The sequence below is a fragment of the Anabaena sp. CCY 9910 genome (genome assembly GCF_963920875.1).
GTDB lineage: Bacteria > Cyanobacteriota > Cyanobacteriia > Cyanobacteriales > Nostocaceae > Trichormus > Trichormus variabilis.
Genome location: NZ_CAWUDJ010000011.1, coordinates 115,344 through 159,027, shown reverse-complemented (window position 1 = coordinate 159,027; position 43,684 = coordinate 115,344). Strand labels below are relative to the sequence as shown.

At 40.8% G+C, this 43,684-nt stretch carries 42 protein-coding genes (1 of these 42 running past the window's edge); 23 read left to right on the top strand and 19 right to left on the bottom strand.

The genetic code is table 11. The features are described 5' to 3' along the window. Positions 1-3,202, top strand: a 3,202-nt coding sequence (locus ACM5QX_RS11480; protein ID WP_414753612.1) for a response regulator, incomplete at its 5' end; no start/stop codon positions are given. Between the two features lie 254 nt (positions 3,203-3,456). Here the strand turns inward: ACM5QX_RS11480 and ACM5QX_RS11475 are convergent. Beyond that, positions 3,457-3,660: a hypothetical protein gene (locus tag ACM5QX_RS11475; protein WP_010995097.1), complete on the bottom strand. Its 204-nt coding sequence runs from the start codon at positions 3,658-3,660 to the stop codon at positions 3,457-3,459. Between the two features lie 333 nt (positions 3,661-3,993). Here ACM5QX_RS11475 and ACM5QX_RS11470 point away from each other — a divergent pair, with 333 nt between their 5' ends. Together ACM5QX_RS11470 and ACM5QX_RS11465 are read left to right on the top strand one after the other, a co-directional pair. Beyond that, complete coding sequence (locus ACM5QX_RS11470; protein ID WP_414753610.1) at positions 3,994-4,830, top strand: class I SAM-dependent methyltransferase; 837 nt, start codon at positions 3,994-3,996, stop codon at positions 4,828-4,830. A 681-nt stretch (positions 4,831-5,511) separates the two neighbouring features. Continuing rightward, positions 5,512-6,081 carry a TIGR02281 family clan AA aspartic protease gene (locus tag ACM5QX_RS11465; RefSeq protein WP_011317380.1) on the top strand — a complete coding sequence of 190 codons (570 nt, stop codon included), beginning with the start codon at positions 5,512-5,514 and terminating at the stop codon, positions 6,079-6,081. A gap of 92 nt (positions 6,082-6,173) precedes the next feature. Here the strand turns inward: ACM5QX_RS11465 and ACM5QX_RS11460 are convergent, their stop codons facing one another. Beyond that, complete coding sequence (locus tag ACM5QX_RS11460) at positions 6,174-7,676, bottom strand: sensor histidine kinase (RefSeq protein ID WP_414753609.1); 1,503 nt, start codon at positions 7,674-7,676, stop codon at positions 6,174-6,176. Between the two features lie 924 nt (positions 7,677-8,600). Here ACM5QX_RS11460 and ACM5QX_RS11455 point away from each other — a divergent pair. Further along, a complete protein-coding gene (locus ACM5QX_RS11455; protein ID WP_011317378.1) occupies positions 8,601-9,050 on the top strand; it encodes a BON domain-containing protein in 450 nt (149 codons plus the stop codon). A gap of 350 nt (positions 9,051-9,400) precedes the next feature. Here ACM5QX_RS11455 and ACM5QX_RS11450 read toward each other — a convergent pair whose 3' ends face one another. Next, positions 9,401-10,246, bottom strand: a complete 846-nt coding sequence (locus tag ACM5QX_RS11450) for a M56 family metallopeptidase (protein ID WP_414753617.1) — start codon at positions 10,244-10,246, stop codon at positions 9,401-9,403. After that, positions 10,246-10,665, bottom strand: a complete 420-nt coding sequence (locus ACM5QX_RS11445; protein WP_414753608.1) for a BlaI/MecI/CopY family transcriptional regulator — start codon at positions 10,663-10,665, stop codon at positions 10,246-10,248. The genes ACM5QX_RS11450 and ACM5QX_RS11445 overlap by 1 nt, the downstream gene beginning before the upstream one ends. A gap of 275 nt (positions 10,666-10,940) precedes the next feature. On the opposite strand from ACM5QX_RS11445, the gene ACM5QX_RS11440 reads away from it, so the two are divergent. The 5 genes from ACM5QX_RS11440 to ACM5QX_RS11420 all read left to right on the top strand — a co-directional run bounded on the left by ACM5QX_RS11440 (position 10,941) and on the right by ACM5QX_RS11420 (position 18,742). Continuing rightward, a complete protein-coding gene (locus tag ACM5QX_RS11440; RefSeq protein ID WP_011317376.1) occupies positions 10,941-11,678 on the top strand; it encodes a 2-phosphosulfolactate phosphatase family protein in 738 nt (245 codons plus the stop codon). A gap of 576 nt (positions 11,679-12,254) precedes the next feature. Further along, positions 12,255-14,636, top strand: coding sequence for a phosphoketolase (locus ACM5QX_RS11435; protein ID WP_414753607.1), 2,382 nt, complete (start codon positions 12,255-12,257; stop codon positions 14,634-14,636). Between the two features lie 212 nt (positions 14,637-14,848). Continuing rightward, entirely contained in the window at positions 14,849-15,880 is a 1,032-nt protein-coding gene (gene gap, locus ACM5QX_RS11430; RefSeq protein ID WP_414753605.1) for a type I glyceraldehyde-3-phosphate dehydrogenase, read from the top strand. Between the two features lie 139 nt (positions 15,881-16,019). Then, the gene (pyk, locus tag ACM5QX_RS11425; RefSeq protein WP_414753604.1) at positions 16,020-17,450 is read left to right on the top strand and encodes a pyruvate kinase; all 1,431 of its coding nucleotides are present in this window, start codon (positions 16,020-16,022) and stop codon (positions 17,448-17,450) included. Positions 17,451-17,743: 293 nt separating this feature from the next. Further along, positions 17,744-18,742, top strand: a complete 999-nt coding sequence (locus ACM5QX_RS11420; RefSeq protein ID WP_011317372.1) for a transaldolase — start codon at positions 17,744-17,746, stop codon at positions 18,740-18,742. A gap of 456 nt (positions 18,743-19,198) precedes the next feature. Here the strand turns inward: ACM5QX_RS11420 and ACM5QX_RS11415 are convergent, their stop codons facing one another. Both ACM5QX_RS11415 and ACM5QX_RS11410 read right to left on the bottom strand, forming a co-directional pair. Next, on the bottom strand, positions 19,199-19,543 hold the full coding sequence (locus tag ACM5QX_RS11415; RefSeq protein WP_414753603.1) for a hypothetical protein: 345 nt from the start codon (positions 19,541-19,543) through the stop codon (positions 19,199-19,201). Between the two features lie 264 nt (positions 19,544-19,807). After that, entirely contained in the window at positions 19,808-20,203 is a 396-nt protein-coding gene (locus ACM5QX_RS11410) for a hypothetical protein (protein WP_414753602.1), read from the bottom strand. 100 nt (positions 20,204-20,303) lie between these two features. On the opposite strand from ACM5QX_RS11410, the gene ACM5QX_RS11405 reads away from it, so the two are divergent. Further along, entirely contained in the window at positions 20,304-21,521 is a 1,218-nt protein-coding gene (locus tag ACM5QX_RS11405) for an acetate kinase (RefSeq protein WP_414753601.1), read from the top strand. On the opposite strand, the gene ACM5QX_RS11400 is transcribed toward ACM5QX_RS11405, so the two are convergent. The 3 genes from ACM5QX_RS11400 to ACM5QX_RS11390 form a co-directional block, all read right to left on the bottom strand. Further along, positions 21,510-22,469, bottom strand: a complete 960-nt coding sequence (locus tag ACM5QX_RS11400) for a hypothetical protein (RefSeq protein WP_414753600.1) — start codon at positions 22,467-22,469, stop codon at positions 21,510-21,512. The two genes, ACM5QX_RS11405 and ACM5QX_RS11400, sit on opposite strands and share 12 nt — an antisense overlap. Continuing rightward, positions 22,456-23,370, bottom strand: coding sequence for a hypothetical protein (locus ACM5QX_RS11395; protein WP_414753599.1), 915 nt, complete (start codon positions 23,368-23,370; stop codon positions 22,456-22,458). The genes ACM5QX_RS11400 and ACM5QX_RS11395 overlap by 14 nt, the downstream gene beginning before the upstream one ends. A 97-nt stretch (positions 23,371-23,467) precedes the next feature. Further along, positions 23,468-23,929 carry a hypothetical protein gene (locus ACM5QX_RS11390; RefSeq protein WP_414753598.1) on the bottom strand — a complete coding sequence of 154 codons (462 nt, stop codon included), beginning with the start codon at positions 23,927-23,929 and terminating at the stop codon, positions 23,468-23,470. Between the two features lie 415 nt (positions 23,930-24,344). Between ACM5QX_RS11390 and sipA the strand changes: the two genes are divergently transcribed. Together sipA and ACM5QX_RS11380 are read left to right on the top strand one after the other, a co-directional pair. Continuing rightward, positions 24,345-24,587 (top strand): regulatory protein SipA, encoded by a 243-nt coding sequence (gene sipA / locus ACM5QX_RS11385; RefSeq protein WP_414753597.1) that lies wholly within the window; start codon positions 24,345-24,347, stop codon positions 24,585-24,587. Positions 24,588-24,674: 87 nt separating this feature from the next. Next, positions 24,675-25,232 carry a peroxiredoxin gene (locus ACM5QX_RS11380; protein WP_414753596.1) on the top strand — a complete coding sequence of 186 codons (558 nt, stop codon included), beginning with the start codon at positions 24,675-24,677 and terminating at the stop codon, positions 25,230-25,232. A gap of 278 nt (positions 25,233-25,510) precedes the next feature. Here ACM5QX_RS11380 and ACM5QX_RS11375 read toward each other — a convergent pair whose 3' ends face one another. Then, entirely contained in the window at positions 25,511-26,752 is a 1,242-nt protein-coding gene (locus ACM5QX_RS11375) for a hypothetical protein (RefSeq protein ID WP_414753595.1), read from the bottom strand. Between the two features lie 524 nt (positions 26,753-27,276). Here ACM5QX_RS11375 and ACM5QX_RS11370 point away from each other — a divergent pair. The 8 genes from ACM5QX_RS11370 (at position 27,277) to ACM5QX_RS11335 (ending at position 33,136) form a co-directional block, all read left to right on the top strand. Beyond that, positions 27,277-27,540 (top strand): helix-turn-helix domain-containing protein, encoded by a 264-nt coding sequence (locus ACM5QX_RS11370; protein WP_010996707.1) that lies wholly within the window; start codon positions 27,277-27,279, stop codon positions 27,538-27,540. 423 nt (positions 27,541-27,963) lie between these two features. Continuing rightward, positions 27,964-28,623 carry a DUF6391 domain-containing protein gene (locus tag ACM5QX_RS11365; RefSeq protein ID WP_414753594.1) on the top strand — a complete coding sequence of 220 codons (660 nt, stop codon included), beginning with the start codon at positions 27,964-27,966 and terminating at the stop codon, positions 28,621-28,623. A gap of 187 nt (positions 28,624-28,810) precedes the next feature. After that, positions 28,811-29,812 carry a glycosyltransferase gene (locus ACM5QX_RS11360; RefSeq protein WP_414753593.1) on the top strand — a complete coding sequence of 334 codons (1,002 nt, stop codon included), beginning with the start codon at positions 28,811-28,813 and terminating at the stop codon, positions 29,810-29,812. Positions 29,813-29,904: 92 nt separating this feature from the next. Next, positions 29,905-30,225, top strand: a complete 321-nt coding sequence (locus ACM5QX_RS11355) for a hypothetical protein (RefSeq protein WP_414753592.1) — start codon at positions 29,905-29,907, stop codon at positions 30,223-30,225. A gap of 140 nt (positions 30,226-30,365) precedes the next feature. Beyond that, on the top strand, positions 30,366-30,716 hold the full coding sequence (locus ACM5QX_RS11350; protein WP_011317359.1) for a YtxH domain-containing protein: 351 nt from the start codon (positions 30,366-30,368) through the stop codon (positions 30,714-30,716). A gap of 84 nt (positions 30,717-30,800) precedes the next feature. Beyond that, the gene (locus ACM5QX_RS11345; RefSeq protein ID WP_011317358.1) at positions 30,801-31,346 is read left to right on the top strand and encodes a hypothetical protein; all 546 of its coding nucleotides are present in this window, start codon (positions 30,801-30,803) and stop codon (positions 31,344-31,346) included. 248 nt (positions 31,347-31,594) lie between these two features. Beyond that, a complete protein-coding gene (locus ACM5QX_RS11340; RefSeq protein WP_011317357.1) occupies positions 31,595-32,404 on the top strand; it encodes a TPM domain-containing protein in 810 nt (269 codons plus the stop codon). A 111-nt stretch (positions 32,405-32,515) separates the two neighbouring features. Continuing rightward, positions 32,516-33,136, top strand: coding sequence for a precorrin-8X methylmutase (locus tag ACM5QX_RS11335; RefSeq protein ID WP_414753591.1), 621 nt, complete (start codon positions 32,516-32,518; stop codon positions 33,134-33,136). Between the two features lie 98 nt (positions 33,137-33,234). Here ACM5QX_RS11335 and ACM5QX_RS11330 read toward each other — a convergent pair whose 3' ends face one another. The 3 genes from ACM5QX_RS11330 to ACM5QX_RS11320 all read right to left on the bottom strand — a co-directional run bounded on the left by ACM5QX_RS11330 (position 33,235) and on the right by ACM5QX_RS11320 (position 35,605). After that, on the bottom strand, positions 33,235-33,918 hold the full coding sequence (locus tag ACM5QX_RS11330; protein WP_414753590.1) for a phosphate ABC transporter permease: 684 nt from the start codon (positions 33,916-33,918) through the stop codon (positions 33,235-33,237). A gap of 25 nt (positions 33,919-33,943) precedes the next feature. Then, entirely contained in the window at positions 33,944-34,780 is an 837-nt protein-coding gene (dapB, locus tag ACM5QX_RS11325) for a 4-hydroxy-tetrahydrodipicolinate reductase (RefSeq protein ID WP_414753589.1), read from the bottom strand. Positions 34,781-34,858: 78 nt separating this feature from the next. Further along, complete coding sequence (locus ACM5QX_RS11320; protein WP_414753616.1) at positions 34,859-35,605, bottom strand: ABC transporter ATP-binding protein; 747 nt, start codon at positions 35,603-35,605, stop codon at positions 34,859-34,861. A gap of 218 nt (positions 35,606-35,823) precedes the next feature. On the opposite strand from ACM5QX_RS11320, the gene ACM5QX_RS11315 reads away from it, so the two are divergent. Further along, the gene (locus ACM5QX_RS11315; protein ID WP_414753588.1) at positions 35,824-36,147 is read left to right on the top strand and encodes a DUF4351 domain-containing protein; all 324 of its coding nucleotides are present in this window, start codon (positions 35,824-35,826) and stop codon (positions 36,145-36,147) included. Here ACM5QX_RS11315 and ACM5QX_RS11310 read toward each other — a convergent pair. The 5 genes from ACM5QX_RS11310 to ACM5QX_RS11290 all read right to left on the bottom strand — a co-directional run bounded on the left by ACM5QX_RS11310 (position 36,129) and on the right by ACM5QX_RS11290 (position 40,741). Beyond that, complete coding sequence (locus ACM5QX_RS11310) at positions 36,129-36,908, bottom strand: ABC transporter ATP-binding protein (RefSeq protein WP_414753587.1); 780 nt, start codon at positions 36,906-36,908, stop codon at positions 36,129-36,131. The genes ACM5QX_RS11315 and ACM5QX_RS11310 overlap by 19 nt on opposite strands. Further along, the gene (locus ACM5QX_RS11305) at positions 36,905-37,831 is read right to left on the bottom strand and encodes a branched-chain amino acid ABC transporter permease (RefSeq protein ID WP_414753586.1); all 927 of its coding nucleotides are present in this window, start codon (positions 37,829-37,831) and stop codon (positions 36,905-36,907) included. Before ACM5QX_RS11305 ends, ACM5QX_RS11310 begins: the two co-directional genes overlap by 4 nt. A 22-nt stretch (positions 37,832-37,853) precedes the next feature. Then, the gene (locus tag ACM5QX_RS11300) at positions 37,854-38,456 is read right to left on the bottom strand and encodes a Uma2 family endonuclease (protein ID WP_414753585.1); all 603 of its coding nucleotides are present in this window, start codon (positions 38,454-38,456) and stop codon (positions 37,854-37,856) included. A gap of 11 nt (positions 38,457-38,467) precedes the next feature. Next, the gene (locus ACM5QX_RS11295; protein WP_414753584.1) at positions 38,468-39,418 is read right to left on the bottom strand and encodes a branched-chain amino acid ABC transporter permease; all 951 of its coding nucleotides are present in this window, start codon (positions 39,416-39,418) and stop codon (positions 38,468-38,470) included. Between the two features lie 72 nt (positions 39,419-39,490). Beyond that, positions 39,491-40,741 carry an ABC transporter substrate-binding protein gene (locus tag ACM5QX_RS11290; protein ID WP_414753583.1) on the bottom strand — a complete coding sequence of 417 codons (1,251 nt, stop codon included), beginning with the start codon at positions 40,739-40,741 and terminating at the stop codon, positions 39,491-39,493. A 475-nt stretch (positions 40,742-41,216) separates the two neighbouring features. Here ACM5QX_RS11290 and ACM5QX_RS11285 point away from each other — a divergent pair, with 475 nt between their 5' ends. Continuing rightward, positions 41,217-41,555, top strand: coding sequence for an NIL domain-containing protein (locus tag ACM5QX_RS11285; RefSeq protein ID WP_414753582.1), 339 nt, complete (start codon positions 41,217-41,219; stop codon positions 41,553-41,555). A 6-nt stretch (positions 41,556-41,561) separates the two neighbouring features. Here the strand turns inward: ACM5QX_RS11285 and ACM5QX_RS11280 are convergent, their stop codons facing one another. Continuing rightward, on the bottom strand, positions 41,562-42,155 hold the full coding sequence (locus tag ACM5QX_RS11280) for a Crp/Fnr family transcriptional regulator (RefSeq protein WP_414753581.1): 594 nt from the start codon (positions 42,153-42,155) through the stop codon (positions 41,562-41,564). A 220-nt stretch (positions 42,156-42,375) separates the two neighbouring features. Here ACM5QX_RS11280 and ACM5QX_RS11275 point away from each other — a divergent pair, with 220 nt between their 5' ends. Next, positions 42,376-43,684: the 5' portion of a prolyl oligopeptidase family serine peptidase gene (locus ACM5QX_RS11275; RefSeq protein WP_414753580.1), read on the top strand. 761 nt of this gene lie beyond the right edge of the window; only the first 1,309 of its 2,070 coding nucleotides appear in the window; its start codon is at positions 42,376-42,378; its stop codon lies beyond the right edge, outside the window.

Here is a 43,684-nt window from a genome sequence, read left to right as displayed (position 1 = left end):
TAGTGGACTGAGTTTAGATGATGATTTATCAGCATTAACTAGTGATTTAACAGATATCACTTTTACAGAAACAAATGATTCTTCCAGTTTAGAAACAGTTGCCGAAACTAGTGGACTGAGTTTAGATGATGATTTATCAGCATTAACTAGTGATTTAACAGATGTCACTTTTGTAGAAACAAATGATTCTTCCAGTTTAGAAACAGTTGCGGAAACTAGTGGACTAGATTTGGATGATGACTTATCAGCATTAACTAGTGATTTAACAGATGTCACTTTTGTAGAAACAAATGATTCTTCCAGTTTAGAAACAGTTGCGGAAACTAGTGGACTAGATTTGGATGATGACTTATCAGCATTAACTAGTGATTTAACAGATATCACTTTTGCAGAAACGAATTATTCTTCCAATTTAGAAACAGTTAGCGAAACCAACGAACTAGATTTAGATAATGATTCATCAGCATTAACGAGTGATTTAACAGATGTCACTTTTACAGAAACAAATGATTCTTTCTGTTTAGAAACAGTTGCGGAAACTAGTGGACTGGATTTGGATGATAATTTATCAGCATTAACGAGTGATTTAACAGATATCACTTTTACAGAAATAAATGATTCTTCCAGTTTAGAAATAGTTGCGGAAACTAACGAAATAGATTTGGATGATGACTTATCGGCTTTAACCTTAGATGAGTTAATCACAGAAAATCACGACTTCATAAGTATTGCGGTTGATGACAATACCTTATCTACCTCAGAATTTAGCGAATTGGGGTTATCTCTGACAAATGATGAAAATCCAGAAGACATTGCAGATTCATCAGGGCTTTTAATAGATATAAATCCAGCCACGGAAGATGTAGCCGGGGTTGAAGTAGAGAATGTGGTTTCTACTTCAATAGATATCCCAGAATCAGTCAAGTCAGATACTTATATTCAAGATGATTTTGCTGATTTAGAAGCATTGTTAGAAATAGAAGAACCTACATTCAGTGCTGATAACGATTCCATCGCAGGAGATGATTTTGCTGCTTTAGAAGCACTTCTGGGTGAAGACAATCCGGAAACAGCACTGGATGAGCCACCGGCTTTAGCTAAAATCATCAAAACTACTCCTACTGTTTCTGTAACACCAGCGCCATTAGCAGATGAATTTAGTGATCTGGAGAAACTTTTAGCAGAAGCAGACCAAACTATCTCCCATTCATCACCAGTCAAACCAACAGTAGGCAAAACTCCACGTACTTCTAATCGACGGACTGCGAGATTTGAAGAAACGATGAAAGTGCCGGTCAAGCAGTTGGATGAAATGAGCAATTTGGTCGGTGAGTTGGTAGTCAACCGCAACACCCTAGAGCAGGATCATGAACGACTGCGACAATCATTAGATAACTTGCTAGTTCAGGTGCAACAGCTCTCAGACGTGGGTGCAAGGATGCAGGAATTATATGAGCGATCGCTCTTAGAAGCTTCTTTATTAGCTAGTCGCAAAACTAGAGAGCCTGTCTACGAAGTACCAGACGCAAATAGCGATCGCGGTTTTAGCGAATTAGAAATGGATCGCTTTACTCCCTTCCACACACTGTCTCAGGAGATGATTGAATTGATTGTCAGGGTGCGGGAGTCAGCGAGTGACATTGATTTCGTCACTGAAGAAACCGAACGAGTAGCCAGACAATTCCGTCAAGTGACCACTCAACTGCAAGAAGGTCTGACACGCGCCCGCATGGTGCCATTTTCCCAGACAATTGACCGTTTGCGGCGAGGGGTGCGCGACAACGCCATCAAGTTTGGTAAACAGGTGGAATTAGTGATTGAAGGTGGCGATACCCTCATTGACAAGATGATTTTGGATCATCTCAATGACCCACTAACCCATATGCTCAACAATGCGATCGCTCATGGTATTGAAACCCCAGAAATTAGGGAAGCATCTGGCAAACCACCCGTGGGAACCATTACTATCCGCGCCTTTCACCAAGGGAACCAAACTGTAATTTCTGTAGGGGATGACGGTGCAGGAATTGATCCCGAACGCATCAAAGCCAAAGCGGTGAAGCTGGGGATTATGACACCAGAACAGGCTAGAACTATTTCTCGCCTGGAAATTTATGACCTACTATTCCAGTCTGGTTTTAGTACCAAAGATGAAGCCGATGAAATTGCTGGTCGTGGTGTGGGAATGGATGTGGTGCGTTCCGAAATTAGTGAAATTCGCGGGGCGGTAAATACAGATTCGACTGTTGGCAAGGGAACCACCTTCACCATTCGTCTACCATTAACCTTGAGTATTTGTAAGGCTCTGTGCTGTGTTTCTGATAAAGCACGGATTGCCTTTTCAATGGATGGTGTGGAAGATACCCTAGATATACCCAGCAAAAACGTCCAACATAACGCTGATGGACAATCTTTCATCTCTTGGCGCGATACGGTTTTACCTTTCCGACCATTGAAAGAACTGTTAACCTTCAATCGTCAACTCGGTCGCGGTAATGTCTACGGTGGTACTAGAGATGATGATATGATTTCCGTCGTCGTTGTGCGATCGGGTAATACTTTAATCGCTCTCCAGATTGACCAAGTATTAAGTGAGCAAGAAATTGTTATTAAACAATTTGAAGGCCCAGCACCTAAGCCAATAGGAGTAGCAGGGGCTACGGTCTTGGGTGATGGTCGCATTATGCCTATTGCTGACGTACTAGAAATTATTGACATCTTCCAAGGACGGATGTCTAAACACGCTGGTGGCGCACCTTGGCAACAAACACCACCAACGGCGATCGAAATCCCATCTGTGAAGATTGACCCGACTGTATTGATTGTAGATGACTCGATCACAGTCCGAGAGTTGTTGTCCCTCACCTTTAATAAAGCGGGTTATCGCGTTGAACAAGCTCGTGATGGTCAAGAGGCTTGGGATAAACTCCGTTCCGGTCTACCTTGCGATATCGTCTTCTGCGATATTGAAATGCCCCGTTGCGACGGACTAGAGTTACTCTCACGTATTCAGAAAGACTCCACCCTTAACCATTTACCCATTGCTATGCTCACCTCAAGAGGTGCAGATAAGCACAGACAGATGGCAATTCAACTCGGTGCTAGTGGATACTTTACTAAGCCTTACCTAGAAGAAGCTTTACTAGAAGCCGCAGTGCGGATGTTGAAAGGTGAGAAGTTAGTCAGTCAAATAAACGCTTAAGGTTGTTAAGAGAAGGGTGATAGGTAATAGGTAATAGTAAACGACAATTACCCATTACCTATTACGAACCCCGCAAATCTTGTTAAGGTGATACGCACCTAAATCAAATATTCATGCGTCAGGGCTGTCCATAGTCAAGAGTCCAGAGTCAAAGGCTAGCTTGGACTGTGGACTGTGGACTTTTGACAACCTGAGTGCGAAATATACAATTTAAATGCGTAACAGCTTACTGTATTAAACGGAAACGATGTTTCTCAATCTTCAAAATCTTTATTAATCCATTCACGTCCGGCTTGTTCAGCTGCTTGGGCTGTGAAATATATTTTGCGTTCTCCAAATACAGCACCACCCAAACTGAGAAACCGGAACTGCCAGCAATCAGTTTCTGTGTAGAAAACCAATAAAGTCAACCCCCTGATACCAACAAGTAGGTGAATTTGGACTTGGTTATCTGTCATTATTCAGCTGCTATGCCTCATTAGCAATTTAGTTATTAATTATGGCAAAGTACATGAGTGACGGCGACTGTATGAGGAATGATTGATATTTTACAGGTAAAACCAGGGTTTTTGCAGTTTGATAGTCTGAAAATGGAGGTAATCGCGCATTACAGATACTCAGGCTATATCTACACAGATTGGGTGAGTTCAAAAAACAACGCTTCAACGGCGATAGAGTGCAAACTTTAGCTCAATACTGCAAGATAAAACTATACAGCACTAAAATATTGCCACGTATTGAATCTAGCTTTTTGTGGTGTCAAAGTAGAGAAGCTTGCTTTTAGTCAGCTTATGAAAGATTTAGAACAAAGAAAAAGCTGGTATGCCGAAGTAGCAATTAACTACACTTCGCAACAAAGAAAAAATTGGTACAACGATGTTGCAGATGCTTATAACAGGACTAGGCCGCGCTATCCTCAACAACTAGTTAGCCGTGTTGTGGAGTTAGCCCAATTACCAGAAAACGCGGCGATTTTGGAAGTAGGGTGTGGCCCTGGGACTGCTACTACCGCTTTTGCTCAATTAGGCTTTTCTATGGTTTGTTTAGAGCCAAGTCAGAACAGTAGCCAGCTAGCACAACAAAACTGTTCTCCCTATCCAAATGTAGAGATTATCAACACCTCATTTGAAGAATGGCCGCTAGAGCCTGGGAAATTTGATGCTGTTTTAGCAGCAACTTCATTTCATTGGGTTTCCCCAGAAGTTGGCTATTCCAAAGCTGCTGATGCTTTAAAAGATCATTGCTCTTTGATTTTCTTGTGGAACATGACACCCCAGCCAGAGTATGAAGTTTACCAAAGACTGCATGAAGTTTATCAAGCTCAAGCTCCGACTTTGGAACGATATGAAGAGCAAGAAGCTCAAGAAAAACATTTAAGAAGATTTGGAAAAGCGGTTATTGATTCAGGTCGCTTCCAGGATTTAGTATCTGAGCAGCTACGTTGTGATGTGACTTATAGCATTGATGATTATTTGACGTTGTTAAGTACTTTGTCACCATATATAGCTTTGGATTCACAACAGAGAAATTCTTTATTTACTAGTTTGCGGAAAACTCTAGAAAAACACTGTGGTAGTAGTGTGGAAATCTCATATCTCTCAGCTTTTCACGTTGCTAAAAAAATATAAAAACTCTACCCATAAGGGGATAGAGTTTTGTCAGTGGTCAGTGGTGAGGCAGTGCGTTGGGCGGGTTCCCCGACTTGTAGCAACTGCCGAACCCGCAAGGGTCAGCAGTCAGTGGTAAAGATATGTAAAAACCACTCTATGTACGGGTTGGGGTATTAGACCAGATCCTTTCAACAACTGACACGCAAAGCGCAATAAATGGTCTGTGACCCGTTTTTTTATGAAAGTGTGCTTTATTTTGGACTGTAGAGACGCTGCATACAACGTCTCTACGTCATTTATTTGGTGCAACTTCATAGAGAATTGGTAAGCTGTTACGCATTTAAATATGGACAGCCCTGGCGCAAGAATATTTGATCTAGGTGCGTATTACCTTATGAGTATCTATTTTAGGTACTCGTAGTTTTATGGAGTCTTCACTTAATCTTTAATTTATTCCTAAGTGAATATATGTAATATATACTAAAGTGTTTATCAAAAACTCAATATTTTTAACAGTTAAACAATCAATGAATTTTCCGTAAAAAATAATATAGATTAACTTTATTGCCTGAAATTACTATTTTTTATAGAAAAAACACTACAAGCAACTAATGATTTAACTCTCTTCTAGATAGCTTTATATATCTAGATAAACAGATTTTTTATGAAAATTTTAGAAATATAATTGAGAACAAAATAATGATAAAAAATGATTGGAGGCGGGAAACTAAAAATATTAGGTTAGGTGTGATAGCAGTGATACCAACACTGTTGTTTTTGATGTTTTCCCACACTGTTAATGCTGAAGATCCAGGTGAATGTTTTATGATTACTACCTCTGGTAGAACTATTCCCTTGAGAAAGCTGTGTGGTAGTACAAAGACGGTTCAAAACAGTGCAGAGAGAGTTTTTCGGGTTCCGATTAAACGGCGATTGGGTAGAACTCCCGTGATTGATGTGACTTTCAATGATAAGAAAACCTTTGAAATGATTGTCGATACAGGTGCAAACAATACTTTAATACCTCTAAAGTTAGCGATCGCTCTCCAACTCCAGCCTACTGGGATCATGAAGGCTCAAATTGCTGATGGTACACAAGTGGAATTTTCTACTAGTAAGGTTAGATCGATCGCTGCTGGTGGAGCCATAGCTAAGAATATCCAAGTAGCGATCGCACCTAAAGCAGAGTTCGGTCTACTAGGTCATGATTTCTTTGGCAACTACGATATCAAGATTTTAGAAACAGAGGTAGAGTTTCATCCTCGGTAATTGTTAGAGACACGATTAATCGCTCGGTAATTGTTAGAGAGACGCGATTAATCGCGTCTGTACAATTAATTGTGAAAAATAGCGGAGTCAGCTTACCTCTTCATAGTTAAGTTTTGCTTATTGCTGACTTCTAGCGGTAAGAAAATAGTCAATACTTCGCCGTAGTGTGGACGTTGGCGGACGATTAATTTACCCCCGATCGCTTGAAATAGGTGCTTGGTAGCAGCGATATTTAAACTAATTGTGCCTGTTTCTGGTTGGAACATGAGTAATTGTCCCAAGGCTTTACGGATGGGTGGTGTAACTGGTGCGCTGGCTTTATTGCTATCTTTGCAGTGAGTGTGAGGAGACAATTGTAACTTGAGTTGATCTCCCGCCGGAATCACTTGTACTTGAATATGGCTCCCAGCTGGTAAACTGCGGGTAAAATTCTCCATCAACCCAGTGAGTACACGATCCAGCATATTAGGATTGCTCACCACAGTTGGTAATTGTTGGGGTAAAACCACATCTAGAGTCAAGTTTCGCCGTTCGGCTGCTTGTTGCCAACGAGGGATACTTTGTTGCAACACTTGATCCAAAGACATCGCGGTTAAATGAGTATTCGCGGATTTCCCAGAAGTCGATGTTTCTAGTTCTGCGGCTTTAAATAGCAACTCCATGCGATCAATTTGCTCAGTACACTCATGATCGATAATTTCTAGACGATTAATGACATTGGCAGGTAAATCACGCCGCTTCAGCAGCAGGCGAGTCATAGTACGAATAGTAGTTAACGGTGTACGGACTTCGTGAGCAAAAGCTTGCAATAATTCTACATCGGGTTTGATTGATGGAGGATTAGGTATGGGACATTGGACATTAGGTATGGGACATTGAGGATAGGGAATTTCTTCTATTCTGTTACCTTGTTCCTCTCCTCCTCTGGTTCTTCCTAATCCCCAATCTCTAGTTTCTTCCTCTGGTAATTCTTGGAGTAAAAATTGGCTAAACTGAAGTACTGTACGGTAATCAGGGGCGATCGCTGGATACTGTTGTACTAAACTATCCAATTCTGTGAACAAGTCAGGATTAGTCAGCATTACCCGCGCGCCTAGCGATCGCCAAGCCTGCTGGACTATTTCTGGCTCAAAGGAAAACGAGAAAGCTTTTTTACCGTTTTTATGTGTGGCGAGAACTAAAACTAATCTAAATTTATCTGTAAATATTAAACAAAATTGCTCAGATGCCAAAGGATCGGCAGGTAGTAAAGGTAATACAGGCTCACAAAGGGTAGTTTCTGACTCTGTAGAGGCGATCGTACTTGGCATTTGAAATGGCATCAATGCCAAAGGGTTAAATGGCCTGGCTGTAAAAGTAATCGTCTGTAAGTTTTGAGTGAGGATAGGTTGACTAAATAGGGGTGCAGGTGCAGCTAGAACTAATCCTTGAAGCGCCTCAGGTACGACAGCAACTAAACTGTTAATGAGCAAATGTTCTGTCGCGGCTAGACTCATCCGCCATTGTTGCTCTGCTTTGGTTGGTGAGCATTCAGCCACAGTTCCCTGACCTTCGGCTAAAACTTCACTCAGACTTGGCAATATCCATTCGTACACAGAACTTCACCCCTTCTTTCAAGAGCGACTAGCAGCTCGGAAAATTCAAAATTTCTCTACTACTTATGAGCGTATAGTTATTTATGCCCTAGTAACAGTCGTATAACCGAACAAGATAGGCGCAATTTCCCCTGTGATGGTTTTTAATGTCTACCATCTTAAGTATGAAGTTTTCGTGAATTGCTGGGGCAGAATAAATGAAGAATCTGTGATGGCACCTTATTGAGATCATCTCTGCTATGCAGATGAAAGCGAATAAATAGGTAACAGAGAATTAAAAGTTACTTTTAGAGACTATTTATAAAGTAAATCTTAAGTAGGGTGTGTTATGGCCATGAAAGAATTTGGGACGGAAAGACAAGAAAATTTAGCCGTAACGCACCGCCTCACGGATGGTGCGTTAGGCGCGAGGATATTTATTTTGTGACCAATCATCTGGGAAATCAGCGCCTAACACACCCTACAGTAATTTTATTTTTTCTTTATTAATAACCTCTTAGAAGATGTTGATATAGCGGCAAAAAATACAGTTTTTTACTTTATTCTTCAGAGAAATATTTTTTACATAAGTATCAATGAAGTTAAAAATAAAACGCTATTAATACTTTTCATTGCAGATTATACCCAAAATTTATATGAAATTTGGCATATAAGCACTTCACTTTTAATAAAATCTGATAACATCTAAAAACTTTTGTATGTCAAGTATTGTTAAATGCTGGTCTTGACTAAAACTAACTGAAAACTTTTAAGAAAAAGTTTACGGATTTGAGTCCCAATGAGTGATCTAAGTTGTTAGCCTTATCTATCTTTTGCCTGCATCAACCATCTTGTACTGACAAGTTGAATTTTTATTTAGCATTTGCTCCTCCACACGACACACAGGTAAATTGATCGCTTCAAGTATTCCATTTGGAGACAAAAATGAAAAAAGTGTTTTCCCTATTAGTGACCGGCTTTCTATTAGTTGGTAATTTTGGCTGCCAAGAAGCTCCCACCAACACCAGTGGAGCTAATCAAGTACCTGCAAAACAGGCATCTGAAATGACGAAAACCACAGGTAAAACTATCAAATCTACTGTCAAAGAAACCCCAATTCCCGTAGTTAATAGCAATACCAAAGATAAAACGGTAACAAATAAAAACGTAGATACAAAAACTGAAGGAGATATAAAAGCCTTAGTTACCAATAAATTACAGGCAGGTATCCCAGGTAATAAGCTTGTAGTAGAAAACAAACAAGGTGAAATTACCATCAAAGGTATAGCAAGTTCTCAGCAAGAACTAGAAAAAGCCGAAAAGTTAGTCAAAGAAGTGAAAGGCGTGAAGACTGTAAAAGTAGAAGCTAAAGTTGAGCCTAGCAACAGGTCTTAGGTAATTAGAGAACGCCAAAAAATAAAACCAATTAGCAATTAAACTAATACCAATTCTCTATGAAGTTGCGCCCAATAAATGAGGTAGAGACGTTGCATGCAACGTCTCTACCGTACAGAATGAAGTGCATCTATGGCTACGCCAGGCAAGCTACATCAAGAAACGGTATAAGTAGGGTGCGTCAGTAGAAATAATTTCTTGGTACAGCTAAGTTTTCTCACGCTGACGCACCCTACCTTGGGATATTTTGTTATTAAAAAACAGGACTACTGATAAAGTCCTGTTGGTGATTGTTGAAGATGGATCACAAAGCCTGAGTCGAATGCTGACGCTGCGCGCAACATTTTTGTTCAAGTGTGAAATATGACAGTTACTAAGGGCAGCAGCGCCAAAATAAAACCGTGCCAAGACAGGAATTGGGCTTCTGGGGTATGATTTGGTGGTGATAACAGGGCTTCTATTCTTTGTTCCAAGCGATCGCCTACACTATCACCCAAAGCTGCACAGCAAATTTCTGATTGTGAAAATGCAGAACCATTACTAACCACTAATAAAAGTGATTCTGCTAGTACCAGGGGATCAACTTGGGATGCGGCGTAACTATCTGCACGGAGTTCGCGCAAAACTAAAAGTTCTTGCCACAAAGCATCTGTATTGGGTAGCCAAGCAGTGCAAGAACGCACCCAACCCAGCCAGAAAAACCAAAAGGTGTCCCGATAATAAAAATGTCCTTGTTCGTGGGCGAGAACGCTTTCTACGTGGTTGGGAGAAAGTGTTTGCAGTAATCCTTGACTAACTACTAGTTCTGGTTGCCAGAAACCAATTTGTCCAGCAAATAGAGCTTCTGTGTTGAGTAGTCTGACTTGTTTACCTTCAAGATGAACTAAAGGGCAATGACGGGCGGATTGTAGCGATCGCCAGCCTTGAATAGCTCGTGTGACACACAAACCAGAAAAAATTGCCAGAAAGGTTAAAGCTAGCGCGTAGCTGAACCAACCTGTGTACAGGCCTCCCATTTTGCCTTGCGGCCCCATAAATAAGAGAGCGATCGCTGTCATCAAAATTAACAATGGTGGAAACAGAAAGAAAAGCAAAGTTCTTTGCCACCGCGTATCCCAATTGTCTTGGGGGTTAGTCCAATAACTTCTGAAAATCCACGAAACCACCACAGCTGTCAAAATCATCAGCAAGTGCATCATTGTTCCTCCCTGGCTTGGCGCGCAGCTTGAATACGTTTGGCGATCGCTTCTATTTGTTCGCTAGCTGCTTCATCAAGGCTATCAGCAAAAGCTGCCACTACATCAGGGTTGCCCACTGCTAGAAAGCTATGTAATTGATCGTGGGCTTTAATTACCTGGGCTTGTTGTTTTGATAGTAATGGCCGCCAATAAAACGCCCGCCCTTTTTTATCACAAGCTAACCAACCTTTGTCTGTGAGGCGACGTAAAACTGTAGTTACGGAAGTGTAAGCTAATTCGCGGTTAGGATCAGCCAAAATGCGATCGTGGACATCTTTGACGGTAACTGAACCTACTTCCCAGACAATATTTAAAATTTCTGCTTCCAAAGGGCCTACAGACATTTGTTTAGGACGATAGTCGGGTAAAGGAGCCATATTAGTTGTGCATTGGATTATAGAGTTTGGATATTGGATTAGATGCGGAGATTTCCCTTTGGGGATAAGGGGTTATGGGGAATGCTGAATCAGAATTTCTTCTGCCTGCTACCCCTGGTCTTTTTTCAGGTTACCGTTGTTTGAGAGCGATCGCACAATAGCAAATACTCTTGCCTAACTATAAAAAATAAGCTCAATTCAGCTGTCATGATGGGTAATGGCACCCATTAGAATGTAATCTCGACAGTAGTATTTAGAGCAGGTGTATCCCCCGCGTGAAGCTATTTGTATACCATACTCCGGAATTAACCCCCAAAGACCAGGTTCCCGACTGCGCGATCGCGGTCGATGTCTTACGAGCCACCAGCACAATTGCCACCGTCCTTTCTGCTGGTGGCGAAGCTGTGCAAGTCTTCAGCGATTTGGATGAACTCATTGCAGTTAGTGAAACATGGCCTCCACAAAAACGGCTACGAGCCGGAGAGCGTGGTGGTGGGAAAGTCGCTGGTTTTGAACTGGGCAACTCTCCCCTTGACTGCACACCAGAACTGGTGGAGGGACGACGCTTGTTCATTAGTACTACTAATGGTACTCGTGCTTTAAAAAGAGTACAAGACTCTGCCACTGTCCTCACAGCAGCCTTTATTAACCGGGCAGCAGTAGTACAGTATCTTCTAGAAAAACAACCAGAGACAGTCTGGATTGTCGGCTCAGGCTGGGAAGGTAGTTATTCTTTAGAAGATACCGCTTGTGCTGGGGCGATCGCTCATAGTGTTGTGGAAAAATCCCAGCTACCCCCTGAGAAATTAGCGGGTAATGATGAAGTCATTAGTGCGATCGCTCTTTATTCACAATGGCAAGACAATTTGTTAGGGCTACTCCATCATGCTAGTCATGGTCAACGTTTGTTACGCCTTGAATGTCATGAAGACCTAAAATATTGTTCCCAAACCGATGTTTTAACTGTCTTGCCTATCCAGCAAGAAGCAGGTGTATTTAAAACTAAAAACTAAATATGCAAAATCCGTAACTAAAGAAATTTTTTGTTTTTTTAGATTTAGCATTTTTTAGGATTGTCACAGAATCAACCAAACAACTAAGGTTTGAGTCAGGGGTGTAAGTTTGAATACTTATACCCCTGACAATTTTTTATGGCGTTGTGCATAGCAGTTGTTTGAAATCTGCTTTAAAGTTCATTAATTTAAGTTTATTTTGTAAATTTTGGCAAAGTCATTATTTATTAACAATTTTGGGTAATTGTATCAAAAGCTCCATTCGGTCATACCAAAAAACAAATAACTACTATTTGTATTTTGAATTACATTGTGACTTTCTTAACAATACCTAAAATTAATGTTAAAAACTACTCACTAAAATATTAAGTCTGTTAACCTTTCAGGGAAGCCAGTAACAGAATTTCTTTAGCCTTATTTTAGATGGGTACAAATGTATGAAATTGGCTAATTAGGACTAAAGTCCTTGTTAGCTACTGGAAAAATTCATCACAAGTAAGATGACTCCCACACAGTAGATCACTAAACTGGCATACTAACGAATCCGGCAAAATAATTGTGTAATTGGAGATTGATATGACTTTAGCAAGTCCTCCACAGATAAAGCCTTTAACAGACGAAGAACTGTATAAAATCAACGCCTACTGGCGTGCAGCTAACTATTTGTCAGTGGGACAAATTTATTTACTTGATAATCCCTTACTTAGAGAACCACTCAACAAAGAACACGTTAAACCCCGTCTCTTAGGACACTGGGGAACTACGCCGGGACTGAACTTTATTTACGTCCATCTCAATCGGATTATCAAAAAATACGACCAGAGTATGATTTACATCGCCGGGCCTGGTCACGGTGGGCCTGGACTGGTAGCGAATACTTATCTAGAAGGGACATACAGCGAGTATTACCCCAATATCTCCCAAGATGCTGGCGGGATGCAGAAACTGTTCAAACAGTTCTCCTTTCCTGGTGGGATTCCCAGCCACGTAGCGCCGGAAACTCCTGGTTCAATCCATGAGGGTGGTGAACTTGGTTATGCTTTGGTTCATGCCTTTGGTGCGGCTTTTGATAATCCCGATTTAATTGTGGCGGCTGTTGTTGGTGATGGGGAAGCGGAAACAGGTGCACTGGCTACTAGTTGGCATTCCAACAAGTTTCTCAATCCGGCTAGTGATGGTGCAGTATTGCCAATACTCCACCTAAATGGGTATAAAATTGCTAACCCCACAGTATTAGCACGGTTAAGCTACGAAGAGTTAGAAAGCTTATTTGTGGGCTATGGATACAAACCTTACTTTGTCGAAGGTTCCGATCCTGCCGTTGTGCATCAACAAATGGCAGCCACTTTAGATACAGTGATTGCGGAAATTCACAGTATCCAAAGAGAAGCCCGTGTACATGGATTTAGCAAGCGTCCCCAGTGGCCGATGATTATCCTCAGAACTCCCAAAGGATGGACAGGGCCGAAAGAAGTAGATGGCAAGAAAACCGAAGATTATTGGCGATCGCACCAAGTACCCTTTGGCAATGTCACAGGTAATCCAGAACACCTGAAATTACTGGAAGAATGGCTCAAGAGTTACAAACCAGAAGAACTCTTTGATGCTAACGGCAGACTTGTACCAGAATTAGCAGAATTGGCACCAAAAGGCGATCGGCGGATGGGCGACAATCCCCACGCCAACGGCGGTATCCTGTTGCGTGATTTGGTAATGCCCAATTTTCAAGACTACGCCGTCGAAGTTCCCCAACCAGGTAGAGTCACTGCGGAAGCCACCCAAGTCACAGGTAAATTTCTGCGGGATGTGATGAAACTCAACCTAGACAGCCGAAACTTCCGTGTCTTCGGCCCCGATGAAACCGCATCAAATCGCATCAACGCCGTCTTAGATGTCACCGATAGAACTTGGGTTGCTCAAAAACTACCCGAAGATGACCATCTTGATCCCAGTGGTCGGGTGATGGAGATTCTGAGTGAAACCTGCTGTCAAGGATGGTTAGAAGGATATCTGCTAACAGGCCGTCACGGCTTCTTCTCCTGTTACGAAGCTTTTATCCACATTATTGACTCCATGTTCAACCAGCACGCCAAATGGTTGAAAACCACTCGCCACATCTCATGGCGCAGACCAGTTGCTTCCCTCAACTACTTGTTAACCTCCCACGTTTGGCGACAAGACCACAACGGTTTTTCTCACCAAGACCCCGGATTTATTGATCATGTAGTTAACAAAAAATCGGAGATCATTCGGGTATATCTCCCCCCCGATGCCAACACCTTATTATCAGTGACAGATCACTGTTTAAGAAGCCGTAACTATGTCAACGTCATCGTTGCAGGTAAACAACCAGCATTACAATTTCTAGACATGGATGCAGCAATTAAACACTGCACCAAAGGCATTGGTATTTGGGAATGGGCTAGCAACGACCAAGGTAGTGAACCGGATGTAGTCATGGCTTGCGCCGGAGATGTTCCCACCCTAGAAACTTTGGCAGCTGTAGACATTTTGCGCCAACACTTCCCCGATTTGAAAGTACGGGTAGTCAACGTTGTCGATTTAATGACACTACAGCCCAAAACAGAACATCCTCATGGTCTAAATCCCAAAGACTTTGAGACTATTTTCACTACCGACAAACCCATCATTTTTGCCTTCCACGGCTACCCTTGGCTAATCCATCGTCTAACTTATCGCCAACCCAACCACAACAACCTCCATGTGCGCGGTTACAAGGAAGAAGGAACAACCACGACTCCCTTTGATATGGTTGTGCTGAACGACCTTGATCGCTTCCATCTAGTCATGGACGTAATCGATCGCGTACCCAAACTGGGCTACAAAGCAGCTTACGTCAAGCAACGACTACAAGACAAGCTCATCGAACACAAACACTACATTTCCAAATACGGTGAAGATATGCCAGAAATTAACGACTGGCAATGGCCGTATTAGGGACTAGGGATGATCTCAGATCCCCGACTTCTTGAAGAAGTCGGGGATCTCGCAACGACTCTTCAAACCTTAAAAGATGCCAAGTAATTGGGCTTAAAGCGTCTGGGGCTGTCACGATCAGCTAAGTCAGACAAAAATTCACCTGGCTGTTTGCAGTGTTGAAGCTAGGGTAAACGCCCAAATTGATTTGACAAAAATGTAGGAGGTTAGTTTTGGCGAAATTAAAAGTTGGCATCAATGGATTCGGTCGTATCGGGCGACTTGTGCTTCGTGCTGGCATTAACAACCCCAACATTGAGTTTGTCGGGATTAACGACCTCGTACCACCCGATAACCTGGCTTACTTATTAAAGTACGACTCTACCCACGGTAAGTTAAGAAGCCAGGTTGAAGCCAAAGATGATGGTATTGTGATCGATAGTCACTTTATTCCCTGTGTATCCGTCAGGAACCCAGCAGAATTACCTTGGGGAAAATTAGGTGCTGATTACGTCGTTGAATCGACTGGATTGTTTACTGATTCTGAAGGCGCATCCAAGCATCTACAAGCAGGAGCAAAGCGCGTCATCATTTCTGCTCCTACAAAAGACCCAGATAGAGTGCGGACGCTGTTGGTAGGGGTGAACCACGATTTATTTGACCCCAGCAAAGATGTAATTGTCTCCAATGCTAGCTGTACCACTAACTGCCTAGCACCCATCGCTAAGGTGATTAATGACAACTTTGGTTTAACCGAAGGGTTAATGACCACAGTTCATGCCATGACTGCTACTCAACCCACGGTAGATGGCCCCAGCAAAAAAGACTGGCGCGGTGGTAGAGGTGCAGCCCAAAATATTATTCCCTCTTCCACAGGCGCAGCCAAAGCCGTAGCTCTAGTTTTACCAGAGTTGAAAGGTAAGTTAACTGGTATGGCTTTCCGCGTTCCTACCCCAGACGTTTCCGTTGTAGATTTAACCTTCAAAACTGCCAAAGCCACCAGCTACAAAGAAATTTGTGCAGCGATGAAGCAAGCATCTGAAGGTTCACTAGCAGGTATTCTTGGTTACACCGATGAAGAAGTAGTTTCCACAGATTTTCAGGGTGACACTCATTCCAGCATCTTCGACGCAGGCGCGGGAATTGAATTAAACTCCAACTTCTTTAAGGTAGTCGCTTGGTATGACAACGAGTGGGGCTACTCCAACCGTGTAGTTGACTTGATGTTGTCAATGATACAAAAAGAACAACTGGCTGCTGTTTAATCAGGGTATTAGGTATTGGGTATTGGGTATTAGGTAGAACACTTACCTAAATTTATTCCCAATCCCCAGTCCCCATTACCCCTTATCCCCAGAGGGGGCCCCACCTTCCCCAGTCCCCAGTCCCCAATCCCCAATATCTATGCGTCGAACTAAAATCATCTGTACTGTAGGCCCGGCTACATCTGCACCAGAACGTTTAGAAGCGTTGGTAGAAGCTGGGATGAATGTAGCACGGCTGAATTTTTCTCATGGGGCTTATGATTTTCATGCCCAAACTGCTCAATATTTGCGGCAAATCAGTGCTGATAGACAAAAGCCTGTTGCTATTATGCAAGACTTATGCGGGCCGAAGATTCGTTTGGGAACTTTACCGCCAGAAGGGTTAACGGTAGAAGCTGGTCAGGAAGTCACTTTTGTCTTGCAAGAAAAGGGTAATAGTCTCGATGAATTACCTTTACCATTGCCGACTTTGTTTGCAATGGTACGACCTGGCGAACCCATTTTAATTAATGATGGTCGTGTGAAGTTGATTGTGACCGATCGCGATGCCGATCACATTCGAGCTATTGCCAAAATCGGGGGTCTTCTTTCCACGCGTAAGGGTGTTAACCTCCCAGCCACTCGTTTACCTGTCAGTTCCATCACCGAAAAGGACTTGCAGGATTTACGTTTTGGTATTGAGTTGGGTGTGGATTGGGTAGCGGTGTCCTTTGTGCGATCGCCTTATGACCTCGAACCAGCCCAACGGATGATTGAAGCGGCTGGGAAAACCATTCGAGTGATTGCCAAAATCGAACGTCCAGAGGCAGTTGAGCAAATTGATTCTATCATCGACGTGGCTGATGCCATTATGATTGCTCGTGGTGATTTGGGTGTAGAAATGCCTATCCACGAAGTACCCCTGATTCAAAAGGACATCATTCGCCGTTGCAACCAAGCTGGTAAGCCTGTGATTACGGCAACGCAAATGCTAGAGTCCATGATTAGCGCTCCTGATCCCACCCGTGCAGAAGCTACCGACGTTGCTAACTCTATTCTCGATGGTACGGATGCGGTCATGCTATCTGGGGAAACGGCTGTGGGACAATATCCCGTCGCCGCCGTCCAGACTATGCACGATATCGCTACGACTACAGAAAAGTCTTTGCAAGAGGGTAGTAAAAATTGTTTATCCCATGAAGCAGGTGGTCTGAGTGTCACCGAATCTGTAGCTGAAGCTGTCTGTCGTATCGCCTACGAAACAGGTGCAAAAGCGATTCTTTGCAACACCACATCTGGGAGTACAGCAAAACTCGTGTCGAAATATCGTCCGACTACACCAATTTTTGCTTTGACTCCCGACGAAACCGCCTACCATCAATTAGCACTTTCCTGGGGTGTGGAACCTTTATTAACTCCACCAGTCCACAATGCGGAAGAAATGTTTATGAATCTCATAAACACCGCAGTGAGAACGGGTTTGGTGCATGAAGGTGACAAGGTAGTTATTACTTCTGGAGTGCCAATTGGTAAATCAGGCACAACTAGTTTAATTAAAGTGCATTCTATTGGACAACCAATCACCGCCTAATATTCCTAGAATAAGTCTGAGGCTTTTGCCTCTTAGCCAAATTGGGCAATGGTTAAGAAAAATGGCCAAAATCAGAATTGTAAGGAATCAAAGAGGGTGTGAAGAAGAGGGGATAGGGTAAATCCTAAACAAAATGGACTTACGCAGGTGTTATGGATTTTTTATTGAGACAATCCAGAGTCAATAGTCCAAAGCAATAACTAACGGTGGTCAGATCCCCGACTTATTGAAGAAGTCGGGGATCTAGCAACCAAGCAAGTAAGTCTTAACAAACTAAAATCATGGAGTATTTTATGACTAAAAATCTACTAGAACAATTGCGAGAAATGACTGTAGTAGTTGCTGACACAGGTGATATTCAAGCAATTGAAAAGTTTACACCCCGCGACGCTACCACCAATCCTTCTCTGATTACGGCAGCCGCTAAGATGCCAGAATATCAGGAAATTGTTGATCAAACCTTACTCCAAGCTAAAAAAGACGCAGGCGCAGGAGCTAGCAAAGGCCAAATTGTCTCCCTTGCTTTCGACCGTCTGGCGGTATCCTTTGGATTGAAAATTTTACAAATTATCCCTGGTCGCGTTTCTACAGAAGTAGATGCCCGCTTGTCTTACGATACTGAAGCTACTATCACCAAAGCACGAGAATTAATCGCTCAATACAAAGCGGCTGGTATTGGCCCAGAACGTGTTTTGATTAAAATTGCCTCTACTTGGGAAGGGATCAAGGCTGCGGAAATTTTGGAGAAAGAAGGTATTCACTGTAACTTAACATTATTGTTTGGTTTGCATCAGGCGATCGCCTGTGCTGAAGCCGGTATCACCTTAATTTCTCCCTTTGTTGGTCGGATTCTCGACTGGTACAAGAAGGAAACCGGACGTGATAGCTACCCCTCTGCGGAAGACCCTGGTGTAATTTCTGTTACTACAATTTACAACTACTATAAGAAGTTCGGCTACACCACTGAAGTTATGGGAGCCAGTTTCCGTAACATTGGTGAAATTACTGAGCTTGCAGGTAGCGACTTGCTGACAATTTCTCCTGGTTTGTTGGGTGAACTACAAGCCACAATTGGTGAGCTACCCCGCAAACTCGACCCAGCGAAAGCAGCAACTTTGGATATAGAAAAGATTTCCATCGATAAAGCTACCTTTGACAAGATGCACGCTGCTGACCGCATGGCCTATGACAAACTAGACGAAGGTATCAAAGGTTTTACCAAAGCCCTAGAAGAGTTAGAAACACTACTAGCAGAAAGACTAGCTCGTCTAGAAGTAGTAGCAAGTCACTAGTACTTGGTGGCTTAGTGGTTAGTAAGCTAATGCGCGCCTAAATTGCATAACTACTAATCAGGGCTGTTAACTGTTGACTGCTGACAGTCAACAGCCCTCACAATAGATTGTGCAACTTCAAAGCAGTCCCAATGAAATAAGTTTCACAATCATAGATGAAAGATATCTTCCCCCTATACCCCAATACAGTTCAGTTAAGGCAACAACTTAGACTGGTGTAGGTTGGGTGGAGGAACGGAACCCAACATTCACGCATACTTTGGTGGGTTCCGCTATCGCTCTATCCAACCTACTATTCTCTTAACTGAACCGTATTGCCTTACACCCTCTTTCAAGTCAGAATAACTAGCCACTAACTACTCAATTCTTAGTGCTGATATTCTTACCCAAAAAGACTGAACATATCCAAATCCAGAAACCTAGACTAAATTGGACTTTCTTAATGACAAATTATTATTAACGACGGATATATCTTCCACGTACGACTGGGCGGACGTATCTTCCACGCACGACTGGACGGACGTACCTTCTCCGGACAACTGGACGAACATATCTTCTCCGGACAACTGGACGAACATATCTTCTCCGGACAACTGGACGGACATATCTTCTCCGCACACCCCGACGTTGAGCAAGTAAAAGACCTTCAGTTTGACCAATAATTAGGTTTGCATCTGCTTCAATACTTTGTTGATCAATACTATTGCTGATAGTGCTAGCTTTTGCTTCAGCGATAAAGGGGGGATAAACTAAGCTACAAAGCAATATGGCGATTGAAGATAGTTTGGCAACACTTTTCATTTTGTTAAGCTTTAGTAAAAAATTTATACCAGTGATAAACATAGAATTTTAGGAAATATCTATGTCTCTATCTTCAGAGCGATATTTTTGTTACCTATAAGTTCATCAAATAATAGAGAATCAACTCACACCACAGATATTACTTACCAATAAAGCCATCTTTGATGATGGGTGGGGACTGATTGTTGATAACGTCCCCAACCTATGTGAATCTTAGTTTTCTGGTTATCTACACAGTCTTAATTTCAGTGTCAGCTATGAATATTAACGATGCCAATCATACATTAATCGTCCATGACGATCGCGGACAAGTTGCCATCCTCCATGACGATAGTATTGACCGTGATAATTTGCTCTACGGTAATACCGACCACGATAACGTCCATGACGATAGTAATGCCTATAATAATGCCGATTATGATAGCGCCGTCTGTAGTAATGCCGTCTAGCCCGTCTTCTTCCGTGATAATGCCGTCTATATCGTCGGTGAGCTATTAAAACTTCTTTGTGTTCACCTTCGACTAAGTTTGTTTCTGCTCCAATAGTTTGCTCATTTAAAGCATTATTGAGAGTATTCTCTTTAGCTTCAACTAATGTAGGCGGATAGATGAAAGCTAATAACAGGAACACGATTGAGGATAGCTTTTGGAAACGGTTCACGTCTTTGCTTTTCCTAAAATATCGGTAATAAGTTTAATAAATACTTGAAATTAGGAAATGATATAGTTCACGCTTCACAAACCTGAATCACGAAAAAGTAATGAAAGTACTAATTTTGAATGCTGGTTCGAGCAGCCAAAAGAGTTGTTTATATGAAATTCCTGATGATGCTCTCCTGACGGAAGCACCCCAACCGCTTTGGGAAGGGAAAGTTAACTGGACTCAAGATAGAAGTGTGGCGGAAATTGAGGTTAAAACAGCTGGAGGTGAAACACTGCATGAGTCTATTTATGGTGATTCTCGCCAAGCACACGTCACCTATATGCTCTATACTCTCAGTCGCGGTACAACTAAGGTCATCGGTCAATTATCCGAAATCGATGTGGTGGGACATCGGGTGGTACATGGTGGGCAAAATTACCGCCATAGTGTAATTATTACTGATGAAGTGAAACAGGCGATCGCTAAATTATCTAACCTTGCCCCAGCCCATAATCCTGCTGCCTTGGAAGGTATTGAAGCCATCGAAAAAAGCTTGGGTGATGTTCCCCAAGTAGCCGTCTTTGATACTGGCTTCCATGCCACTCTACCCGATGCAGCCGCTATTTATCCCGGCCCTTTTGAATGGGTGGAACAAGGTATCCGCCGCTATGGATTTCATGGTATCAGCCATCAATACTGCTCGGCTCGTGCTGCTCAAATCCTTGGTCGAGATTTGGCATCTCTGCGGATAATTACTTGTCATTTGGGCAATGGTTGTTCTTTGGCAGCAATTAAAAATGGTCGCAGTATTGACACCACAATGGGTTTCACACCTTTAGATGGGTTGATGATGGGTAGTCGTTCCGGTTCCATCGATCCGGGGATCATTGTTCACTTAATGCGACAATCAGATTATTCTGCCGAAAGATTAGACTATGTTTTAAATAAAGCTTCCGGCTTACGCGGTATTTCTGGCGTGTCCAGTGATTTACCCCAGGTGATAGAAGCCATTACCCAAGGTAACTACCGCGCTCAACTGGCGTGGGATATGTACGTACACCGCCTGCGTTCTGGGATTGGTTCCATGTTGGCGAGTTTGGGGGGTTTGGATGTGTTGGTGTTCACCGCCGGCGTAGGGGAAAAATCCCCAGGTATTCGCCAAGCAGCTTGTGAAGCCTTTGGGTTTTTGGGGTTAAAACTCGACCCAGAAAAGAACCAAAACAAACCAGTAGATATAGATATCGCTACTGCTGATTCTACAGTACGGGTGTTAGTAATTCATACTCAAGAAGATTGGGCGATCGCGCAACAATGTTGGCATTTGTTAAATAGGTAAGCGGGAGAGTGAGCGTATCATGAATTTACCTAGTTGTGGCCAGATATAACGTAAAGTACGTTTGACAATTTCTGGTGTCAACCATGAAAGAATTAGCAACAACAATAAGTAAATATCACTCAACTCCTCAAAACCATAAAAAATAATACCAGAAACACTACAAACTATAGCCCACGCCCAATTATCTAAGTTTCCGCTTTTAAGAGTAGTAAATCTTCGTAAAATCTTTACCAATACAGGGCGGCTAAAAGCTATTGTTATAGTCGCACCTATCCAAGTTATTATTGATGTTAATCCATTCACCGAATGTGAATTATAAGCCAAAAAACCAGCAGGTACAATCGCCGCTATTTCCCAAACTAATAGATTTAACTTATTCCTCAAAGCGCCTAAAATTTGTTCTATGAGCCAATAGTGAGCGGCAACAATTTTCTGGCAATCAAAATTGTTATTTAGCAAGTCCCATTTAATCTTGTGAAAAATATCGCCATGAAACAAAACAACGCTTTGCAAAACCCGTTCTTGTTTATGAGTATCAACAGATTGTAATTGCTCTGGCTGATAATAAGAGGTGAAAGTAAAACCAGGTTGTAAAGAGGCGTTATTTTGTAGAGATTTACTCCAAAAGGCTTGCAAAATATTTATTAAAAAAATAATATAAGACTTCGTTACAGTTTTCCTCGCCCCACCTTCTTCTTTGTTTGTTGATACAACATTATGACTAAAGCAACTGTAATACCAAAGAGGTAGCAAAAGCTTTAGCGGAATTTCCAGAGCAGTACCTTTGCTTTTAGCTTCTTGAATTTGTTCTACGACTTGCTGATTCAGGTAAAAACTATAATCATTTTGCTCAACCTGAAGTTTTAAAGTATTGCCTTGGGGAATTTGCAAGGAAATAGCAATTATAACATCAGTAGGATTATTTGTTTGGATCTTATTGTCTTCCATTGACAGCTAAATTTGCCATGTTTCTTACCAAATTAATCATAAAATCTAGTATTCCATGCCATTGTTTTTCACCAGTAACTACACCTTCATTGTGAACTTGCAGGATCAAGTTTTTTGTTTCTTCTGGTAAACTGAACAGGTCTTTATGATATCGAGTGATAATATCTCCATCTAACTGCATAACAGTTTGAGCGTAAATAGTATCAGTCCTAGTACTTGTCACATCCCCACCATCAAGAGCGGCTTTCAATTCAGAAATCTTCCGCAGAGTACGCACAAATTTATCGTTAATCAAAAGCGCATTAATTTCTTGGCAATTTTGTTCCCATTCTTGTTGCCGATTTTCATTACGATTGTCTGGATCTCCACCATCAATAACAGGAGAGGGAGAAGGTAATATAGGGCGGGCTAATTCTACATATCGAGGGTCTGATTCAACTATATTTCCTTGTTTAATTTCTTTAAGAAATGCCAAGCGCCTGTGATATTGTTCTACTTTTTTGTTGTGCAGTCTCTCATCCTCAATAATTATATAAAAATACTCTCTCTCAAGTTGAGCGAAGAGACGTTGATAACGCTCTCGTAATGGGCTATCGTCAGGAATTCCTTTTACTTTAAAATAATCTTTATCATGTATGGAATAAATTTCTTGATAAGCTTCCCACGCACTAAATTTAGTCCCAGTAATATTATGAACAACCATAGTATTGACTTCTAAGGCTGTAATATCATCAACTAATATTTGTACAGATGAAACAAATTTATCTAATAAATTCCTACATTTAATCTCAATAGTATCTTTTGTTTGATTACTATTTGTGGATCTACTACCATTACTTAATATACCACCACGCGCATTTTTATTCTCAAGAGCGTCCATTCCTTGAGTCTTATTTTGCATAGCAATTACCCTTTATTATTCTGGCAAATCTTGTTATTAAGTGATACCTGTAGTAGAAGTAGAGGCTAATTATTTACTCTCAAATCTACAACGCCTTTTACAGTTGTACTGTTTTGCGAGAGTTATACATTTCCATCAAAATTTTATATATTTTCTGGACGCTTTCTATATTCTTCTGCATGATTTCCCGACTATCTTTCACTTGAACTAAATGGAAATTCAGTAGTTCGGCATAAGGCCCACTAGCCAAGAACTGGCTACCCACTTCGTTTTCTATATCTCCACTGATCAAATTAATTTTGGTGTAAATTCGGTTTCCTGGTTTAGCAATTTCGGTGATGTTGTGTAGTTCTTCCTCTAATTGCGTTGATGGCTCTGCTACCCAAGTAGTGATTTCCAGTTCCACAACTTCAGCGATCGCTGACTTAATAGCATCAATAATTCTGTTAGCATCTAAGTTGTTAGAATCAAGATGCGTAATTATTGACTGGAAATCATCTTTTTCTGATTTCAGAATTTTACTTTTCTTTACTGATTCTTCAGTGACGGTAATTTCCATGATGTTATAAAAAACGAAGATTTTAAGAGCAGATCAGGTTTAATTCTAAGTGATGTTGGAAATTTTACTAACTTTATCCACCTAAAATTAAGTAAATTTAACAAATGAGTTCAGCACATATTCGATGATGCTTGCTCGCTAGGAGTATAACATAGCACTTAAAACTTAAAAGTGTAGCGAAAATTTTTAAGTTGAAGTAATGTCAATTAATTGCCTACAAAAGAGAATATTGAAGGCTTCAGAATCCCGGTATTGTGGAGATAAGCTAATGCGCGTCTAAGTTGCATAACTACTAATCATGGCTGTTAACTGGTAACTGTTCACTGTCAACTCTCAACAGTCAACAGCCCTCACGATGGATTGTGCAACTTCAAATCACAATAGCTTACTGGGACTCTCGTTTCTTACGAATCATATGTCTGAAGAATTTATCGTCGGTAGTAAAGTCCGTGTTGTGGCATTACCGCCCTATATCAAAACCGCAGACCCCATGCCCATGCTACGCCCCCCTGATGTGATTCAACTTGGCGAAGAAGGCATTGTACTTGACCGTCGTCCTGGCGGATATTGGGGTGTCCGCTTTAGTAAAGGTGCATTTCTCATCGATAGCCAATACATCGAAAGTGTGGATAAGCTTCCAGAAAATCATGATGTGTAAAGGTACAAGGATTGTGGACTGGAATATCTATACCCCCATCCCCCAAGAATTGTAAACTTGTGTAAAGTTATCATTCTTGTTTACATCATGATTTCCCGACGCAATTTTCTGCATATTTTGCTTGTCAGCTGCTTTGCTGTCATTAGCTGGTTAAATTTTGCCCCTACTGCCTATGCTCTTGGGGGCAAACTCCCCGCTATTAACCAACCTGCACCCGATTTTACGTTACCTACCAATACAGGTGATGGTAAGCTTTCTCTTGCTGATTTCCGGGGTAAGTGGGTGGTTTTGTATTTTTACCCTAAGGATTTTACATCTGGTTGCACGATTGAAGCTCGTCGTTTTCAGCAAGATTTACCAACCTATCTGGATAAAAATGTCCAGATTATTGGTGTGAGCGCTGATGATATAGACTCCCATGCTGAATTTTGTGATTCCGAGGGTCTAAAATTTCCTTTGTTGGCTGATACTGATGGTGCAGTTAGTAAAGCCTATGGTTCTTGGATCGGTTTTGTATCTATGCGTCATAGCTTTATCATTGATCCACAAGGTATTCTCCGGGAGACTTTTGTCAAAGTTAACCCGTCTGTTCATAGTACAGAAGTTTTGGCTCGACTGGAAAAATTGCAGTCCGCAGCTTCTTGAACTTTGTTGCCGAAAATTTGGGTTTAAAACCTCCCCTTTCTCAGGGGACTTTCAACACTAATGTTTGCAACTGTATCGGTATCACATCAAAAGCAAGACCAAAGCTAATCTGCTTAGTTAAACTAATGGGTGCCTAAATTGCATAACTACTAATCAGGGCTGTTGACCGTTAACTGTCAACAGTTAACAGCCCTCACGATCGATTGTGCAACTTAAAAACACAATAACTGAAAAATAACGGCAAAAACTAGACTTATTAGCTTAAAAACAGAGAATAATCAACGGATTCCATCATTATCAATAGCGCTGTATGTGTCATCAGGTGCAAGTCCCAACCAAGGGTCAGAACTAGGAGTTAGAAACAGTTGAGCATACACTTTGTCATTGAGTATTGCCACATTGCTAGTCTGATTACCTTCCACAAACCATTGATGAATTTGGCTGTGTAGCATATATTCATTTCTGACTGTATCTAAAGCCATTGCTGACTCAAAGTTTTTTACCAATTTCTGTAAATTAGCTGCTTTAGTTTTAGCTCTGATCAAAGCAATGCTGTTTTGATCTAGCTTAGTATCAGCTATGTAAAGTTGAGCGATTTTGTTCCAAGATTCCTCATCTGTGATTTTTGCCAACGTCTCTCGATTGTTAGTAGGCTGAATAGTCCTGAGTAAGGGACGTTCCACTGCCATCTTAGAAACTGCCAAAGAACCTGCTAACTCTGCTGTTGGTGGCTGACTCGTGTTATTTGGTGATTGTGTTAAACGGGGAAAAGAATTAATTCCCAGTTGAGATAAATCTGCCGTCCATTGGGTTTGGATTGCTTGCAGGCGATCGCTATGATATTTTTTTAAAAAAGCATCACGATTGGCAACAGAAAGCTGGCGATATTCTTGGGCTACTAATTCAGCTTGTTGTAGTTGTTGCAAGAAAGCTGTAGGGCTGTAAAGTCCAGGTATAGCATCAATAGGGCGACCAGACCCATCCAATATATAGTGAATGCTATTACCTGTAACCGTCCGTTCTAGTTTCCGACCGTCACCAAAGTCGATTGTCACCTTTGGTACAGGGCGTACTGATTGCCAGTGTAAAATAAAACGGTCTTGCAGCAGATGAGAAATTTGTGCATTGGGATACAATGCAACACGGAAGAATCGACTATTAGCACAACTCAAATCCTGATCAAGCTTACCTAACAACCGTAAAGATAAAATCGGCTTACCACTAGCCTGAGCTGCTGCTTTAGCTTGTTCTATGTCAGTGTACCAGTAAAGACGAGAAGCATAACAGTCTCGTTGCTGGCAGAGTGCATCTAAAGCCTTTCTGACTTGGGGGTTATTAAGTTGATTACTATGGGATTTAAGAAACACTTGCAACCCCTTTGTCCCCTGTTTTCGCAATGTTGCTACTTCCTGAGATAGTTGGAATGCTTGACTTACAGGAGTTCGGGCATCAGCAGCCTGTAAAAAACTCAAGCTGATTATCATCAAGATACAAGGATTTCTGAGGTTGCTAAATTTCATATATCTAATGTAGTAAATGATACTCTAAATGTGATGCAGATGCTCAAACAGGCAATCTTGAAGTATTAGTATGAAGACCAGTATCGGAGTGCAGGAGTTTCCAAATCACAGAAAATGAACCAATTCAATCATTTTACTAATCGGCAACGCCAGAACTTTTATTAAAAAGTGCCAAATGTCACATATATCTTCAATTAAGATAAAAGCCGCAAAACCCAATTTCTACGCTATCAACCCTGGATATACTTGTTTTTTCCCAAACCAAGACATTATTTATACATATTTTATATGTATACGCTGAAAAAATACGCACTAAAAATAGAATTTATTAAGTATATCTTGCATATTGAATATATTATTTAATACATATATAGAAAATTTAATTAAATTATCATTCCTTTAAAAAAGAAAAAAAATATTGTCAATTGTATTACAGCTAACACTTGAAATCCCTACAGCCAGAAGAATCTTCTAGAATTAAGAAAGGTGATAAGTACATATACCAACGGAGGAAAAAAGAACTCATGGCTGGTGGCGAGTCTCAGACCCCTGTTACTCTGTCAGACAGAGAACTGCAAATTATCGACTTAGTGGCCGCTGGCTTAACTAACCAAGAGATTGCAGCAAAACTGGAAATTAGCAAACGCACAGTTGATAATCACATTAGCAACATCCTCGACAAGACACGAACGGAAAACCGAGTAGCGCTTGTCCGATGGGCTTTACAGTGGGGTAAAGTCTGCTTGAATGACGTTAACTGCTGTTCTCTACCAAACCAGAACGATTGACAAAAATTAATGGCGCGTGGCAAACGCCATTCTGTGCATCTAGCATAGCGACGAATGTTGTCTGGTAATACAGATAATTTTGATGGTTTACTGATTGTTTTCTCCTCACGCATCTTTCATTTGTGAACCTCTAGCGCAAGTCTGATAAACGTCAACATCAAGCAGTTATTGCTCGACAGAGTGGTGATAAAGGTATGAGGGATAATGGGTAAGTGTTTAAAACCATTATTCCTTCAGACCTCCACTTTGGTACGAGCGTTAGCGCTTAACGAAGCATCACGTTAGACTCGATGGGCGGCGACTTAAACTCATGTCAATAGACCTTGAAAAAATCATCAACAAAAATTAGCAACAATCCCTAGCTTCAAGCGTTACATTTGTAAGAAATCTATATTGCTCCATCAACTTGGGAGCAGTGTTCTTATGGATACCTCTGCTTATGTTCAAGGTAGCTCGTCTCCCTTTGATTTTCTAAATTTTGACTTGACGACACCTCAACCAAAACAGGATGCTGACCTACTCAAAAATCTGTCTTTTATCCCAGGGTTGAAAGAAATCTTGATGTTGCGGCAAGTTCACGCCCTCGAACACGCCACAGTTTGGGTTTTGAGTGAAACTAGAAACACTCAAACGCCTATCAGTAGACCAAGCCCAGTTCAAGTTGATAACGAACTACTAGGTGGTTTGTCTACAGACCAAGGCTTTTACCTCTACGGAGAGGTGAATATTAGCGATTTGCGGCGTGCTGTCACCCTTGCCCTCCACCGCCTGACCAATGGTGAATGGGATTTAGCTGTACACCCCCGGTGCGGTACGAATTTATCAGTGACTATGCTGTTGGCTGCTGGACTGGCAGTGGGTGTAAATCTCATGCTACCGTTCCGTCCTGTAGAACAATTGATAGGTTTAGGATTGGCAGCTACCACCGCATCTGAACTTGCACCCGATTTAGGCTTAATAGCACAGCGATACATTACCACTGCGATTCCTTTTAACTTGGCAGTAGACAATATTACTATTTCCCGCGATGTTTGGGGTCGCCAAGGGCATTTTATTAAGGTGACATGGCGAGATAGTCATTAGTCAAGTCGCTGCGCTCCAATTCAAAATTCAAAATTCAAAATTCAAAATTAAATACCTCACGGATAAATCTGGGGGCTTGAATTAATGCTGTTTCACTTTTTTTCTTCTCCATAAATAAATTTAGGGGCTTGTATCCTTTTTTCTTTGGTAATTAGTTACTATCCTCATCCCTAGTACCCATTACTTCATGCGAAAACTTTATTTCTTAGTCCCAGGAACTGACGGCAAATTTGCTTGTGGTGGTCTTTGGGCAGAGTTAAAAACATTTAAATTGGCGCAACAAATTTGTCATGCCGAGGTTGTAACTTACCGTCAAAGAGAAGTCGGGAAGTTATTTCTTGATGAACTGTTAAAAGAGAAAAATTTGGACGGCGTAATCTTTGTAATTAGCTGGGGTTTTGACATAGCCAAGTTAGCGGCAAAACTCAAGCAATACAATGTGGTTTATCATGCTCATAGTGCAGGTTATAAGTTCAGCATACCTGCAAGTATTCCTATTATTACTGTGAGTCGTAACACCCTGGGATATTGGGGACAAAAATCACCCAATTCTCTCATTTATTATTTACCAAATGAGATTAGTCCTGAATTTAGAAATTTACATACAGAAAGAGATATAGATGTTTTAGTTCAGGCAAGAAAATCTTCTGAATATCTGATAAAACAACTTATTCCAGCGTTAAAGGAAAAATGTAAGGTCGAGGTAGTTAATTCTTATGTTGAGGATTTACCTGGGCTGTTTAACCGCACTAAAGTTTATCTTTATGATTCTGCGGAATACTGGGCGCAACAGAATGTTAGTGAAGGTTTTGGTTTACAGCCAATGGAAGCTTTAGCTTGTGGGTGTCAGGTTTTTTCTAGTGTTAATGGTGGACTATCAGATTATTTAGATCCTGGTTTTAATTGTCATAAAATCTCTGGTTATTCCCAAGAATACGATGTTCAACGTATTCTCAAGGTGATAGATTCTTCCGCCTCGGCAAATTTATCTGAAGATTTCTTCGTTGAGTATCGGGTTGAAACTATTCTGAAACGTTTGCAAGTGATTCTAATGGAAATAAACGAATTTTTTGACCATAGACAATATCAAGAAGGTGATATACCCAGTTTAACAAAAGTGAGGTTAATGAAGCTTTTTATCAATAGAATATATAATAAATTTCAAAAGAAATATTTTCGAGATTTGTAGGGAATTTTAGTAAGGTATTAAAGCTTAGTCAAATCTGATTCTTAAAGCTACACTCACTTAACCCGTTTTCTAGAGACAAGGCGTAAAATAAAATGGTAATAGTAGTTGTAGTTTTTAATACTGCTGTTTCTGTAATACTACTTTATGTAGCTTGGCGAGTCTGGCAGTTGAAAAGACTGATAGCGTTTATCGCCGATCGCCTCATCGATTATGAGCGCTGTAGTCATGATTTACTATATAAGGCACCGGAAAATATTTATCTTGGCCAGCAAAATCTTCAGAATCTGCGGTTGAGTAACCAAAGCTTACAGAGTCAAATTCAGCAAACCAGGCAAATTGTGAGTTTATTATTGCTCGGTCAACGTACCTGGGGGCGTTATGTTCGCAAACCAGTTTCTATGTCGGAAAAATAAATTCTGTAGAATCAGATCAGGCATAAAAGCAACATTTTTTGTTGATATATTGTCACGCTAGATTAATCAGATAAAATTGCTGGTGTTTTTCAAAAGGCGAAAACCACCTAAAATAACTGTAAGGAGAGAAACAATATAAGATGTCTAATAACCGTTCTGGAACATTTATTGGCGGTATGATGCTGGGAGCTACTATTGGTGCTTTAGCAGGGCTACTTGCTGCTCCACGCACAGGGCGCGAAACTCGTAAACTTTTGAAAAAGTCTGCTGATGCAATCCCCGAATTAGCAGAAGATTTATCAACAAGTGTACAAATTCAAGCAGATAGACTGTCTACCAACGCTTTGCGAAATTGGGATGAAACTCTAGATAGATTACGGGATGCGATCGCAGCTGGTATGGATGCTAGTCAGCGCGAAAGCCAAGTCTTGAAACGCCAACAAGCTACCCCAGACGCTGATTCTCTTGCTCAAGAATTAGAAAACCCATAATTCTGAAACATAAATACATACAGTAAACCTTGTTTTCCTGTGTAGGTACAAGCCTAGTCGTAGATTATTTGAATTTTTATTGCCGTGGTTGAACCCCTGTTTTGGTTGGGACTGTCAATTGTCTTAGTCGCTACCAGCTTGACTGCTGTTTTGGTAGCAGCGATACCCGCTTTGCAGGAATTAGCACGGGCAGCCCGCAGTGCCGAAAAGTTATTTGATACGCTCTCAAGGGAACTACCACCTACACTAGAAGCCATCCGCACAACAGGCTTGGAAATTACAGATTTAACAGAAGATGTTAGCGAAGGTGTCAAAAGTGCCAGTCAGGTTGCAAGACAAGTTGATCAAAGTCTAGATGGTGCAAGAAAACAAGCTCAAAATCTGCAAGTAGGCACACGCAGCATATTTGTTGGTGTCAAAACCGCTTGGAAAACCTTTACCCGACAAAAACCTACAAGACGAGCAGTTGAGCGTTTATCTATTACAGAACCATCCTCTTTTGCTCTCCGAGAACGAGAAGCGTTGAAATCAGAAAATCGCCTACCCAAAGCAGAAGTATACCGGAGTCATGATGGTTACAGTGAAGCTTCTAACTGGAACAACGGCATTGATGATGAGGAATTTCTTTAAAGACTTTGTAGTGTAAGGTCTATACATATTTCTTGCTGTGCAATGTCCCTAAAACATTTGTACCGCTTGTACATATTCCAGAGTCTGTAGTTCTCCTTAATTCCCCAAAGCCCAATCCCCAAGAATAATCTTTGCTTTCATCCCTAAGATTAGAGTAAAGTAAACAAGTGTAACAAACTATCACTTTTCTCATACTCTTTTGAAGTAACTTGTTCACTTTTACTGTTGATATTTGTATAAGAACGTCCATGCAGTCTCGTTTTTGGCGACGAATTTTAGTATCTATTACAGTATTTTTCTTGGCTGGGTCACTTTGGGTAATAAATTCTCCCTCTGCGCTGGCTTACGACAATCCTGAGTTATTACCTAAGTTTTTCACACCAGTTGTAGACTTAGCTAAATCACTCCCAGATCCGCAAGAAGAAAAGCTAGTCGAAGACATAGAGCAATTTGAGGCTGATACTGGTTGGAAACTACGCGTACTGACTCAGTATGACCGCACTCCGGGTAGGGCTGTCATTAATTATTGGGGTTTGGATGATAAAAGCATTCTCCTAGTTGCTGACTCCCGTGGCGGGAACATCCTCAGTTTTAGCGTTGGTGATGCAGTTTATGAACTGTTACCCCGGACTTTTTGGATAGAACTACAAACCCGCTTTGGGAATTTGTATTTTGTCCGAGAACAAGGTGAAGACCAAGCGATTTTACAAGCTTTAGATTCAGTTAAAGGCTGTTTACTTAAAGGTGGTTGTAACGTTGTACCTGGTCTACCCAGGGAACAATGGATTTTAACCTTAATTACTTCCGTTATTGGTGGAGTTATTTGTGGCTTTGCTGGACAACCACGCAAGGAAGGACAAATTTTTGCTTGGCAATGGGCTTTAATTTTCTCACCATTATGGGGAATTTTGTTTATAGCCTTTGGTATTGGGCCTGTAGTCACCCGTACAAGTGACTGGCTACCTCTAGTCCGCAACTTCTCTGGTTTCTTCATTGGGGGTTTAGTGGCTTATCTATCCCCTGTGTTTAGTCGTCCTTCGTCTAATGCTAATTCTTAGATAGGGATTGGGGATTGGGGATTGGGGAATAGGGAAAAATATATTACTAGCCTCTAAGCTCCAATCTTTAATCTGATAAGCTGAAAGCTAGTCTCTGAGAATTGAATAGCAATGGAATGGCACGTAAGTGATGCTCAAAGTTTAGCAATTATCGATAGTGAGATTGGCGATCATGTGTTCTCGCCAGCAGAATATGAAATTGTTCGCCGCGTAATTTACGCTACGGCTGACTTTGAGTATAAGTCTTTAATCAGATTTTCTGAACGTGCTTTACAAGCGGGTGCAGCAGCATTGGCAGCACGGACTACTATTGTGGTAGATGTACCGATGGTGCAAACAGGTATTGCTGACGATATTAAAAAGACTTTTGCTAACCCAGTTTTTTGTAGTACAGAAGCTTCGACTCGTCCCCAAATAGAAAAAACTCGCGCTGCATGGGGAATTGAAACTTTAGCTAAACGCTATCCAGAAGGTATTTTTATAGTAGGTCAAGCGCCAACAGCTTTAACTACATTAGTGGATTTAATTGAAGCAGAAGAGATTAGTCCGGCTTTGATTCTTGCTACTCCTGTAGGATTAGTAGATATGGAAGATGCTAAAAGGCGTTTGCAAGACTCCTTAGTCCCTAATATCACAATCGACAGCCGTAAAGGCAATGCTGTCGTAGCAGCTGCGATCGCCGATGGTTTGATAGACTTGGCTTGGCAAGCTTATGGGCAGAAGAGGGAGTGATCAATTCAAAATAGCCTACGGGAAGCTAAACCTACAAAATTCAAAATTTCCCCTGCTCCCTGCTCCCTGCTCCCTGCTCCCCTGCTTCTTCTCTCTCCCTACTCCTCAGTTCTGCGTCTGCGGCGTGGTTTATCTTGTCGGGCTGGGCGTAAACGGCTGCTGACTTCGTTAAAGAAATCCCTGCGTAGATAGGGATAATCGTTTACCCAAATGTCGCGGCTGGGGATATAAACATCGCTAAATTCTTCGATTCTGCTCAAATCAGGACGATTTGATAAGACAATCATCTCAGCAATTTGACCACGGGCAATGGCTTTATGGACAGGACGTAGGGGTGCTTCTAACTCGACACTAAATCCTGTGTCGTCGCCTACCTCAATGTTGATCCGTTTTTCTCTGTTTTCGACGATTACCAATTCGCCTTTGCTGTTGACGGTTTCTTGTTTACCCATCAACTTATCTGTAATCCACCAGTCCAAAATGCGCCCACGGAAAAAGCCACTGTATTTGTAACGGCGGCATTTTGCATTGCGTAGGCTAGCCTGAAGTACGGGGTACCACATCCAAAAAAAGGCGGCGAATACACCCAAAAAGAAGACGATAAGGCCAAACTCTAAGCGAAAAACTGACCTAATCAGGAGAATCACAACTACGGATACTACAGAAGCTAGCAGGCGCTGCAAAAAGTTGGAAAACTTTCCCCAGTAGTACTTATACTGCGGGCCAGTGGCAATTAAAGGAATTAGTTGTTCAAATTTCTGGCGAGTCAGTGGAACTAACATGAGTGGGGAATGGGGAGTTTGGAGTTTAAAGGATCTTTTCTAAACCATATACTAACGACTTTAGCTGTAAGACTTTGCGAATCGCAAGTAAAACTCCTGGCATATAGCAGGCGCGATCGCTTGTATCATGGCGTAATGTATAAATTTGTCCTGGTGCGCCAAAAATTACTTCTTGATGGGCTATGAGTCCGGGTAGGCGGACGCTATGAATCCTAATTCCTTCTCCGGCTAAACTACCTCTAGCTCCAGGTATTTTTTCCGTCTCTTCCACAATAGCAGAGTTAAATGTTTTACCTAATTCTGCTAGTAACTCGGCGGTCTGAATGGCTGTACCACTGGGTGCGTCGGCTTTTTGATTGTGGTGCAGTTCGATAATTTCTACGTGGTCAAAATATTGTGATGCGGTGACGGCTGCTTGTTGTAACAACACCATACCTATGGAGAAGTTAGGGATAATCAGACAACCTGTGCTGGCTTTTTCGGCAAAATCAGCTAAATTTTGGATTTGTGCTGGGCTTAATCCTGTAGTACCTACAACGGGACGAATGCCGTAGGCGATCGCGCTGCGCACATTATCATAAACTGAGTCAGGATGAGTAAAGTCTACTATGACCCCTGGTGGCCCCTGTCTTTCTCCTGCGACATAACCCAACATTGGTTCTAGTTGGTTTGTGATGGGAACTTCCAGGGGTTCACCTAAACCCGCTAATTCTCCAGCATCTTTACCTTGATGTTCTGGACTGCTGTCAATTGCACCCAATAAGTTTAAGTCTGGTGCTTGGGCTACTGCTTTGACTACTTCACGTCCCATTTTGCCAGCAGCACCATTAACAATAACTGGGATAGGAGCTTGATTTGTCATAACTCTTTCTGATTTTACCGATTACCAATCCCCACAGATATTATCAGTTTTTCCACGTAAATGATCTCAGCAATATAATCAACCCAAGTAGGCTTTTTTCACGCGCTCATCATTAATTAAGTCGGATGCTGCACCTGATAAGGTAATAGAACCAGCTTCTAAAACATATCCTCTATCAGCGATTTGTAGCGCTAAATTAGCGTTCTGCTCTACAAGTAAAATAGTCACACCAGTGGCACGAAGATTTTCAATAATCGAGAATATTTCTCTCACAATCGCTGGTGCTAAACCCAAGCTAGGCTCATCTAAAAGTAAAAGCTGTGGTCTACTCATTAAAGCACGAGCGATCGCCAACATTTGCTGTTCTCCTCCACTGAGAGTTCCAGCTAGTTGATTTTGTCGTTGTGCTAGTCTGGGGAACAATTCAAATTGTTGTTTAATATCAGCTTTAATCTCTGTTTGATTGGAGCGAATATATGCACCCAAGAGTAAATTATCTAAAACAGTTTGCTTTGCCAATACCCTCCGCCCTTCTGGACAATGGGCAATACCAAACTTCACAACTTCATGGGGTAGACGGCGTGTAATATTACGTCCACTATAAATAATTTGCCCATTTTGAGGAGTAACTATCTTCGATATCGCCCTTAATGTTGTACTTTTACCTGCACCATTTGCACCAATTAATGTAACAACTTCCCCCTTTTGAATAGTTAAATTAATCTTTTTCAGAGCTTGAATACCGCCATAATTAACATCAAGTTCCTGAATCTCTAAAATTTTAAAATCTTGTCTATTTTCATATCGGCTTTCATCTGCGTGCATCGGCGATTTAAATCCAGAAATATTGAGTTCTGACATAATATCTAACATACCTTAAAATTAGTAAACCAGTTATAGATATTTCCAGTTGTGTGAGGTAGATAAATAATGTTTTTAAACGCGGAGGGGCGCGAAGGAAAACGCGGAGGGGCGCGGAGATTGGCCAATTTTATTAGTGGTGTACTCAGTATCTCAGCAGGTTAGTGAACGCGAGAGAATCATTGCTAGCATTTTTTGCTAGCTTTGTGTTGGAGACTCCTTTAGTGCAGCAAATCATGAGGTGGGATATGGCAATATTGCGAGAATCGCCTTGGTATCAAGAAATCCTTGCTGAAGGTGAAAAACGTGGACTACAGCAGGGACTACAGCAGGGTATGCAACGGCAATTAATCCGACTGTTAGAACGGCGTTTTGGTGAAGTTCCTCAAGAGTTAGCAGCAAGGCTAGAAGGGGAGACTGTAGAGCGATTAGAAAACCTGATGGATAGTGCGATCGCTGTTAGTTCATTAGCAGAATTTCAGCAGACTTATTCATTGCCCAAATAAGCCTCAATTACAGCCGGATCATTTCTGACTACAGATGGTTCACCTAAAGCAATTAATTGCCCAAAATCTAATACAGCAATTCTGTCACACAAACCCATGACTAAGGGTACGTGATGCTCAATTAAAATGATAGTTAAATTGAAGCGATCGCGGATCTCACGAATAAATTCACTCAATTGCTGTTTCTCACTTGGATTCATCCCCGCAGCAGGTTCATCCAGTAGTAATATTTGCGGTTCTAAGGCTAAGGCGCGGGCAATTTCTAAGCGCCGTTGATCACCGTAGGCAAAGTTTCGGGATTTCTCTTGGGCGCGATCGCTCAATCCCACCATCTCTAATAATTCTAAAGCTTTTTCCCTACTGCGAGCTTCTTCTTTAGGTGCTGGTGGTAATCCTAAAACACCTGTAAATATAGTACTTTTAGTATGTAAATGACGAGCAATTATCACATTTTCTAGTGCCGATAATTCCCCAAATAAGCGAATATTTTGGAATGTCCGCGCTATGCCCAAACTAGCAATTTGATGAGGACGTAGTTGAGCAATTGCTTTATTTTGATAAATTAATTCTCCACTGGAAGGTGGGATTAAAGCTGTAATTAAGTTAAACAGTGTAGTTTTACCTGCACCATTAGGCCCTATCAAACCAAAAATTTCATAGTGATTAACAGTAAAAGATACATTATTTACCGCTATTAAACCACCAAAGCGGCGGGTGAGTGACTTTGCTTCTAATATAACTCTACTTTTATCTAGGCTCATCTATTTTTAGGCTTACCGAATTTAAAAATATCTGGAGTTACCAAACCTTGGGGAAAGAAAATCGTACCTATAACTATCAACAACCCGAAAATAATTAACCTACCATCTCGGAGAAATTGAGCTAACCAAGTAGGGAAACCACCTGTATCGGCTAGTCCGCGTAAGACTTCCGGTAAAGCTGTAAATACCATACCACCAACAACTGAACCTAAAAAAGTTCTCGAACCGCCAATTAAAACAAAAGTGAGGTAAATAATACTAGCATCAAATGTCCCTTGTCTAGCATTCCAAGTATTAAGAAAGTGCGCGCTAATCACACCCACAATACCAGCGAGCATTGCCCCTAAAGTAAATGCTAAAACTTTGTAGTAAGTGGGGTTAATCCCCATCGCCCCGGCTGCTAATTCATCTTCACGAATGGCAGTAAAAGCTCTACCCACTCGCACCCGTTCTAAACGGTAAAATAGCACCATACTAATTAATAGTAATGGCAAAGCAATCCATAAATATTCGATTGGTGTGGAGAATGGTTGAGGGATACCAAAAATACCGACAGCCCCCCCTGTAATATCTAAATTTAGAGAGAGAACCCGTAAAACTTCCACAAAAGCAATAGTAGCGATCGCCAAATAAATTCCCCGTAAACGTAAAGCCGGAATGCCTACAGCTATTCCCAATAAACCAGAGATTGCGGCAGCAACTAACATTTCTAATAAAAGTAGCGGTATCGGAAATAAATTGCTGTTAGTTTGAAAAATTTTAGTTGATAAAATCGCAGCAATATAACCACCTAAAGCATAAAATCCAGGGCTTGCCAGAGATAATTGCCCAGCCATTAGAGGTAAGTAAAGTGATAGTCCCAGTAGCGCTCCTAAAACCATAGAGACGATGAGAGAACCATAGGTGGAGAAAAATTCAGCCATTTTAAATTGCTTTTATAAAACTTTAAGCGGTTAATATTTGCTCTGCGGTTAATGTTAGTTCAGGAAAGGTGACTGATATGATACGCTCAGAACCTTTAAAAGATGTGCGCTCATAGTTGCCATGAGTATTTAATACAAAGACAAATACAGTCGGCTCTTTTGGTGTTCCCAAATATTTTCTGTCTCCAATTGCCAAATAATCGACAATCCAATATTCCTGAATACCTAATCTTTGATAGTCATCCAACTTATCAATATAGTCATCTTCCCAATTAGTTGATGTTACCTCTACAGCCAATTGAATTGGTTGCTCAAGTGCAGAATAAGATGAACGATTTGACCGCCATAAGTCTCTATCAATTACACTAACATCTGGTTTGCGCCCTTGTTCTATGCCATCAGAATTTGTAGTTCTAAAAACGGCTGTATTCTTAACGACATAATTCAACTTAAAATTTTTAATTTGCTCTTTAAAAGAGTCAGCTATAAAGTCTGCAACATCATCATGATTTCTAGTTGAACGCAATTCTATAATTTCTCCATTTACAAGTTCATAAAAACCTTCCTCTGGACACTTATCGAGAAATTGATCAAAGGTTAATTTTTGTCTTGCGATTGCTGTCATGGCTTTCTACCTCAGACTTTCTGAATAAACCGACGACCTAATAATCCTTGGGGTCTAACTAATAGCATGATAAACAAAATCCCGAAAGCTACAGCGTCTTTATAACCAGAGTAATCAGAGGGAACAAGCGCCTCAACTACGCCAATTAGTAAACCTCCCAGCACTGCGCCAGGAATACTCCCTAAGCCTCCTAAAACAATCACCGCTAAACCCCGCAACCCAAAGCCAATACCAAAATAAGGGCCTGCAATGCTTACACTAGAGGCGACTAATGTACCCGCCAAGCCAGCGAGAAAGCTGCTGATAAAAAAAGTTAAGACAATGAAGCGATCGCTATTGATACCTAATAAACTGGCAGTAGTGGCATCTTCGGCGATCGCCTGAATTGCTTTACCGTATTTAGTACAATTAATAAAGTAGGTAAGAATAGCCACAATTACAACAGATACAGTGAAAATTACCACCTGTACGCTACGAATAGGTATCGGCTTTTCCAAAGTTCCAAAGTTAAAGGCTGGGGGTAAACTCCCAAAAGTATTTGCCGGAAATGTATAACTTTCTGCACCTACTAAATATTGAATTAGGTTCACAATTACAACTGCTACCCCTAAGCTGGAAACCACGGTTAGTAAGGTGTCAGATCCTTTTTTTCGCAAAGGTTGAAAAGCAATTCTTTCCATTGCCACCCCTACTAAACCGGCTAAACTACTGCCAATAATCAATGCAATAGCAAATGGTAACTGTATCGGCAGAGTAGCGTTAGCTAGTAAACCATTAAACCCAAACGTACCACCCATAAGAGCATAAGTAAAATATGCCCCCAGAGTAAAAATTGCCCCATGCGCTAAGTTAATAATTCCCAAAATGGAATAAACCAATGTATAACCTAAGGCAAAGATTGCATAAACGCTGCCAATAGATAACCCATTCAATAGCTGTTGGAAAAATACACTAATATCCATTTAAGTTAGTCATTAGTCATTGGTCATTTGTCAACAGTTTTCTTCACCCTCCCCCTCTCCACTCTCAATTTTCTATTTCAAAAATGTAAACTTACCTTGACTACCATCCTTTTCCATTTTAATTTGAGCTACATAAAAATCTTGTTGTACAACTTCACCGATTGGTGTAAAACTAATTTCTCCTAATGGTGTATTGTATTTACCTGTTAGTAGCTGTTTGTTCAGTTCTGTACGTAATTCTGGTAACTGTATTTTACTAACTTTGTTCTTGGTATCTAATGCTTTGAGAGATTCTACATATACTTGTACTGCGGCAAAGGCTTGAGCGCTAAATTGGGGCGGTTCTTTCTTATATTGATCAACGTAGGCTTGACGAAATGCCTGATTAATTTCACCAGTATATTCTGGACTGTAAGCTTGAGCTATTAATACACCATCACAAAGTGCTTTACAAACTGCGAAAACATTTGAGGTATTTAAACCATTACCGCCAATAATTGCACCTTGATAACCCAATTCACGCAACTGTCTGACTAAGTTTCCACCATCGGCTGCTAGTCCAGAAATAATCACTAAATCAGGTTTTAAATTAATTGCATTAGTCGCCTGAGATTGAAAGTCAGTATCAGTAGTTTGGAACTTTTGTACTGTTACTAATTCCAGACCTTGATCTTTAACGGTTTGTTGAAAAATTTCGGTTTCTGATTTGCTAAAGGCATCATTTTGAGCGAAGAAAACCGCGACTTTTTTAATGTTGGGATTTTGCTTAAGTGCAGCTTTGACTGAATTAGGAGCAACTACAGAAACGGGTGCAGAAACGCGCGCCACATAATCACCGATTTCTGGTATGCCTTTTGCTGTATTTGATGGCCCAACAACTGGGACTTTTGCTCTTTCAGCAATAGGATTAGCACTAAAGGCTTGTTGGGATAATGTAGGGCCTACAATACCTACGACTTTATCTTTATTGATAAGAGTTTGAAAAGCATTAATTGTTCCAGCTTCGTCACCAGCCGTATCTTGAAAAATTAGTTTAATTGGAGTACCGTTGACTCCACCTTTATCATTGAAATACTTTTCAGCAATTTTAGCTCCAGCGACTTGTTCTTGACCAAGTAGAGCTACATTACTAGTTTGCGCTAGGGCAATGCCAATAGGAATAGTATTTTTATCGCTTGTTGTAGTAACGTTTGTTGTAGTATTGGTTGTGTTATTTGGAGAATTGTTGGTCGAATTTGTGTCTGTGTTAGTACCACTACAAGCTGCCAGAAAAAAAGTACAAGCAGAGAATAATACTGTGGTATACGCAAAAGTTATTTTCATTTTTGTGTTGATATAAAACAATTTACGAGAGTTTTATTAAATCATCTTTCTCCTTTGGGAGAAAGTCGTTTCTGAACTGTTATTAACAATACAGGATAAGAATATCTTTTCGCTACAGCAGTCCTAAATCATTCATCAGCAACAATATCCCCAATTTCTTCGAGAGGGAATCTGGACGCAGTCCTTAAAAATATAAATGTATATATGGAACCAATATCTGTCAGGATATACGTATTATTACGTATTGATTTCCCGCGTTTTTTGTGGGAATCTCGTTTATAATACTGCAAAGCACAGTAATCCGATAATTAAAGTGTATTTTACGAGTATTGGGAGATGAAAACGTAGGCTGGTTTGATTTGATTTTTTTAGAAAAATCTCAATAATCGACTTATAGCTCCTCGTAAATAAGAGGATTGGGCTTTAATTTACCACAATAAAAACTTCAATATTAATTACACATTAGTATCATCCAATGGCTGCATTAAATCAATTTCAATTTAACTTCCCTACGAAATTATCTCTTGTTCCTTCAATACATGAAAAAAAACAAGTTGCACAAATTCGTGTACGCATATATATTCCCAAAAATTATCTTCAAGAACCTGTAATTTCACAACTAATTTCTATGTATGGTTTGGTTGTTAACATCACCAAAGCCTTACTAGGAGTTAATACAGGTGGTGCAGGATATTTTGATCTAACCCTCAGGGGAACGATCAAGCAAATATCTAGTGGGCTTGCTTATCTAGAAGCCCTAGATATTAAAATTGAGGGCAGAGCGAATGTAGAAGGTGATAGTTGGTATTACTAAAATTGCTTAAATCTCATAGTACCAAATATCTTCTTCCTTCAGGACTATACGATGTAGGGATAACCTATTGATCAGACCCTCTTCCTCAAATTGCCCAAGGATGCGAGTAATTGTTACTCTTGTAGAACCAAGCATTTCCGCTAAATCTTCATGGGTCAGACGCATATCAATTAAACGTCCTTTATCTACTTCTGAACCAAACTTTTTGGATAACCATGCTAATAGTTTAATTAGCATGGTATCTACTTTTTTGTAGCTACGAATTACCATTAATTCTTCTGCTTGCTGAATGTGCGCCAGCAGAGTATCAGTAGGGTTTTTCCATTCTTCAATAGGCACTATTGTCGCTTCTACTTTCGTCAAACATTCCATTTGATACGGTTCTAATTTTGACAAAGCTCTACCAAGAATATCTCCAGGGCCCCATAACCCTAAAGCAACGGTTGTTCCATTTTCTAAATAGGTAAAAGTTCTCACGAAACCAGCTTCTATTTTCCATAAACTATTTTGCTGGTCTGGTAAAAATGTCCGCCTTGTAAAATAGTGGTGAGTATTCTTACTGTGGGGGGTTGCAATGCTTGAGTATAGAGTTACCGCCATATAGTACTTTTTCTCGATAAAGTAACCGTAGTATAGTTATATCAGTTTCTCTGACATCTTGAGCAATAAATTACCAATCTACGGTTAAACGATCGCCTAGACAAACCGTAACCATGCCAATTCTGCGTCAATAGTACCGGATATTTTTTGGGGATAGTACCCACATCAAGACTGGGGCTGATGTTTGTAGTATATGAAAAGATACTTTTAATCCAAAACCATGCCCTACTCTGAAAAATCCCTGAACTATCCACTCAGCCACAAAATTGATCAAGTTGATGATTACCACGGTAGTTTAGTAGCAGATCCTTATCGTTGGTTAGAAGATCCTGACTCTGAAAAAACTAGGGCTTGGATCGAGGCACAAAATCAAGTTACTTTTGCGTATTTGGGCGAAGTTTCGACTAGAGAGAAAATTCAACAACGTCTTAACAAACTTTGGGATTATGAAAAGTATGGAATTCCTTTTAAAGAAGGAGAAAATTATTTTTATTTCAAAAATGATGGCTTGCAAAATCAAAGTGTTTTGTATACGTTAAAATCTCTGGATTCTGAACCAAGAGTTTTACTAGATCCTAACAAACTTTCAGATGATGGGACTGTTGCTCTTTCAGGTTTAGCTATCAGCGATAATGGCAAGCTTTTGGCATACGGTATAGCGACTTCTGGTTCTGATTGGCAAGAGTGGAAGGTTATTGATGTAGAAACTGGTGCAGATTTTCCAGATCATCTCAATTGGATTAAATTTTCCGGTGCATCTTGGACGAATGATCATCAAGGTTTTTTCTATAGTCGTTATGACGAACCAAATGAAAAAACCAAATTGGAAGATGTTAACTATTATCAAAAGCTTTATTATCATCAATTGGGTAGACCCCAATCTGAAGACATCTTAATTTACCAACGCATTGACCAAAAAGAATGGGGTTTTAATGGCGTTGTCACGGAAGATGGTCGCTATCTGATAATTTCAGTTTGGTTGGGGACTGATTCCAGAAATCTAGTTTTTTATAAAGATTTAACTGACCCCAATGCCGAAGTCGTAGAACTAATTCATCAATTTGAAGCAGATTATAGTTTCATTGATAATGATGAGAGTGTCTTCTACTTCCGTACTGACTTGGATGCACCACGAGGTAGAGTAATTGCTATTGATACAGCTAATCCAGCTAAAGAAATATGGCGAGAAATTATCCCCCAAGCTGAAGCAACCTTAGAAAGTGTCAATATCTTAAATAATCAGTTTATTGCCGATTATTTAGAAGATGCCCGATCGCAAGTGAAAATTTTTGACCTCAACGGTACATTAGTTCGGAATGTAGAATTACCAGGATTGGGTGCTGTAGATGGCTTTGGTGGTAAGCGTGGCGATACAGAGACTTTTTACAAATTCACGAGTTTTACTACACCAGGAACTATTTATCGATATAACTTAATAACAGGACAAAGTGAGGTTTTTAGAGAAATAAATGTAGATTTTAACCCTGATGATTACGAAACTAAACAAGTTTTTTATCAAAGTAAAGATG

Bases quoted from the DNA above. Each gene is read 5' to 3' on its own strand.
- ACM5QX_RS11365 (WP_414753594.1), top strand. From the start codon at position 27,964: ATGGATACCTCTGCTTATGTTCAAGGTAGCTCGTCTCCCTTTGATTTT.
- ACM5QX_RS11395 (WP_414753599.1), bottom strand. From the start codon at position 23,370: ATGCAAAATAAGACTCAAGGAATGGACGCTCTTGAGAATAAAAATGCG.
- ACM5QX_RS11340 (WP_011317357.1), top strand. From the start codon at position 31,595: ATGCAGTCTCGTTTTTGGCGACGAATTTTAGTATCTATTACAGTATTT.
- dapB (WP_414753589.1), bottom strand. From the start codon at position 34,780: ATGACAAATCAAGCTCCTATCCCAGTTATTGTTAATGGTGCTGCTGGC.
- ACM5QX_RS11390 (WP_414753598.1), bottom strand. From the start codon at position 23,929: ATGGAAATTACCGTCACTGAAGAATCAGTAAAGAAAAGTAAAATTCTG.
- ACM5QX_RS11370 (WP_010996707.1), top strand. From the start codon at position 27,277: ATGGCTGGTGGCGAGTCTCAGACCCCTGTTACTCTGTCAGACAGAGAA.
- sipA (WP_414753597.1), top strand. From the start codon at position 24,345: ATGTCTGAAGAATTTATCGTCGGTAGTAAAGTCCGTGTTGTGGCATTA.
- ACM5QX_RS11280 (WP_414753581.1), bottom strand. From the start codon at position 42,155: ATGGCGGTAACTCTATACTCAAGCATTGCAACCCCCCACAGTAAGAAT.
- ACM5QX_RS11415 (WP_414753603.1), bottom strand. From the start codon at position 19,543: ATGAAAAGTGTTGCCAAACTATCTTCAATCGCCATATTGCTTTGTAGC.
- ACM5QX_RS11475 (WP_010995097.1), bottom strand. From the start codon at position 3,660: ATGACAGATAACCAAGTCCAAATTCACCTACTTGTTGGTATCAGGGGG.
- ACM5QX_RS11435 (WP_414753607.1), top strand. From the start codon at position 12,255: ATGACTTTAGCAAGTCCTCCACAGATAAAGCCTTTAACAGACGAAGAA.
- ACM5QX_RS11465 (WP_011317380.1), top strand. From the start codon at position 5,512: ATGATAAAAAATGATTGGAGGCGGGAAACTAAAAATATTAGGTTAGGT.
- ACM5QX_RS11310 (WP_414753587.1), bottom strand. From the start codon at position 36,908: ATGAGCCTAGATAAAAGTAGAGTTATATTAGAAGCAAAGTCACTCACC.
- ACM5QX_RS11330 (WP_414753590.1), bottom strand. From the start codon at position 33,918: ATGTTAGTTCCACTGACTCGCCAGAAATTTGAACAACTAATTCCTTTA.
- ACM5QX_RS11305 (WP_414753586.1), bottom strand. From the start codon at position 37,831: ATGGCTGAATTTTTCTCCACCTATGGTTCTCTCATCGTCTCTATGGTT.
- ACM5QX_RS11300 (WP_414753585.1), bottom strand. From the start codon at position 38,456: ATGACAGCAATCGCAAGACAAAAATTAACCTTTGATCAATTTCTCGAT.
- ACM5QX_RS11285 (WP_414753582.1), top strand. From the start codon at position 41,217: ATGGCTGCATTAAATCAATTTCAATTTAACTTCCCTACGAAATTATCT.
- ACM5QX_RS11355 (WP_414753592.1), top strand. From the start codon at position 29,905: ATGGTAATAGTAGTTGTAGTTTTTAATACTGCTGTTTCTGTAATACTA.
- ACM5QX_RS11405 (WP_414753601.1), top strand. From the start codon at position 20,304: ATGAAAGTACTAATTTTGAATGCTGGTTCGAGCAGCCAAAAGAGTTGT.
- ACM5QX_RS11320 (WP_414753616.1), bottom strand. From the start codon at position 35,605: ATGCACGCAGATGAAAGCCGATATGAAAATAGACAAGATTTTAAAATT.
- ACM5QX_RS11455 (WP_011317378.1), top strand. From the start codon at position 8,601: ATGAAAAAAGTGTTTTCCCTATTAGTGACCGGCTTTCTATTAGTTGGT.
- ACM5QX_RS11350 (WP_011317359.1), top strand. From the start codon at position 30,366: ATGTCTAATAACCGTTCTGGAACATTTATTGGCGGTATGATGCTGGGA.
- ACM5QX_RS11450 (WP_414753617.1), bottom strand. From the start codon at position 10,246: ATGCACTTGCTGATGATTTTGACAGCTGTGGTGGTTTCGTGGATTTTC.
- ACM5QX_RS11380 (WP_414753596.1), top strand. From the start codon at position 24,675: ATGATTTCCCGACGCAATTTTCTGCATATTTTGCTTGTCAGCTGCTTT.
- ACM5QX_RS11400 (WP_414753600.1), bottom strand. From the start codon at position 22,469: ATGGAAGACAATAAGATCCAAACAAATAATCCTACTGATGTTATAATT.
- ACM5QX_RS11335 (WP_414753591.1), top strand. From the start codon at position 32,516: ATGGAATGGCACGTAAGTGATGCTCAAAGTTTAGCAATTATCGATAGT.
- ACM5QX_RS11360 (WP_414753593.1), top strand. From the start codon at position 28,811: ATGCGAAAACTTTATTTCTTAGTCCCAGGAACTGACGGCAAATTTGCT.
- ACM5QX_RS11420 (WP_011317372.1), top strand. From the start codon at position 17,744: ATGACTAAAAATCTACTAGAACAATTGCGAGAAATGACTGTAGTAGTT.
- pyk (WP_414753604.1), top strand. From the start codon at position 16,020: ATGCGTCGAACTAAAATCATCTGTACTGTAGGCCCGGCTACATCTGCA.
- ACM5QX_RS11470 (WP_414753610.1), top strand. From the start codon at position 3,994: ATGAAAGATTTAGAACAAAGAAAAAGCTGGTATGCCGAAGTAGCAATT.
- ACM5QX_RS11295 (WP_414753584.1), bottom strand. From the start codon at position 39,418: ATGGATATTAGTGTATTTTTCCAACAGCTATTGAATGGGTTATCTATT.
- ACM5QX_RS11445 (WP_414753608.1), bottom strand. From the start codon at position 10,665: ATGGCTCCTTTACCCGACTATCGTCCTAAACAAATGTCTGTAGGCCCT.
- ACM5QX_RS11290 (WP_414753583.1), bottom strand. From the start codon at position 40,741: ATGAAAATAACTTTTGCGTATACCACAGTATTATTCTCTGCTTGTACT.
- ACM5QX_RS11375 (WP_414753595.1), bottom strand. From the start codon at position 26,752: ATGAAATTTAGCAACCTCAGAAATCCTTGTATCTTGATGATAATCAGC.